We start from the raw sequence: 57,671 nt of genomic DNA, 5'->3' as shown, positions 1-57,671 counted from the left end.
TCTCGCAAGGGGCGAAGGACGACTTCTGGCGACAGGGGATGTTGGTCAACCTCGCCGCGGCCTACGACTGCGTCAAGGCATTCTCGGAGACCGATCAGACCTCCGATCTCGAAGCCATCGACGTTCCGTTCCTCATCGCTCAGGGCGACGACGATCAGATCGTGCCGATCGGCGCAGCGGCGGAGAAGGCGATCAAGCTGGTGAAGAAGGGCACGCTGAAGGTATATCCGGGCGCACCGCACGGAATTTACGGCTCGTATCAGGGGACCCTGGACCGGGACATTCTTGCCTTCATCGAGGACTGACGTCAGCGATTCGGAAGGATAAGAGTCGAAAGGATCAAAGGCCATGTCCACACACGTTGCCTCGCTGCGCGATGGTCCCAGTGTCTTCGAGAACGAACTCGGATCGATCTCGCAACTCGACACGAGTTCGTTGCCGATCCTGTCCGGTCTGTCGATCAAACGAATTGTTCTCGGCCCCGGCGCGATCCGCGAACCACAATGGAACGTCAACGCGAACCAGATCGCCTACGTCACCAGCGGAACCGTGCTCGTCTCGATGTTGGGCAATGCCGACGAGTTCGCCAGTTTCGTGGTGCGAACGGGGCAGATGTATCACGTCGAATCCGGCGCGATTTATCACATCGAGAATGTCGGAGAGGAGGAGGCGGAGATCATCGCTGCCCTGCGTAATTCACTCCCGCAGCACTTTTCGTTGCAGAGTAGCGTCAGCGCAATGTCGAACGCGGTGCTCGGCAATACCTACGACCTCGCCGCGTCAGCCTTCGACGTCTTCGGTAGGGCCGATGCGTCCCAGATAGTTCGGCGGGACGGCGCCGCCGTCGTTCCCGATACCGCCGGCTTTCCCAACGCGTATCTCTTCGATCTCGACGGCCAGATCGCGCCTCTCGCATACCCGTACGGACAGGCGAATTTGGCACGCAAGCAGTATTGGGCGGCGCTGGAGGATCTTTCGATGTACTCGTTGACTATTCGCGAGAGTGGAATGCGTGAGCCACACTGGCATCCCGTCACTGCCGAAATGGGATACGTGCATCGTGGTCACGGGCGGATGACGGTCCTCGATCCGGACGGTTCGCTCGACACCTACCTACTGGAGCCCGGTCAGGTGTATTTCGTTCCGCGTGCCTATCCCCATCACATCGAGGTTCTAGGTGACGAGGACATCAACTTCCTCATCTTCTTCGACCAGCCGACGCCGGGCGACATAGGCTACCGTGCAACGGCTTCCGCGTTCTCGCGCGGCGTTCTCTCGGCCTCGTTCGGTGTTCCGGAACGCGATCTGCCGCAATTTCCTTTCACGCCGGTCGATCCGCTCATCGTCTCGCGTAACAATCCGATCGACCGCCAGCACTGACCGGCAAGGATGCCCATCATGACCGACTCGCTGATCGTGACCGATCACGGTACGACGCTCGACTTCACGTACGAAGATGCTCTGCACTATCACGGGCCGCAGGCACCGGGAGGCGTGGCGCATGCCTACAAAGTCCTCGAGCGCGCACTCGGTGTGCTCGGCGGGGAAGGCTCTGTCGAGCGTCGCGAGTTGGTCGTCACCACTGCACACGGCGGACCAGGAGTGCGCGACGCGTTCGAGTTGGTCACGCGCGCAGTGACCGAAGAGCGGTACACCGTCGACAGTTCCCTGGCCCGGCCTGAACGAGGAAATACGCTCGCACTGTATGTCTTTCGGGTCGGCTATCGCGGCGCGAGCGCCACGCTGACTGTTCGGGAGGGATTTGTCGTCGGCGAGTTGATCACTCTCTCCCGCAAGACTGACCGGACAGCCGAAGACGAGTCACGCCTGACAGTGCTCAAGCAGGAGATGGCGGACCGAGTGATGTCGAGCCCGGCCGAGAGCGTGTACGACGTCGAGATCGGCACGCTCCCCGCCTGACTGACGGCGGCATAGGCGTCGGTGTGCATAACTCGGGGCTGTCTGGAGTCAGCGGCTGGCGAACATCCTTATCCGCTGGTCGCGACTGCGCTCGAGATGGTTGCGCATGTGGCCACGCGCGGACGATTCGTCCCTGGCGCGGATGGCGTTCAGGATCTCTTGATGTTCCGAATTGAGCAGGTCCGGTTCGCCGTAGTTCGACGGCGGGCCGCTGTCGTAGATTCGCAATTGGGTGGTGAGGCGGATCAGCAGTGAGGTGATCGTGGAATTGTGGGCGGCCTGCCAGAGGGCCTCGTGAAACTTGAAGTTCCCGGAACGCACCTCGGTGCCTTCGGTTGCAGTGCAGCAGAACTCGTGTAATCCGTCCAGGCGAGCAAGGTCGAGATCGCTGTGGCGTAGTGCCGCGGCGCCTGCCGCTTCCGATTCGAGGGCTACCCGCGCCGCGTAGATCTCGATGACGTCCTCGGGTGTGCCGGAACGGACACGAAAACCGCGAGCGGCTCGTTCGAGTAGTCCGTCGTGTGCGAGCCAGTTGAGTGCTTCCCGGATCGGGGTGCGGGATGCGCCGTACGATTCGCACAATTGAGTCTCGTGCAGCGGAGCGCCCTGGGGGAACTTGCCTGCCAGGATGTCGGCTCGCAGGCGCAGGTACTGCCGCGAGGTCTGATCGGACCGGCCGAGCGCAGCCTCCGGCACCAGCAGATCGGTGGTGCTCGTATCGGCGTCGAGATCCATGTGTCCCCATTCCTGTGCATGCAAGTAGAGCGCGTTCGATTATGCCATCGACGACGAGTGAGTACTTGCGTATACGCTAGTACTCATTTAGGTTCGTGCTTGTTCGTTTCCGAGGGAGAGGGTCCGAAGTGGCTGGAGAGACCGCGTCGCCGCTGGTGAGTGCCGTTGAACTCGACGCGATGCTGCGTGAGGGAGGCGTCGCCGTGCTCGACGCGACGGTTCATTTTCCTCCCGCGCGATTTGACGGCGACTACCGCCCGGAATCCGGGTACGGCGGCTGGGTCTCCTCGCACATCCAGGGTTCGCGACATGTCGACCTCATGGACGTCTTCTCCGAAAGGGAAGCGGCGCTGCATTTCACACGCCCGCCAACGGAGCAGTTGGTTTCCGATCTCCAATCCAGTGGTATCGAGCCGGGCGCGACAATCGTGATCTACGACCAGGGATCGACCACCTGGGCATCACGGCTCTGGTGGGTGTTTCGCAACGCCGGCATCGAAGCAAGAGTTCTCGACGGTGGCCTCGCCGAATGGACTCGACGCGGCTTCGCGCTCGCGAGCGGCGACGACGAAACCCACACGTCGGCGTCGACGCGTTGGAGCGTGACGGATCTGGGTCTGTGGGTCGATTTAACTCGCGTTGCGTCGCTGTCCAGCGGACGCGAAGCCGGAACGCTGGTGTGCGCTCTCGCGCCTGAGCAGTACGAGGGAACCGAGAAGACGCGATACTCGCGACGCGGACACATTCCGTCAAGCGTGAATCTGTCCGCGAAGAGTCTTCTCGACTCCGACTCCCGGATGCTTCCGGTCGAGAAAGTCTTGTCGAAATCGGCCGACGTTCTACCAACCGCCACCGGCCCTGTCGTGATCTATTGCGGTGGCGGAGTTTCGGCGTGTTTGACCGCACTTGCGCTGATCCGCAGCGGCCACGCGGACGTCAAAGTCTACGACGGTTCGTTGGAGGAATGGACTGCAGATCCGGTTTTGCCGATGGTTGTCGGCAGTGAGCCCGGTGGCGCGAATCCGGATGTGCGATGTCCGCGGTCCTGAATCGCCGCAGTCCCCAAATACCTCCCGTCCTGAAGGAATTCTCATGTCTGACACTGTCTCTGTCGAAACCGTCGCGTCGGCGATCGACGCACTCCGCGATCAGGTACCGCTTGTCCAGTCGCTGACGAACATCGTTTCGGCGAACTTCTTGACCAATGTTCTGCTCGCTGCCGGCGCAAGCAACGCTCACATCGACAACGTTCATGAAGCGGGTGGGTTCGCTGCCGTCGCCGGGGGAGTGCTCGTCAACCTCGGAACGCCGGACGACGGGACAGCCGAAGCCTTCCTGATTTCCGCAGAAGCGGCCCGAACTGCCGGTACGCCATGGGTTTTGGATCCAGTGGGTGTCGGCGGACTACCCTGGCGGAGCGGTATCGCTGTGGATCTGCTGCGCTTTCACCCCAGCGCCATCCGCGGGAACGCATCGGAGATCATCGCTCTGGCCGGACTCGGGGGTGACACCCGCGGCGTCGACAGTGCCTCCGACTCCGCCGACGCAGTGCCCGCCGCTCTGTCACTTCTGAAGCATGCGGATGCCGTGTCGGCATCAGGCCCGGTCGACTACATCGTCGGCCGCGATGGTGGCGGCGACGTTCGGGGCATCCGAGTCTCCGGTGGCAGCGCTCTGTTGCCGCGCGTGACCAGTACCGGTTGCTCTCTGGGAGGCCTGGTCGCTGCCTACCTCGCCGTTACGCCGACCGCGCTGGACGGATTGGTTGCCGCGCATACGCACGTTGCCGTGGCATCGGAGATCGCCGAGGAAAATGCCTCAGGTCCTGGTTCTTTCGCGGTCGCGTACCTCGACGCGCTCTACACCGTGAATGCGGACACCATCCGCTCACGTGCCCGAATCGAATCGTTCGACCTGCCGGCTGGAGTGCAGAACTGATGGGCGTCAAGACATTTTGGTATCTCACCCAGGCCGACGGGGACTACCCGTGGAGCCCCGGTGGGCTGTTCCCCGTGGACGGGGCCAGGCAGATCGAGCTCGCGAAGACCATCGACGACGGCGGATTCGAAGGTGCGCTTGTTGCCACCTGGCCGAACGATCCGTTCATTTCGGCGACGTGGGCGGCAGCGCACACCACGCGCATGAAGTTCCTTGTCGCCGTCTACGCGAACATGACGCCGGCGCGACTGCTGGCGGAGAAGGCATTGACTTTCGACGCCTTCAGCGGTGGCCGACTGTTGATCAACTCGGTCAACGGACGCGAAAACATCCTGACCAAGTACGACATGAACGTGCCCCACGACGAGCGTTACGAGTTGGGGGAGCAGTACTGGGCGGACTTCCGCCGCATCTACGCCGAAGGCACGGAGTCGAACTTTCCCAACACACCACTGCGTATCGATGCGCCCGCTGGGCATCAGGTTCCGCTGTGGGGTACCGGTGATTCGCCTGCAGGCCTGGCGAATTCAGGCAAGGTGCTCGACACCTATCTGGCGATGTTGCGCGAGACTTCGTTCATCGAAGACAAATTCTCTGCCGCACGGGCGGCGGCGGAGGCAGCCGGGCGCGAGTTCACCGACTTCGGTGCGCTGACCGGGGTGATCGTTCGCCCCACCAAGGCGCAGGCGCACGACCGGTTCCGTTCGTTGTTCGAGAAGACGGGCGTCGAGCAGATCGCTCATGTCTTGGACAACGCAGTGCGTCGTCGTACTCAGGGGAAGCAAGACCTCAAGACTTTCACCGCTCGCGACGCACAGCGGCAGGGCTGGGCGGACAAGATTGCTTCCGGCCGACTTCCGGAACCGGAGGAGTTGTACGTCGGTGACGGGCTGTACGCGGGTATCACAGCGTGGTCGCCTCTCGACATCTTCGGCACCGGGTCATCGGCGGTGTACTACGTCGGCGATCCGGATTCGATCACGGACTCGGTACGCACGCTTCGCGGCCGAACCGGTTTGACTGCACTGATCCTGGCAGGTTGGCCGCTGATCGAGGAAGCGAAGTGGGTTGCGGAGCATCTTGTTCCGCGATTCGACGAACTCAGCTGACTTCACGCCGCAAGACAGTGGTACCGAGACCCAAAGTGTCGCGGAGAAATGCTGCGGCAGTGCCGATTTCATCGGCAGTGCAGTCGAGAAGGATCTTGACTTCCACGTCCTTCTTGTCGATGTCGGCAATAACGGCCATGGCAACAACGCCGTTGCCGACGGCCGAGCCTCGGAACAGATCGATCCCGTCGCCGTCCGCGCTGACGGTCCCGTCGAGATAGCCGTAATCGAGCGGATAAATCGCAGCGGGGTAACGCGGGTGTGCCGACCCTCGGGGGCGATCGATCACGACAGTTGACGTGGCAGCCAGGTGATCGAGGGCGGAGAACAGGTCTTCGCTCATCGTTATCGCTGCTCGCGCAGTAGCTGAGTCGGTGTCAGGCCTGTCAGCGCTCGCGTATCGCGCGCGAGGTGGGCTTGGTCGGCGTAGCCGGCGCGACCGGCCAGCGACGACAGCGTGAGATTTGCATCGCGGCTGAGAGTCAACACGTCCTGGATACGTTGCACTTTCTGAATCATTTTGGGGGACAGCCCGATCGACGACGTGATCGAGCGTCGAAAATGACGTTCGGAAACACCGAGGTCTGCGGCGATCTCTCGTATCGGAGTCGAAGGGGAGCAGATGAGCGCGGAGTAACCACGCTCGATTCCGTGGTCGGGTTCCAGTCCGCGCCACAACTGGCCCAGTAGGTGAGCGTCGACTGCCTCGTGGCTAAGGGCGTCGGCAAGTACCCGCGCTTGTCTGGAAGTGAGGATGTCGTCGAAGGCGATCTTCGAATCCTGCACCGCGTCGGCCGCTGTGCCGAGCAGGCTCCGCAGAGCCGGCGGATTGATCCGGATGCCCCACATGGTTGTACCGGCGGCGACCGAAACCAGATCGGCACCGGTTGCGGGTCCGACGAGCCACGACTTTCCGGTGCTGTCGACGATGAAGTCTGCGCAGAGATCGGGAAGAATCCGCTTTGCTTCCGTGGGCGCATGGGGGTCGGTAGCGCTTTTCCACGTGCAACTGAAGAGGCCGGCCGAACCGGTGATCCGAGTCTCGACATAGGTGTGGCCGTTTTGTTCAAGACTCGACGCTACCGTCCGACTACCGTCAAGAGCGAGGGTGTCAGTGCCGGTCATCAGATCATCGTCACACACTCGCCGATCACTTCTCGACCCGAAACAGGAGAAATACCGTGTCCGTCTCTCCGAGACTCGATCTCGTCGGAATCGTCACCAACGATCTCGCGCGTTCCCTCGCGTTCTACCGAACCCTCGGGCTCGACATTCCGGAAACACCCGCTGACGCTCCACACGTGGAGTTCACTTTCGACAGTGGGCTTCGGCTGGCCTGGGACGCGCTGTCCACCATCGCGAGCTTCGATCCTGACTTCGTTGTCGGGGAAGGTCGACACCCCGTCGCTTTGGCCTTCGATTTCGGGACACCCGCTGCAGTCGACGAGGCGTATCAGCGCATCACAGCCGACTTCCCCGGACACAAAGAGCCATTTGATGCCGTGTGGGGCCAGCGCTACGCCGTTCTTCTCGATCCCGATGGCAATACCGTGGATCTCTTTGCCGCGCTCTGAATTCGAACGACGCAGGCCCCGACCGAAATTCGGTCGGGGCCTGCGATTGTCGGTGATCGAGTCGTTGTCAGTTCACCAAGCGTTGAGGGTGTCGAGGATCTGGCCTCGGGCCTTCCACAGTTCCGCGCCCCAGTACGGCCACGAGTGAGTGCCGTTGGCCGGGAAGCTGTACGTTGCCGGAATTCCCAGGGAGTTCATGCGCAGCTGGAATGCCCGTGAGTTCATCAGGGCAAGGGCTTCGAGGCCGATGGCGCTACCGGTATTCACGAAGTCGACGGGACGACGCGGTTGATCGAACTGCCCGGGTAGGCCGCTCGCGGCGGAGATGTACAGAGAGAGCCCAGCCAGCTCGGGTGCAAACACGAAGGGGTCGTTGCGGAGCCAAGCGGGGTTCCATGGCGGTCCCCACATGGCATCGACATTGAAGGACCCTGCGCTGACCATGGCCACGCGGATTGCTTCACGCATGCCGGGAGCTGAGATGTTGAGGTATCCCGAGAGCGATCCGGCGAACTTGAACTGATCGCGGTGATAGGCGGCGAGCGTCAGTGCCGCGCTGCCACCCATGGACAATCCGAGCACACCGTTGTTGGTTCGGGAGACGCCGCGCGATTCCAGATAGGCGGGAAGTTCCTGGGTGAGGAAGGTTTCCCATTTGTACGTGACCGGCTGGCGATTCAAATTGCTGTTCGCATACCAGTCCGAGTAAAAGCTGGACTGCCCGCCGACCGGCATGACCAGGGTGACGTTGTCGCCGCGATACTGCTCGAGAGCGTTGGTCTCGAAACTCCATGCGTTTCGGTCGTCGCGTGCTCGTAGACCGTCGAGAAGATAGAGCGCCGCGTTGCCGCCGCGCGAAGCCCACTGGATCTGAACCTTGATCGGCCCCATCGAGGAGTCGACGAACACTTCCTCGTATCCACCGGCCGGGGCGGTGCGCGCGGGCGCTGCGGTCGCTACTGATCCGCTGATCAGGCCTGCGGTCAGGGGGAGTGCGAGTGCTGTCGCGGCGAGGCCGAGGATCCGACGCTTGATTCGTTTCGAAATGCGATTTCTCGAAATATCCGGGTTCGAAATATCTGGGTTCTTCGCCAAATCTGTGTGAGCCTCGTGCATGTATTACTCCCGCCCCAAAGGTGCTTGCACACCGAAATCCGACCGAGCCCCCCGAGGCACGGAATTCCTGATGACACTAAGTGGTCTGTATTGACGTCGACGGCTCCGTTACCGTTTCGTTATCAAACTGGTCTGATTCAGGTAGTGCCGTCATGCGTCGTCGACCGGAGGTTGTGCGTCGATTTGCCACCCTCCACGAATCAGGTGTTCACGTACCCGGGCGACGTCCGATTCGTGCGGAATATCGTCGGTGACCTTGGTGATGAGGACGCCGATGTCGATCGGATCGACTGGAACCGGAAAGTCGGCGACGAGATCGTCGGCAAGAACGGCGATCTCGTCGTCGGACAGCTGTCGCCGGAGCAGGGCCATCAAAGGGACGTAGTCCTGCTCCGGCACGCCGTTCGGATATCCGGCACGGAGCCAGCCGAGTATCGAAGCCAGAAGTGGTGGAAGACTCAACGAATCGAGCTTCAGTCGTTGTCGAGATCAGCGAGGGGCCACCCGGCGGCGGCCAGGACGGAGGCAACGCGCGCGATGTCCTCGTCCGAGGGAGTCTGGCTCGTGAGATCGGCGATCTGAGCGCTGATCTCGTCGCTAGAGATCACCTGGTCGCTGTTGACGTCGCTCAGTTCTGCGAGTGCAGCGCCGATGGCAATGTCTCGAATTTGCGCGTCCGAGAGCTTGCGTCGTAGCAATGCGACCAGCGGAATGCGGTCCTTGGGCGGTATGCCTTCGGGGTAGCCGGCGCGAAGCCATTCCAGAATGGACTGAGGAAGGGATGGAGTCGGTGCAGTCACGGTGATGTCTTTCCGCTCGTGAGGGCGCAAGGGATCAGAAGATCTCGATGCCGAATGTGTGGCTGAGGAAGCCCTGCATGATGAAGAGGATTCCGGTGACGATTGCGATGAGCACTACCGCGAAGCACACCACTGCGCCTGCCACGGCCAACGGACTGCGAGCCGCGACGGCAGTGCTCCCGCCGCCACTGCCACGTTGCCCGGCGTCGAGGGACTTCAGGCCGATTGCGAAGATCGCCGGAAGTCCGGCGCCAAGCAGGAGGCCGACAAGCACGACCTGCCAGAGCGAGTCGACGGTGTTTTTCAAGATATCCATGTCGATTCCCTCTTTCAGGCTTTGACGTCGGTGGTGACGCGGGCGTCCGGACCGGGGACCTCTGCAGGCACCAGGCCGCCGTCCCACTCGGCGTTGACGTTGCTCGGATCGATGGGCTCCTTGCGGGAGCGCAGGTACATCCAACCGGCCAGGGCGATGAGCACAGCGAAGACGACCAGGACACCGGGCAGGCCGCCGACGATGTTGGCCAGTCCCCAGCACAGAGCGCCGACGATCGCAGCGGACGGGAGAGTGATCAACCAGGCGACCGCCATACGTCCGGCGACGCCCCAACGAACCTCGGCGCCCTTGCGTCCCAGACCGGTTCCCATGATGGAACCCGTCGCCACATGGGTGGTCGAGAGTGGAAGACCGAGGTGGCTGGAGGTGAGAATGATGGCAGCAGAAGATGCTTCGGCCGCCATGCCCTGCGGCGCGGCGATCTCGACCAGGCCCTTGCCGAGTGTGCGGATGACTCGCCACCCGCCGAGGTAGGTTCCGGCAGCGATCGCGAGTGCGCAGGTGAGCTTGACCCAGAACGGCATGTCCGCGTCGGCGGAGATGGTTCCATGGGCGACCAAGGCGAGGAAGATGACGCCCATTGTCTTCTGAGCGTCGTTGGTGCCGTGGGCGAGGGAAACGAGTGAAGCCGAACCGATCTGGCCGAGTCGGAAACCCTTGTCCTTGGTTTCCTCACCGACGTTGGAGGTGATGCGGTAGATGAGCCAGGTTCCGGCCGCTGCAACCAAGCCGGCTACGACGGGAGCGAGAACTGCGGGGATGACAACCTTGCTGAGCACGCCGCTCCAGGCGACACCGCTCATTCCGAGGGACGCGATGGCGGCGCCGATCAGGCCGCCGAACAGTGCGTGTGAGGAACTCGAGGGGATGCCGAGCAACCACGTTGCCAGGTTCCAGATGATGCCGCCGACAAGGCCGGCGAAGACGATGGTGAGCAGCGCTTGGCCACCCACATTTCCGAGGTTCACCACGCCCTTGGCCACGGTGGCAGCAACCTCTACCGAGAGGAAAGCTCCGACCAGGTTCAAGGAAGCAGACAGAGCGACTGCCACCTTGGGCTTGAGGGCGCCGGTTGCAATCGACGTGGCCATAGCGTTGCCAGTGTCATGAAAACCGTTGGTGAAGTCGAACCCCAGAGCGGTTACGACGACGACGAGGAGAACGATGAGTTCCGCATTCACGAGAAGTCATGTTCCAACACCTGCGGGCCACAAATCGACCTGAGACGTGGTCGTTCCGCGACATTTCCATCACTCGGCACCTGTTGTTCATCTTCGTCCGGATAATTGTCCGTTTCGAAACGCGTGAGGCATAGAAAATTCATTCGTGTGCATGGTCGTGGAGTTTGTGGAGGCATACGCCAATTGCCGGACGGACGTATCGGGTTCTGGACTTCCTCGAAATCGGGTAAGGCCAAGCGGCTGCGGAACAACCCACGCGTCACCGTCGTGCCGTGCAACAACCACGGAAAGGTTGCCGACGGCTCTTTGCTGGTTGCCGGGACCGCTCACTTGGTGAGCGGCGGACCTGAATTCGACGAGATCCGCAGCAAAGTGAACGCGAAATACGGTGTGATGGTGCCTATTTCGAAATTCTTCAACACCCTCGGTCACATCGGTAATGGTCCGTTCCCGTACGGCGACACCGGCGTGATCATTTCCGTCGATGCGTAGTCGGGATTGCGCAGCGGAGTAGCCTGAAAGTATGGAACCCACGACCGGGCGCCTCTGCCTGACGGTTCCACGAATCCTCCGTTAAGGAGCCTCGTCATGGCGCACATCAGCACTCTCGACTATGCAATGGAAGCGCCGCAGCGCCATGTCGGGCAACCTTTCCCGTCGCCGACGCGGACTCCGCGGTTCCTGCTTCGTGGTCAAGGCGCCGTCAAGGCATCGGTAGACGGCGCGTGGTTCCCATGGACCACCAACGTCACGGCGGAGCTTCACGATCTGATATCCGCACTTTCGCTGAGGTTGGGGCCGATCGCGCGGGTTGCGTTCGACTGGAACACGATCAGCAGCGCGCAGCGTCGTATCGACGAGGTCGACGGACTGGAAGTGCGGGGTCCGTACCCTGGCCAGCCTCACGATTTGATGTATCTCGACGACATCTATGGTCGTCAACTCGTTCTGATGATGATTCCGCCGTACACGGATCCGGACCGTGCGTACGAGATCATGCGGCGGTTGGTTGATCCTGGCCGCAGCGAAACCTATCGGGTGCAGTGAGATCTTTTCTGACGTGCGGGGTCGAATCTTTCAATTCCTGAACATGCGTCCAGTTTGTCTGGTTTGATGGTTCTCGTAACCACAATCTCAGGCGCATTCCTTCAGGTCAGCGCTTGGGCGCGGCAGCTTGACTCCCTGCCGTGTCGTCGGTCCGGCATGTCCACCACCCTCCCACTGTGCGTGAGCGCCGGATCGAATGAAGCCCCGCCCTCCCCACGGGGGTGGGGCTTCTACTTTGTTCGGGCTGGCCGGCGTTCGCATCGCCGAATCTGCCGGGCTGTTCGGCAGTTTGGGACGCGTTGCTCCGTAGCATCCTCACTGTGAACATTTCCCTACTCGGTGCGGCGGGGCTTCAGGACTGCGCCGACAGTGGAATAGACTGTATGGACGGATTTGGGGCGTTCGTTCTTCTGTACGTCGGCGGATTCACTCTCGCCTTGATATGGATTTCCCTGTGCCTTGTCGGAACGGCCGATGTGGTTTCCGTGTCCCGGCGAATCGGTGTGTGGCGAGCAGTCGCCTTCTTTTTCGGGATTTGGCTTGTGCCCATCGCCGGGTTGAGTGCATGGCTTGTTTTCCGACGCTCTCGTTGATTCCCGAAAGTGGACCCGGAGAGGTAGACGCGTTTCCGGAACCCGGTAACTTGTTGGATCAGAGGCGATTTGAAATGTGGCGAGAGGCTCTTGTCGATGCAGCAGGCGACAACGTCCATCCAGGCCATGCCGGAACTGGTTGGGCCTGGGCCAACTGGCAGTGGGTGGTCGGGACCGCCCGCTACGGCCGAGGGGGATCTGCTCGGCATCGACGAACTCGGTTACATGGAACTCGACAAACGAGGCGCCGAGCTGCTTTTTCAGGTGTTGACCGAACGGGAGGAAAAGAACCGTCGCCATCGCCTCCAACGCATCGTTCTCCGGCTGGACGACAACGTTCACCGAACCACGACTTTGCGCCGCCATCGTGGATCGGCTCACCTTCGGCGGCAACATCATCGAAACCGCCACCGACTCTTACCGACTCGCCCACATCCGAGCTCAGCAATCCGCTTGATACACACACAAGGTGGGTCCGGATCAAGCCTCCTACCGGACTTGAATGAGACTGACATTTTCACTGAGACCGCACCTAGCCTTGAAACTATGTGGCATCCTGCCGTTCCAGCCAGTTCAAGATCGCTTGGTTGGTCTCTTCGGGTCTTTCTTGCTGGATCCAGTGACCGCAGTCGAGATTGACTACTTCCACGTTGGGCACGAACTCTGTCAGGTTCTCAGCTCTCGCGATCGCGTCACGGTCGCCGTAGATCATAAGTGCGGGCTGTTGGATAATCGGGTCCACCTCCGCCAGCAAATGCCAGTTGCGGTCAAGGTTCCTGTACCAGTTCACACTGCCCGTGAATCCTGTCGATTCGAAGGCGGAGACGAAAACGGCCAATTCGCTATCGCTCATCAGAGGCTCACCGAGTGGTGTCTCTGCTCTGGCGAGATCGATCAGTGCCATACCCGGCTGAGGCTCCCTGAGGGGTTCGTTCTTCCGGTACAGGTTGCGGAGGAACCGGAAGGTGTTGTCTTCGAACACCGCGTCCGCGACGCCCGGCTGTCGATTGAAATGGACGAAGTAGAAATCACCGCCGAGCACGGCTTCCATGAACTCAATCCAGGGCTGCTCTCCGCGATCCTGGTAGGGCAGGCTCAGGTTGATCACTTTGTTTACCCGGTCCGGGTGCAACAGGGTCAGGCCCCACACGACAAAGGCACCCCAATCGTGACCGACAAAGGTGGCATCTTCGTAGCCGTAGTGATCGAGAAGTGCGATGAGATCACCCGCCAAATGTTCAATGTCATAGTCCGTCACTTCGGTCGGACGTGATGAATTGCCGTAGCCGCGTTGGTTGGGGACGATGACGTGGTAGCCCGCCTCGACAAGGGCGGGCACCTGGTATCGCCAGGAATAGGCGTGCTCTGGCCATCCGTGACACAACACGATGGGTTTCCCGGCATTGTGTCGCCCTGCCTCGAAGACTTCGAGTTCCACGCCGTTGACTTGGATGAGGACGGGCCTGGGGAAGTCGGATGGATTCACGGATGCTCCTTTGAGTTGAGTACCGATCTCGTGTCTGGATCGACCGGTTGCTCCGACGTTAGGGAGCATCGTGGACACATAAAGTCCTAGATCGCTGGCAATCTGAAGAAATGCGGAACGATCCCACAGGCCGAGCACTGCAATTGCTCTCGCTCCTTCAGACCCATCGCTTCTGGCACTGTGCCGAACTTGCCGCACGACTCGATGTCACGCAGCGGACGGTGCGCCGCGACATCGATCGCCTACGCGACCTCGGTTATCCGGTCGATTCCACGTCCGGAAAGTACGGGGGCTACCGACTTGCAACGGGGGCACACGTGCCGCCCCTGATCCTCGACGATGACGAGTCCGTGGCGGTAGCCGTCGGACTGCGCGACGCCGCCGAGGCCGCCATCGGAGGCATCGAAGAAACATCGCTGCGCGCGCTGACCAAGATCGAAGCACTCCTGCCCCATCGACTACGCCGACGTGTGTCGGCACTGCATTCGAGCGTCAGTTCCATGCGGCGGGCAGATGACGACATCGTCGACCCCGAAGCACTCAGTGTGCTCGCTGCGGCATGTCGCGACCACGAGCACGTTCGTTTCGACTACCGGCGAGGTGACGGCGAGAGCAGCAGACGGCTCGTCGAGCCGCACCGCCTTGTCACGGCGGGACGTCGTTGGTACCTCGTAGCATGGGACCACCATCGTGCGGATTGGCGAACATTTCGACTGGACCGGCTCTCGGAGCCCTGGCTGGCAGGCAGTCATTTCACGCCACGCGAGATCCCGGGCGGTGACGCGGCAGCCTTCGTCGCGAGATCAGTCGGCTCGCCACCCCGTCACCACGATGCAAAACTCGCCATCGAAGCTACGTTCGCCGACCTCGAGGGCGTACTCAGATGGATAGACCACACACCGATCGAGGTGGCAGCGGACCGCTGCCTTGTCGAGATCCGCAGCGAAGATCTCGGCAGGCTCGCCATGACGGTTGCGCGCATTGCGCTCACCGCCCCAGTGGTCGTCATCGAACCAACCGAGCTTGCCGACACCGTCAGTCGGCTCGCCCTTCACCTCAGGGTCTCGCCACCATGACAGTCAGAAGAGGATTGTGCGACAGAACCATTCATGTCCAGGTTGCCGCGGGGACGTGTTCCCCGCGCAGGCCCCTCGTCTATCGAGACACGTATCCGTTCCCCTGTGAGCTTGGAGAGTAAGTGACCAATTCGAAATCATCGCCGGCTTCCATCCACCCCCCGACGTGGAAGTTCGACTACCCGATCATCCACGCCGAGACTCGGGAACAGTGGCGAACTTGGCTGACGGACAATCACACGTCAGGCCGAGGTGTGTGGTTGTGCTCCTGGCGCACCACCACCAGCCGACCACGCTGCCCCTACCCTCAGGCCGTTGAGGAAGCCATCTGCTTTGGTTGGATCGATTCCACCAACACCATCCTCGACGAAGAGCGCAATTTGCAACTGTTCACGCCTCGTAGACGCAAGAGTTCCTGGACCCGTCTCAACCGCGAACGCGCAGCTGATATGGAAGCGCGTGGCCTTATGACCGCTGCTGGTCGCGGTGCAATTGCTGCCGCGAAATCCACTGGTTGGTGGACGATTCTCGACCAAGTCGAAGACCTCGAGGAACCATCTGACTTGCAGGCGGCGCTGGACCTGGACCCGCAAGCTCGAAGCAACTGGGACAGTTTTCCGCCCAGCGCCCGCAAACAGATGCTGTGGTGGATAGTCTGTGCCGCTCGAGACGCAACACGGGCAGGTCGAATCGCCCATATCGTCAACAATGCGGCCATCGGCGAACGTGCTCGCGGCTGATCCGCGATTCGACCGCGTCCGGTATGAAGGCCGGTCATCATCTGTCCGAGGGGTTTCCCTCGGACCGAAACAAGTCCACCCGCCCCGCAGAAGCGGGACGGGTGGACTCGGTACTCGCAGGTCTGACTTACGTCAGGATGCGGATCACACGTCGTAGTAGAGCTCGGACTACGTTCTGGGCGTTTGCTGGAGTGGGCCACATTGGCAGTGGCCGTTTGAACTGGTCACAAACCGTTGGGTTGAGCCAATGAAGTTGCACAGGATTGGACGTACTGCGGACGCTCTGCGGACGGAAAGGCTCCGAATTTCATTTCGTCACAAGCGGCGGGTCGGCGGGTCGGCGAGTTGGCCTGTCGGCACGATGTCCCGAGTGCGTAAACGCGCCCATGGAGCGAGCAGGGCGCGAGTGCAGCGACGGACATTTCGACCTATTTCGCCGACGGTCTGGTATCGATTGCTCACGCCGGGGTTCAATTTAGCCGCGGCGAAGCAATGTCGCACTGGAATCGCAAGTCACGGTGTAGATCCGGCGCGACACTAAGAGTTGCTTGCCGACGGGAATCAAGGGCTCGTTTGTGCGCACGGCCCGCCGGCTACTGACACTCACATTCATTTCGGTGGGCCACCTCAAATGTGTGTCGGGTACCGCGAGGTGGCGGCTCCGGGTGCGCATAGGCCTGCCGCTCTGGCGCATCCCCAGCGGAGGGCCATCCATAAGCTGGGCGGCATTCTTCCTCCGTTTGGGGGATATTTCCCGGCATCCGGTTCAGTCTGCGGGTGTGTACCAAACGCTCGGACGAGCTAGGGGAACTCGCTGCGATTGAGCGGACTAAGCTCTTCACTGGGTCGGGCCCCAGACGGTGAGAGTTGTTGTAGCTGATGAACGAAGGTGCATACCGCACGCGATGTCGACACTGCAGCAGTGTGGTTTACGACGGCCCATGGGTCTCGCCAACCGAGCGACTGAGACTCCAGCAAGATCACCGCAGTTCCTGCCCTGCCGATGTCATTCCGATCCGAAAGTCCACCACGACGCCACCCCGGCCTGCCGTAGTGGACTTATCCAACACACGCCCTGCCTGACGAACGAAAGGGTGAAGTTTGGAATGAGAAACTCCCAAAGTTACGATGCGGCTACCATTGCAGGTATTGTCGGGATGTAAACGTGCCGCGCCGCCGCTGTTCGCTTACCAGCCCTGACGGTCCCCTATCTTGTGTGGCCGTCAGGGCTGCCCTGTTGCGAGATGCAGAAGGCCGACTCTAGTTACTCTCCGTAACGGTCCGCGACAAGAAGGTCGAATTAACTGCCGACCACGAATGGCGAGGTCATGAAATGGACAACACTGCGTCTCGACGGTTACGTTTCGGCGGAGTCACGGGCCAACTTCTCCATTGCCCACTCGAGGTTGTTTTGTACACGCTCAGATAGTTCCCGGTCGGACATCGCAGTGGTCCGACTCATCACACTGAGTGTCTCTTTCGTATCGGTGACCTGGGCGGTCAAGTCGACGATGAAAATGAGGTGGAGCAAAAGTTCCTCAAGTTCGATGCGCGAGCATTTGCTCGGGTCTTTGGGTGCTTCCAGATCGAACTCTCGGAGTGTTGTCATCATGTTCGCCATCATGCGGGTGAGTTCGTTGCTGAAAAAACGGCATTCGGATTGCACAGCCGCGACAACCTCCGCTGCATCGTAGGCGCGCTCAGCGCCAAGCATCGTCTCGAGTGACGTGCCGAAAACTTGCGCTAATGCATACGCCTCATCCAGTCGAATGGAGCGTGGTTTCTCCGCATCCCTGGCCTCGATCTTGGTGATAGTCGAGGGGTGCATCGAAATTCCTCCGTCTGAAACGCGTTGCGCGAGTTCGGATTGGGACCATCCGCGCTGCTCGCGCTCGAAGCGAACCCGGTTCCCGAACCGTGATTCCGCACTATCTAAAGCTTCCATTTTGGCAACATTACTGTTTTGGGTTGACGAGGTCCAGTCCACCGGTGTACAAATAGGTTGTAGTTCCAAAATAGCAAAACTGCGAAATTAGGAGATTGGGTAGTGGGCTCTCAAACATTGGTTCCGGTCGACCAGCTGTTGGTCGCTGATGCCGAGCAGTATCTGACTACCGAGCAGGTGAGTGCAAGAACGGGTCTTCCAACAGGCACTTTGCGCTACTGGCGACATGTGGGTGATGGGCCGGAATCTTTCAAGCTCGGCAGGAAGCGAGTCGTCTACAAGCTGTCGACGCTCATGGCTTGGCTCGATGCGCAGGAGGCGGCCGGCACGCGGGGGCAGATTTGATGCGGTCAATTCCTGGATCACGCGGCTGTGCTCGGGCGTTCGATTGGCTGGGTGAACCCGCTTCGGAGCCTACAATTCGCACGCGTTTGCCGGCGTGGTTGGCCTAGCGGAACCGTCGCCCGGCCGGTCCGGCGGACCTGAGTTCATTCGCATGTCTCCGTATGGGGTTGTTTCTGGGAGTCATGGCCCATGGGTTCTCCGCCTGGGGGGTGATTTCACCGCTGTGTGAATCTAATTCCGTTGCGCAATAACCATTTAGGTTGATCGGGTACGGATACTTGCTGGTCGACTGTGATTGTGATCCCCTCTGGTGAGGGCTTTAGTCCATCTGGGATCCCGAACCGCGGGCTGCACGTCCCACGTGTGCGCATCACAGGGTGTTTCCAGAATGGAGGCTAGTAGGTGGCCGGCCGAATGAAGATCGACAACGGGGTTGACTATGACTGACGAAACTTTTGGCACTACCGGATCCGGACTGGCACTCTGGTCATGTGAGGCTCTTGAGTACTCCGGCACGGTATCCGTCAAACCGGTCGGGCGAGGGATCGAACTCCTTGACCTCGAAGGCAATTCTCAGCTGGCGCCGTACCTTGTCCAGTTCGGGGGACCGCTGCGAATTGAGGATCTCATCCGGGATGGTAGGTATCGAATGAGCCTGGTGTTGACGAGGATTGAGCCCGACAAGCAGGTTGAAGCGATCACGCCGGAAGTTGATTGATCTGAACGACGAGCCATCCTGCGGCGCGATCCTTGGACGAGGTGCCGACCCGGCACGCCGGTAGGGCGCGCGCCCAAGGCGCTATCTATCCGCCTATGGATTCGGAAATCACCCCGAATGGCCATGCATTCAGAGCGGCCATCCTTCCTGATTAGATCTTCGAGGCACGGGAGGTCAAGGCTCCGAAGCGTTAACGGAACGGAGTGGGTGACTTCACCAGGTTCGCCACTACATCAGGGGAGTACCCGAACGCGTACAGCGCCCCTTGGGCTGCAAGATAGTTTTCATGCTGGTTCGGGCCGGGGCCGACGCGGACGCCTACGACCGCGTCGGCGGGTAGGGACCAGGTGGTGTACGGAATGAGTTGTGCACCGCGGTTGCGGTACGAACCACCCTCGCTATATGAGAGGTGGATGACGCGCCACTCGGCCTCTTCCTCGAAACCCTCGTGCTTGAACTGGGTTGCGAACGCAGATAGTTGCCGAAGGCACTGGTCGAGCATGCCTGGAGTGCTACTGGGCGCATCTGTCATTGACAGTAGCTCGTCAAGCCAGGCCCGCACGGAATCGGCCGTCCTTGACGGCGCTGTAAGGCTGCCGCTGTACAGGACCTTCTTCACCTTCGCTTCCGGAGTATCGGGAATCTCGCTCCTGTCAATGCCAATCGCGAACCCATCGAGGCCACCGCAATAGCCGCGCCACTGACTCAAGGCGTCATGCTTCTCGGAAAACGAGGTCACGTAGCAGTGAATATGGTTGCTGTACTCACGCTTTTCGACTCTGTCGATAGTCTCACAGAGCGATCGGATGAACTGCGCCTTCGCTGGAGCGTTGGCAATCTCGTGGTAGTCCGAGGGTTCGTAGTGGATGCTGTCGAGCTCATCAGCCCTTTTTAGTAGCACTTGATTCTTGAGTATTCCTAGGCCGTGGACTAGTTCTCGGCTGTCGTTGAGGTATTCGACGGCGGTGGCGCGGAATTCAGGACGGCAATTTTGTGGACCGACCACGTTCGGTTCACGCGGTTCCGGGTTGCTGCCGAGGATGCCGAGTAGTCCCGCTGCGTCGGTGTAATGCCAAATTGTGTTTGACTTCGTCAAATGGATCGACTCTCCTAAGTTCAGCTCTGGGTCGTGCGTCCTCTGCCAGCACGTCATGGCGTTGGATGTACTTTGACCCACGACCGAATTGGCGGCAAGGAAACGTGATGCTCAAACGAAATTACGACATCTTGGGAACGATCAGCACAGGCGCAGTCCTGGTGATCCTGTCGGCCCCATGGACACTCTGGATCGTCTGGGGTGGGGTGGTTGTCTACCAGGTAGGTAACCGGCTGAGGTTCCGTCATGCTTAACCGGACGGCAGGCCGGGAGGCCGGGAGTATGGTGGCCGACCAGCGTGCACGACTGGGGTGAACGGGAAGTGCCCTCGATGACTGCTTCAGCGACGAACCAGATAGTCCAGAGCGCACGACTGGCCGAAGGAACGCGCGTCAACCTGACAACGCCGGATGGTTTTGCGGTCTACGCGACGGGGTTGGTCCTGCGCTACTACGGCGTCAACCGTCCAATCGTGGAAGTTGCATGTGACGACGGACATCTCTGGCTCGCGCAGCCATGGCACCTGCAAGCAATTCCTGACAAGTAGCAGGACCAAATGTCGCCGCGACGAATCTGCGTGGGTCGATTCCGCCGCGCAATTACGACCCGGTGACTGTGCGGAAGATCGGCGACGGTGTGATTTCTCCGTGACGCCTACCGGCGTACTTCTCACGTGAAGGGACCAGACAATAAATGTGGATAGTGGCCCTCGGCAAGGCTTTGGAAATCGGAGGTCTGGCATTGGCAGCGAGAGGACTTTTCCTCGCATGGCGACACTCCGCTGATGGCGCTCATCTGTTTCCCGAATGGGTCCGCGACTTGAATCCGTTCCCCCGTCGACGAAGCGCCACCGTCTACGCCACGGCGGCCACTCTCTCAATAGGCACAGCATCGGCGCTCGTGGAGGTCAGCGTTGATCCCAATCAACCATTGGCGCCCAGAGTGGCTGCTCTCGAAGCAAATCTGAACGCCGCGCGCAGAGACATTTTCGAACTCACATCCGAGCTACGCCAGCAGGCACACAACTTCGAGGCTGAGGACAAGCGGATCGAGCGAACCCTACTTTCCGCATTGGCGGAAGAATCCCGGAAGCAGACCGGCCACGCGGTGATCGAGCTGCGGACAGCAGTTCTTGGACTCTCCTTGTCGGCATTTGGAGTCTTGATCCAACTTCCGCAATCCCTCGGAATGTAGGCGTTCTGTGCAGTCCAGTCCGAGTATTCACGCTCGGTAGGGGTCCGAGCCGGGTAGTGCCGTCATACACGACTGCACGCGACGACGCGCGAATCAACGTCACTTACCGCTTCCCGGACGGCGATGAGCGCCAGCTCGGCTGGGCGTATATCCGTTCCTCCACCGGAAATGGCTGAGTTGGCGAGGACAACGCTCGCTCCGCTAACTCACCAGCGACGTTCGTTCAAAAACGTAGCCAATTGGTATCTGCGGTATGAAATGAAGGGGGCAATGTGGGGTTGTTCGACGGACCGACGTGGCAAGACCGGATGCTTTACGAGGCCGAAGAGCAGACCCGTGCCGCCCAGAAGGCAGCGAAGGATGGACAACGTCGTGCCCGCGAGAATGCCGCAGCGAATGCGGAGATTGCGCGATTGGCGAAGAAACGAGAGGCGCGAGAAGTTGACGAGGCGAATCAGCGCCAGCAGCAAGCTCGTTCGCAAGCCGTAAGCGCGCAACAGGCCGCACAGCAGGCTCAGAGACAGGCGGCCAGGCAGCACCAGGCCCAATTGGAATCGCAAGTCAATGCGAACTGGGCGATGTTCAGGCAGACACCTGATGGGCAGCAATGGCAGCGATGGATCGACGCGGCAACTCAGGTCTCCGACCTTCTCGATGCTTGGAATCAAGTCTGGTCGGAAGCAGTCCTCGCCGCGGTGGCAGAAGAGCGTTCCAATTGCGCGTATCCAGCTTGGCAGATGGGTGTCTATCTTCCAGTTGGGCATCCGGGAACTCGGCTTCTTGGCAGCATGAGGGCGCTCATCTCGATAGCGAAGGCGGCGAGGGAAGGTGCCCCCGATGTTGAGTCCGCCTTCCACAAAATGCAGCTGCGGTTAGCCAAGAAGAATCCTGCATGGGCGACAGAGAATGAACTCAATCGCAGAGGCTGGATTGACTACGCCGTCAGACGTGTCGGGGTTGATCCCTTGACTGCGACCGCCGGTTCGATTCCCGGCTACCTGGTCGACGACCTAAATTGGTCGGTGCCAAGTAGGTACAGGTCCATCGTGGTCAACATCAAGAGGCAACTCCCGCCCGCGTCCGAGATCGGTAGCTGCCTCAACGTGGCAAGGGCACTCAAGCCAGCAGACGTTTTCGATCACCCGGAGCTGAGAAGGCTGATTGAGCAGATGCACACTAAATCGACCTCTGTGTGAATTCTGCTCACGGTACGCATTCGCGTGACCAAGCCGGCGTCGCTGTGGAATTCGGCTACTGATCCTCTTCGGCACTGAGTCGAGTGTTGGGAGTGAGAAAATCGGATGTTTCGACCGTTCGTGTCAACCGTGGTTTTCCTTCCTTCGGACTTAGTAGTCGTGTCTTTCGGTCAGACCCCTGAGCCCTTCGTTGTCCGGAAACTGTTGGAGAACTGTGCAGCCGTCGACGCTGGGAATGCTCGGGGACGTACCGCGTGCACCAAACAGGAAACGTGATGTCGGACACGTGGTGACAAAGGTCCCTTATGCAGGTCGGACTGCTTTCGTGATGTGTCTGTTATTAGAGTTTCGAGGTATTTCCGCTCCGGGGCCTTCGGAGTTGTGGCGGCCAAACGGGACGATTGGTACTGTCCGGTAACTTGTTCAGTTAGTTATCGGTTACCGGCGGGTTGCCGTTCGAGGCTTGGGAGCAGTCCATGGGAATCGGTCAATCGAATCGCGCAGCACGTCCCTGTGTGAAGCCTTTGGGTGGGGCTGTAAGTGTTTGTGCTGCAAGCATTGTCGTAGCAGGAATCGTCTTCGGTGGAACCGCCTCGGCGGCGCCGACGGCGTTGGCAGACAAGTATGCGAGCACGGTCACCGATGACGGCTGGTCGTTGGATCTTGCTGCTACCAAACTTTCGGCGAATCCGGTGCCGAATCTGGCGACGACGGCGTTCACCCGTGAGGGGTTCGTGTCGGCGAAGGTGACCGGCACGATTGGTGGTGCGGGCGATTCGGCGGTGAAGACCGGTTATGTCGAGCAGGGGTTGCAGATCGGCTGCCAGATCGATGTCTCCTCCGGACTTGGCTTGGGGCTTGGCTTTTCGCTCGGCCCGTCTGTCGGTGTGAGTATTTCGGGTGTCCCGTCGGCGAACGTGGGTGTGAATGCGTCGGTGAATCCGAGTATTCAGTCGACGATTGCGCCGGGCACGATCACGACGATTCCGTTGGGGAAGAAGGATCTCGAGTCGTCGAAGGCGTCGATCACGGCAGAGAACGTGCACGTGAAGGTTGATGCGTGCATGGGGCCGGTGACGATTCGCTCCTACGCACAACTCTCGGTGTCGACGGCGACGTCGGATAACACGTTGTTCGTGTACTCCGATCCCACCTGGCTCTGACCTCTGATCCGGGGGCGCTCACGCGGGGAAGTCTGCTCGACATCCGCGCCGCAACTGACTGTTTTCTGACGTCATTGTGCGCCTTGACATCGACTTAGCGCGCCATTCGATTTTGTCGCATTCAGATCCTCTCTGAATTCTTTTGTCCTGCTGTTGTTCTCGTTCATCGTCTGGAGTTCATGTGATGGCTGTCCGTAGTGCTGATCATTCTCGGCCTGATCCGATAGCTGATCAACGAGCTGCTGTCGGTCGCGCCCGCAACGCTGGCGATGACGGCTGGGACCCGAACAGTGAATTGAGCGAAACGTCGAAGGCGGTGATCGCCTCCGTTTTCGGGTTGGGGTTGTTGATTGCAGCGTTCGCGGTGATCGGGCGACTCGGGGGTTGGGCCGAGGATTACGGGACGATCCTGGTGTATCTGGCGTTCTTTCTGTGGATGTCGATCGCGGGGCGCCTGTTCTGGTGGGGCGCAGACAAATTGATTGCCACGGTGAGGAAGAAGTCGGGCACGAGTGGTGATCGTCGGTGAAGTCCGCTCTGCGACTCAAGCGGTCATTCGCGGGGTTACTTGCAGCCGGAGCACTGCTGACCGGGACCGCCGGCGTGATCGGTGCGGGGCTCGCGCTCACTGCCGGCCAGGCGCATGCGACACCGGAAGAGGATTGCGCGGCGGTGCGGGCACGTGATCATCAGATCTACCTGAACCTGATCGCCTCACTGCCACCTGGTGCACCGATCCCGCCTGAGTACATCAACCCGTGCCTTACTGCGCCGTCCACGACCGCGACGGCTGCGCCGACGACCACCGTTGGGCTCCCCGGTGCGCAGGCTCCGGGTGGTGGCCCGAATGTCGGGGCGAATGCTCCGACGAACTTTCCCGCCTACAACGGCACCCCCATCGTCCCCGTGCCCGGCGCCGCGCTGCCTGGACAGCCGAATACGCCGACACCGCCAGGTATCGAGAACCCTGCGGGAGTTCCGGTTCCGACGACCACAGGCGGGCCTGCCCCGGCTACGCCGCAACCTGCAGGATCGACCGCACCTACCGTGACGGCTGATCGTGGTCCTGGACCGGTTCCCGCGGATTCGGATTCGAATATCGCACCGGCCCAGCCGGTTCCGGACCCGGCAGCAGATGTCTCTACAACCGGGGAGGACTCGGGCCGTGACAGGTATCTCGAACTCACCCTGATCGGCGCTGCGGCGTTCACCGCTGCGGGTATCGGAGTGCGTGGGCGGCCGGGACCTTTCAGTCCACGGACACCGGAATCAGTACTCTCCCAGGCGGTCGGGACTATCGCTTCGCCATTGATGGCGTATGCACGCGGTGGTCAGTCGACGTTGCGGGTGTTCGATCCGATCACCGGCGGAAGCCGGTTCTACTTCCTGATCCACGACGAAACGTCGTCGCACGAATCCGTGATTCCGGTGACGGTGCCGCCCGGCGGTCACATGCGCGTCAACCCCGATGGCACGGTCACTGTTTTCGACGCCGACGGAAACCCGGTCTCGACAATCGACGCCCCGTGGGCGTACGACGCCAACGGCACACCCATCCCGACGCATTACGAGATCCGGGACGGACAACTCGTCCAGGTCGTCGACACCGCCGGTATCGAGAACGTGCTCTATCCGATTTTGGCGGATCCGGAAGACCACACACAGAGCGGCAAGAAATCCCCCACTCCGGCGCGCCCGACCAAAATCTCCGGTGAGGACGACGGCACCCGCCCGGAGGACGGTCAACATTGGAACGAGCCACCACCAGTCCAAGGCCACAAGGCCCCGAATCCACCAGTCCAGAAACCGAAACCCACCCAACCAACAGCCTCACCCGCGGTGGAGCCCGAACCGCAAGTCCCTGAGCAGGCTCCGGCGCAAGTGCCTGAGCAGATCCCGCAGCAGTCGCCGACCGAGGACATCGGTGCAGGCATCGGCGGGGACGGACCCGGTGCCGGGACAGCCCCGTCTGTCGACGCCGCCCCCGCTACACCGAACGAAACCGACACCCCCCAAGCGGAATTGGCAGGCTTCTCGATTTCCTCTGTCGCCGAGGCCGTGGTGGGCGGTGTGTCGTTGGCGGTGGCGATTGCGAATTTCTTCGAGCAGATCGCCCGCGGTGCCAGGTTGGACGATCCCGCTGTACTCAAGGACCTGCTGAACCTGCGCGAGTTGGCGCTCAAGGCCGGACTGAACTTCTACTCACTGCTCATCGAGGAGATCGCAAAGCTCTCCGAGGAGCAACGAGCAATCATCAATGCTGTTCTCAATCCGTTGGCGACGATACCTCCTGTGCGTACCGTGCCGTCCGGGCCGGCAACGAAACCATCACCGACGAAGCCGAAACCCCGTCCTGGGCCCCGTCTGCCTGGCGATCCTCAACCCGACGATCCGACAGGACCGCAAGATCCATCCGGCGCACCGGATTCAGCCGATCCGGCCACACCGTCGGATCCGGGTTTCGAACCACCAGTAGACCCCGGCACCACCACACCTGGATTCGGCGACCCCGAACAACCTTCGGCTCCCGAACCGGGCGAGCAACCGGCCGTCGATCCGGTCAACCCGGGGCACATCCCGGTCGATCCCGAGGCACCCGGTGCGCCGACCCAGCCCGGTCCTCCGGAGTTCGACCCCTTCGATCCGGACCCGAGCACGATCCCACAGCCGGGCGCCATCAAAGATCCGACAGAGCGGCCCTCTACCCCAACCCCTGGGACTGCATCACCCGATATACCGCTCCCCGGCGTACTAGTGCCACCATCAGCAGCTATCGAGCCGGGCCCAGCCCGGACGCCGAAAACTCCGCCAGTCATTCCTCCTGATTCGCCGCCACCTACTCAGGACCAGGTCGTTATCGACCATGTGGAGCCGATATTGCAGTATCTGGCGTCTCTGGCATGGCGGACCGTACTTGAGCGGAACGGGACACACCTACCCCCGTGGCTACTCGGCATTTTCGCGCATTCGATGTTTGAAGGATTCGTCCGCAGTATTCTCTCTCCACAGGTCGAGCAGCTCTTTCCTGGTGTTGAGTTACTGCCGGAAGTATCGTTCAGGCCGATCGAGGGGGGACCGGAAGTCGCGGTTCGAGGTGAGCCGGGAAGCTTTCGGCCTGACGTCGTATTAGTCCGCACGATCGTCGATGCATTGGGTACTGCGACACCGACTATTCTGCAGGTGTGGGATCTGAAGACCGGAAACGCGGCGATCGATCGTGCCTGGGCAGAGAATGCCGCGCAGTTCCTGCAGATTCCGTTGAACTGGATCAAGAATCTCTTCCCTGAAGCGATGGACAACGAATGACGTTCGATGGACAGGATGTGTGCAGATGAGCGATGACAAGCCTAAGCCTCCGAAATCGGTCAGTGAGGTGCTCGAGTCCCTGGGAATGGACCGGGATCAGTTGCGGGCGATGGCGAAAGATGCCGTCGCGGATCTGACTCCGAAGAAGGGGAGAGGTGCCGCCTGGGAGAAGGTACTGGACGCGGCGGCGGAGAGGCTCGGCCCGAACTGGACCATCATCGGAAACGGTTTGCGAGCGGAACTACTGCACACTCCGGTGCGATGGTTCTTCGACACAGTCGGGATCGATCCTATCCCGAACCGAGAACGGCTGATTGTCGGGCACACACCGCTCTTCGAGCCTCTTGTTCCACGTGCGATCACCCTCACGCAGGATAGTTCGGACAGTAGGCTTCGAGACAAAGAGTTTCGGCGACTGCAGATCGACATCTTCGACACCGATTCCGCTGCGGCGCTGGTCACGCGGTGGGCTCAGGGACCCGCAACGGAACTGTTTGCTTTGAAGCCGATCGACGCCATTACCGCGTGGTTCGAAGACGCCTACCTAGCTCGCGATGAACAGCACCGTACCAACTGGAAACTCTTGGCAGGCCTGCGTGTAATCGCCGATACAGGCTCACCGCTTGAGGTCATCGACAGCCAACTCGACTATCTCCGCAGCCGGGCTGCCGACCCGGCAGGTCTACTTGTCATGTTCTGGGAACAGTTTCGTGAGGTAGCCGCTGCCGGTGATCGAGAGACGACACTGCGGTGGCTCGACGAGCATCGACGTGCCACGGTGCGTGAGCACTACGCGCTACCGGATTCGGTGTTCGGCGACGTTCTCGACGACTTGGGCAACGGCTAGCCACGCGTCTGCAAAATCTCGAATTTGCTTCGACCGCAACACTTCAGGGAGATAGGAAATCAATGGACCACTGGGTCGTCGTCCCGGAACAGCCAGGGTTTGTAGGGGATCGCACAGTTGTCGATACCGCAACCTTGCCGCCGACGGTAGAAAGGGCGCACTTCGTGTTCACCCGGCAACCTACCGACGGACTGATCGGTGCCGGCCCGCTGGTATTGGTGGACCGTGAGACCGCGGAAGCGCTCGAGGACAACGTCTTCGGTGAAGTGTCCCTTCATCCGGCTGACCTCGATACGGACCCGACATCGGGGTTGTTGCACGTTCCCGACTTCGTGTGGTGTCAGGTGCATGGGCAAGCGGGGATGCTCGATATCGGCCTCACCGAGGACGGTCGCCTGGTGATGTCGGGGCAAGCGTTGCTGGTGTTCCACTCTTTCGGTGGCGGTATCGAGAACGCCACCATCTCCGAATGGCTCGGCTGAATCACTCGCCTGACGAAAACACGAGCGAAGCGCGCCTTTGCGGTGCTGGCGGGGGCTCCGGAGCAATACGAAACTAGGTGGCGGCCGTGCGTGTGAATTCGAATTCGTTGCGGACGAACTCTCCGTACAGGCTCGCGCAAGAATACTGCGGTCACCGCTCGATGCAGGCACGATCTAGCACTCGTCGGCTGGACGGGAACTGTGAGAGGCGAAGGCCATCGTGAACGTCGAGAAGGAATTGAGTAGCTTGATGTCCGAATGTGATGTCGGCGCAACGTATTCTGCCACTTGCGATTCTGCTCAGGACCCGCGGCAGGACCGGCATGGCATGCAATCGCGAGGAGAACCGAAGCATGGATGACCAATACCTCGATTTCCACTTCCTTGCCGATGTGAGAGATTCACCGATCATTGATTGGTTCATCGGCAAGTTCATCATTCTGCTGGCGATCGTGATGTTCTGGCTTCTCATTTGGTTGATCCAGAACGGATGGATCCGTCTTCGTGGGCAGAGGTCCAATCTGAAGACGAGGAAACTGCTGGTCGCGATCGGGGTTGTCACTGCACTGTTCGCCATCACCGTGGCGGTGGACAAGTCACGAGCGCGAATGGACCCAGAGGAAACCGAGAGACAGGCTCGGTCCGAACTGGTTGGACAGGTCGAACAGAAGTGGGACGTGAGGTTACTTGATCCTTCTTCTGAATCAATCCCAGGTCGCCCTGACAGTTTCGCCAGAGTTTCTGTGAATGCGGCTGTGGGGTCGGACCAGTCTCCACAGAAGTGCGAGATGACCAATCTGTATTGGCGCAGTGGAGCAAAACAGAGCCTTGGCGATTTCGACCTGAGGGTCACTCTCACCTGTGATGGATTGCCCGCACCTTTGAGAGATCCATCATGACGTGGCAGCGAAGTTGCACAGGACGGATTGTCGTCGGGGGTGGAATGTGCAGGTACTTCCACCGACGAGCAGACATGACCAGGAACCCTCTCCTCGAGGAGGAAGAGAACAACCGTAACGGCGCAGGACCTTTGACGGATGCCGAGATCACCGAGTTCACCGAGGCGGTCGTTTACTCGCGTTCTGTCATCCCAGATGATCCGAGCGTGTGGCTCGAGTGATGCAAGGTTGCGGCGACGTTCCCGCACGGTTTGGGTATGTCGATCTCCAGTTTCAAGGCCGTCATCATCGCGTACTACGGCGTGGCCGAAACCGGTACGAATTTGAACCGAATCCCAGTGCAATGTTCCGGCTGATCCACTGGAGTTCCGAGGGAGATAGGTTTTCGGTGATCGATCCTCATCTCTCTAAGCGCGACGTAAAACGATCAGATCCACGTTCGCTGCAAAAGGGTCGCGTTTCGATACGTAGAGTCGAACGATCTCGAAAGCTCGCGCTGGGTCGAACTGAGGCGCCAGGACGGGGCGCAGAACTCCGGCTCGTCGTCCGGGTTTGGGGCAGGAACGATGTACGTGGTTCCACCTCAACTGTTTTCGTATCCAAGCCCTCTGGTGACGGCCACGTTCTTGCGCTGGAGTGAATGCCTTCTTTTGATGGTCAGGATAGTTTTCTCCCGGATACGCTCGAACGGTGACTTCTATACAAGACTTCATCGATGCTCGCACGCATATCGGCTTCAGTCAGCGAGAGGTTGCAGCGATATCGGGCGTCTCCGAATCAACCATCCGCCGCGCGGAGCTGGGCGAATCGAATGTCTCGATCGTTGTGTTTCAACGAGGGCCAATTGGTTCAGGTCTGCGTCAGTGTGTCATTTCCAATCTATGTCCATGGAATGAGATCGTTGCGCGGTGATTTGACCGTTCAGCCTTCGGCTGAGATCCATTTACCCTTAGCGCCAACATAGATCCCGGACAGCGCTGCCTCCACGTACCGAAATCTGTACCCGTCCTCATCTGTGAACTCGATCTCTGGTCTCGGTAGGTAGCTCGCCAACGTCGTTTCGTCGGTGAAGAAGTGAGCGGTGCGCGCTTCGGTGTCAAGCACGACAGGAGAACTCGGGTGCTCATCGGCGCCGAAAGGGAAGTCGCTGATTGTGGTGGAGACGGTTTGGGTGGAGTTCATCGCTGTCGGAGCCTGGACGGCGGTAAAGTTGGTCCATTCGACGTCGTAAAGTGTTCCGCCGGTGTTGTTTTGAAGAGTTACGGTCCAGGCGGGAGTTCCGGTTGTGTTTCCTGGCAGAACGGTCACACGTGCACGTGCTGCCTTCCGCAGTGCTCTTATCCCAGCCTCGCGATCGGACTCGGCTCGGAGTCGGTCAGCATCGGTCCTTGCGCGGATCGATTCCCGGACCGTCCATAGAGTCAGGATTGCGACCATAGTGGTGCCGAGCCCGCCGATCCAAGTTCCGAGGTCCCCGAGTTGAAGTCCGAATGCGAAGTTCCGCAACAGTGCGGCGATAGAAATGACAAGACCTGTGGATCCAATAATCACTGCAGCGATTGACCACGACTTGTTCGTCATCAGATTCCTTCATTGTCGAATGGGGTTGCTCGGGCGAGCCTCGTCCTTCTGAGCGGTCGCGTACGGAGACCCGTTATCCGCTACCAGTAAATATGCTCAACCGGTTCGTTCGCTGTGTTACACGCGGGTTGATCCATATCCACGACCTGAAATACCAGTTTGACGAGCGTCACCGTTAGAGGCACCACCCACGTTAGGTCGATCTACCGAATCACACGCACTGTGTGTGCTACGAGGAATGGCTTGCGCAGCGCAGAGTCGAATACCTTCGATCCAGTGAGGAATGGGCGGCGGACCTCCGCATAGATCGCAAGGTTGCTGCCTGGTTCGACGTCGCCGAGATCTGATCTCAAGCCGATGATGGGTACGTCGACGGAATTCAGACTCCAGCTGACTATTGGACCGAGGTCATGCCAGCTGACGGTGGCGTCGAAGTAGGTGCCACCGGTAGCGGTTTCGTATCCTGATGGAAGTTCGTCGACCTTGCCGTAGAGAACTACACGCGAGCCCACATAAGGGTACGGATACTCTGCGAGGTTTCCTGACGGATGCATGATCTTCTTGAATTCGGATTCGTCCAGGGTCTTGTAGCTGTTCAGGTCACCGAAGGACGTATCCTCGACCGCGGGAAGAGCTGACGCCAGACTTTGTGGATCTGTGGGCCCTTCGACGGTCTTAGCTGCTTCGTCAGTTGAGTTGCCGCTGGAATTGTTCGCCAGAATTGAGCCGCAGAGTCCGACCACAAAGATCAGTCCAGCAATCCAAATAACAGTGAACTGCTTCTTTTTCGGCGCCGTAGCGGTCCTGGGCGTACGTAGGCTGTTCGCCTGTGCAGAGCTGTGAGAAGGAGCTTGCCAGAGACCGGAATTGGCTGGACTGGGACCCGGAGATGCGAACTGTGTCGCCTCTGAGGTCGTGGCGCCAGTTGGGTGATTCGAGGCTGGTGCCCACCGATCGGACCACTGGATGCCATCCCACCAGCGGAGGGACGGCGAATTCGGGTCGGGGTACCAACCGGGTGGTTCCTGCATCGGTCCTGCACCGGGTGGCGTCACGTGGTAATCCTCAGTCCTGAGGGCGAAGGCATTGCCAGAATCTAGCACCAATCGCAAACCCGTTATGGACTGCTGTGCGCCGCGAATGGCTCTGGTGCGTTTCTGTTATCGGAATGCAGGTTGTTTCGAAGTGACACAAGCGGGGCGGCGACCGCCCTCGTCCCTCTGCTCATGCTGCACACTCGTGTGATAGAAGCCGGCGTCGCTGTGGCATTCGCTTGCTGATCCTATTCGGCACCCTCCATCTCACGTCGACGACCATAATTTTCATTTATGGAAGCCCTTCTTCTCATTTCGAAAAAAATTTCAGTGAGGTGCATATTTATGGGCAGTTATCTGCGTCAAGCATTCGGTATACTGAGTAGTCGCACCGATCCTTGTCTATTGATGTGATTGATTCGACAGTTGGAGGGCGTATGACATCGATGGCTGAAAGATTCGATAGGGCTACTCGTGCGATACACTCCACGCGACTATCGGGAGGTCATATTTCCGATGCGCTGCTGGATGACTTCGTGGAGATTGTCCTCGGCCGCGCTACTGCAGAGGAAGTCGTGCGGAGGCTCCGCAAAGAATACCGGGTCGAAGACTGACAGGCCCGAGGCTGACTCACCGCACTCGCAGCGCAGTACCTCAGGGCGACTCTCCGCGATGACGATCGTCGCCGGGCGGCATCTCGAGACGTTCGATCCGGGCCATCGCGCGCGGAGAGATATTGATCCAGGGCAGGTTCTCGGGTTAGTGACGGCGCCACTTCACCTTGAGATTCTTCTGGATGAAGCTCAGGAGCCCGTCAATATTGAGGCGAATGTGGATATCATTTGGAGGGCGATCGCGTCGAGTGAATGATTCTGTTGACGGTGAGCTTGGTCCAGTTGCTACATATGGACTGATGGGGTTTCTGACCGTGGCAGTGAATCGACGAGCCGGATGCTGACGCGGCCGTGTGGCGTTCAATCGGGGAATGCCGCACTGCCGCTCTCCGGGTCGACTCAGCCAGGGCAACTTTCTGCCTATTGATTGGACAGTTTGTAAGTGCCCGGAATTCTCTGAACTCTTGTCGCCCACTCCGCCGGGAACGAAGATTTCTTCAGGCTTAGGGCACAGCCCAGTTCGATGTCATTGCTGGTCAGGATCGTTTTCTCCCGGATACGCTCGAACGGTGACTTCTATACAAGACTTCATCGATGCTCGCACGCATATCGGCTTCAGTCAGCGAGAGGTTGCAGCGATATCGGGTGTCTCCGAATCGACGATCCGCCGCGCGGAGTTGGGCGAATCGAATGTCTCGATCGTTGTGTTCAATCAGTTGATGTATGCGGTCGGTGTCAAACAGGCTGGCTTCCAGCCAATTTGCGACTACTCAGCGATCGTGGCGGCACGATTTGTCTTGGGGGATACTGCAGTCCAGCTCAGTGATGGTGCCCGCGAATGGATCACCCGTTGGCGGAAGATGGGAATCGCCGCAGACGATGTCTCAGGGTTCAAGACAATCCTTCGAACAGCCGGATATGCGGCAAGGATTCTGGATCGACCGCACAGAGAGACGTATCGCGGTCCTTTGCGTCCAAGCCAGATCTTTTCCGGACTCCGCGAGTTGCAACAGTCTGACAACCTCGATTGGGCGGTCACCGGTGCGGACGGCTTGCCGATGATCTACGTATCAGATCCTCCGCTGGCGTTGGAACGACTCAATGACGTTGGGGGCGGTAGTAATCGACGATCACGCTTCTGGGAGGGTGTGATGTTACTGGATATGTCTCCGGTGGCGAATGCGCGTGTGCGTGGACGTATTTCAGCTGGAGGAGACAAGGTGCGTTCGATGGGCGAGATACAGACGGTGATCGACATGTACTCGGCCGGTCAGATAGACGCAGCAGATAGGCGTGCGAACAGCATTCATGCGAGATCGTTCGCCGACTGGGAAGGGTGCGGGTCAGGACTGGTTCGTCGTGCCCGCGAGACAGGGGAACAAGCATGAGTTGCAGGCAGGCGTCATGCAGCGATCGCCGGCCCGGATAAGGCCGATGACAACATCGCGTAAGGGCTGGTCAGAGGAAGAACGTGCGTACCTCGCTGCGATCATCGAAAGTGAGGGAGGTGGTCTGGTGGACTATCGGGATCAGGTGCCTCCGTCAGGTTCAGGGATTCATTCCCGGCAGATCGAACTGCAGGAGGGGACGTAGGATTTAGCAGATATCGTTGCGCAGCTTCGGATCCCGAGGGAGTGGCCATGCCCTGGACGGCATCATCCGGTCTGATTTCGCCGACCACCCACTCATATACCTCTGGCCAGCTCATCGATCGGATCGTTGCGACAACGTCTTCGTTCGAAATGTGACCTCTCGCGGTTCGGAGTTCTGGTCGGGCAACCCATTCGTCCGCGTAGTCGATCACGGCGTGCGTCATATCCGCGACGGTTTCCGCGAGTGTCTGTTCACCCGATAAGAGGCCGAGATCTGGTGCGACGATCACGAACGCGCCGTTGTCGTCGAGGAAGACCTCAAAGCCCGTGAACTGATAGGTGGAGGCCGCAGGTGCCGGGAGAAAAGTTCTGGACGGGTCCGGTTCGCGGTTGATCCATTCGACGATCTCCTCGTCGCTCAGTCCGTCTACCTGGGCCGCCAGTGCCGCGCTCCGCTCCGGATGTTCCGATCTGGGGTAGTCGGAGTGGTTCCACCAGTATGCATACTGACGCAGCTGTCGGACCAACTTGTCGGTCGCTTTGTCGGAGTCGGAGTCAGTGGCCGAAATCCCAAGCCCAGGAACATAGATAGTGTAGAAGCCGCTGACGAAGACCATCCGAAAGTCTGCATCGAATTCTGGTATCGGTTCGATCGACATGATGAAACCCCTTGTCGCTCAAGTATCTTACTCTGATACTAAAGAGGCCGCACGACAGCTATTTCAAATGTGAAGGTCCCATCCATGGAGTGCTGTTAGGGCAGATTTCGTCGCAATCGAACGATGAAGCTTTCGTCTGTGATTGGACAGCGGCGACTGAACTGGTCATGGCCGGGGCTACATTGCCTGTCGCCGGATCGCGGTCAGGTTGTCGACCAACTTGGTGGTCAGTTGCCCCCGAGCTAGAAGTTCAAGCGGAGTCTGGGCGCCCGCGATGCGAATCGGGGTCTCCCACCAGGCGAGGGCTCCCCACGGATCCGTTTCCGCATGGAGATCCGCATTTGCGTAGGCGACGATTGGAATTGCCGCCCGTGCTGCAATGTCGAATTGGAATGCAGCGTATTCCCAGCTCAGTCCAAGTGGAAGTCGGATTAGGGAGACTTGTCCTCTGAGTGACTCCAATCTGAGCTCTGCATCAGAGTGATTGGGGTACAGCAGGTTCGCGGCTTCTGAGGTCGAGATGCGTTGGAACCGTCGACGCAGCATTTCTGTCAGCCGGGAGATTGTCGGACCGCCGCTTTCGGGATCCCTTGGTTCAGCCATCATGTGCCCTCGATCCACTGTTCGGCGTGGCGTTCTCGTTGATCGTAGCGAGTTGGATACCGTGTTTGTCCAGGCATTATGGGCTGATGAATTGGGGAATCATGGTCACGAGATGGTCTGTTCGAGTCGATCCAGTCCTGTGGGATGACGTGAAAGCTCGGCTAAATTCACAGGAGAACCGCCGGCCGAGAGTGACTATGAGTTCGATCATCGAGGTTGCGTTGCGCAGGTGGGTTTCCGAGTGCGCCCCTATCACTGAATTGATTACGGCTGAGGAGCTCGGAGACGCTAAATCGCCTAGAGTGCCGGTGCGAGGCAGGAATCGCCCAATCGACCCGTCCGACGATAACGACGATAACGGCGATTTCGTAGCAGCGAAAGCGAAGGTCCGCCTCAGTTCGGGGCGACGAGTCGCGGATGCTTCCGTGCAGACCCCTTATGTACCAGCGAGAGAGCGGTTTGCGCCGAAGAGTTTGTCGATAAGCGCGAGTGTGAAATCTGACGTTCTCGCGACGGCGCGTGCAATGGCTGCGTATCGGAAATCCATGCACCTCGCACCGGGTACGTTGGCACATCCAGCCCTGGTCGTGCAGTCGGCGCTCCGCGATTGGCTCCGCGAAAATCCGCAGAAAAAGTGATCTACATCATATATCGAACGATTTTTCGGCTGAAAAGTAGACGGAAAATTGGTTCTGACCAGCGGAAATAGATTTTTAACTGGCAAAATATTATTACATCGCGCTCCTCTGCTGCGTTCTATTCATCCCGTGCATCGCAAATCGCGGTGCGGAGAGGGCTGCAATGCAATTGGAAGCGCTTGGAAAGCGTGAGGACGAAGCCGCGACGCTCCACTGGTTGGCGTCCCGATACGGGGATGCCTACAGCATTCTTCTGCTGCCCTGCGACGATGGTTCGGTCGCACATGCTGAGGAATTGGCTCGCCCGGTTGCGCTGCTCCGAGGATCGGATGACTAGGGGAGCCTCCGAGGCTGGCTCACTTTGTCCGCATCCAGAATGCGCTGACCCCAGTTGCGTTGTCGAGATTGGTTGCAGCGCAACTTGCCTCACCTGCAGCTCGCATTGGGTCGTGACGCCCTATATGAACGAGCGGCATGACCCCTGGGATGTTCCGCTGGCCTGATTGATCACCACAGCCGAAAGCGGTTCCGGCTGAGTAGCAAAGAGATTCACCTGAATAGGTGTATTCGTCGACCCACAAAACAGAAGGAGAAAAAGGATGGCGAAGATCTGGGTCCGCAATATTCTCGCGGATCACACTGAAAGCAATCGGATAATTTTCGAGAAGATGGGATCGCAGCGAGGGCGAATTACGTTCGAAGATGACCTCTCGGGATTGGAGAGTGGCTATCGTGCCTTCAAAGTGGAAGCCTTCGTCTCTGTACATTTCCGATCGTTGACACGATCGATCGAAGGAATGCAGCGTGGGTCCAAATACCATGAGAAGTTCTACCGGAACTTCGCATATGCGACGTTTCCGGCAACGCAGGAAGTGGTCGAGAACCTGGAAGTATTGGGCAGGGTAGATACAAAGATGATGTCCATGTGGGCGGAATCATTTCTGCGGAATGTAGACACGTGGCAGCGAACCGATTTTGGAGACTGTGAGGAAAGGAGAATGACCAAGCTTCGGAATAAGCGGAGAAAAATTCTGCTCCGCTTCGACGAAGAAGACATCCTCACTCCCGCAAAGGTTGAAATTGAAAAATTTCTCCAGCGCTACCGCAGCGCACTCACGCGAAGTCGCAGGTCTACGTTTGATTCGGACAGTGCCGAATTCTCCGAGTGGACCCAGGACCAGATTCTTGAGCAGGCCATGCAGATGGCCACTGACCTTCGCGTCTTGGAGAAATATTTCTTCACGGAACTAAAGGGAGATTGCGCGGTGGATGAGTAGTCGCCACCAATCGGCCAAGCTGATTTTTCCGATCAATAGGGCCTGATCGAGTAGTCGGGGCTACTGTCAAGAATCGGATCTCAATCAAGGTTTGACTGCCTGGTAATAGTCGGGGTGCCACGGATCGCCAATCGCAGGTAAATAGGGACTGCAAATCATGTACTAACGGTCCGTGGCATCTCTATGCCTTTTTCTATTGGCGGTATTGAGAATTATTTATCAATAGCGCTATCGAATTCGCATTAGTGATTATCGCTGGACATTTCGGCGATACACCTAATAGCGTTCTCGTAGACGAGTTAGCTGCTCGTTCTGAATAACTGAAGCAAGCAGGGTGGAGTTTGCCTCTTGGTGGAGGTGCGTCCTCCGCCCTGCTTGATTTCAGAATAGATGCAATCCACCAAACATTAGGACATTCCGTATGATCCTCTGCGCGCCCGAAATCGATGAAGAAACTCGATCTTCGACTGACTATCTTAATGAGCTGCGCACACAGGAATGCCCTCGAATCACGCCGGAATCAACTCGGGATGAGCGAGGTCTACTGATCGATTGGCTACTCCTCGATAACGGAATCAGCTTGATTCCCTGCACGATTGACAAGACTCCAAGGATGCCGTGTCTGCAAAAGAAGCTGGATCCGGCCAATTATCAAGGTAAGAAACATCCCTCGTGTGCGAAGTTTGGACACGGATTCAAGACTGCTACACGGAATCGTGAACTCTTGCTCGATGTTCTCGATCTGCATCCCGAAATGGTGCTCGGTGTGGTGCCAGGTCCGGACAGGCTGATCCTCGACATGGATTCGGACGACGCGATTGCGAGCTTTTTGGCTGCAACAGGGGCCGACGTGGAGGAGAATCCTTGGGTGTCGACCGAACGCGGCGCACACCTGCACGTTAAGTGGCCTGGCGCAAAGTCATTCAAGACCAAGCAGCTACCCAATGTTGACATCCGCAAGGGTGGAGTCGGCTTCGTGATCGCGCCGGGGTGTGAACGGTCAGAGCGGGCGTTGTATACCCATACGCGTGGTATCTGGGGGCATGTGGTCGAGAACGAGGCAGTCGTTCGGTACATCCTGAAGACGGTGGCGCGTCGGCCGAAAACCTCTGGTGTCCACCGGAAGCAACATGTGAAGGCCTGCGGGGCTGAGAAGATCTTGCTGGAGAAGTGGCAGAACAATTTCGATCTCATGTACGGGTGGCTGAAGGACACCCCAGCGGGCCGTGAATACCGATCCCGCCGGACCAAGCCCTCGTCCCGTACCGATGACCAAGACGCGTACGACCTGTGCTCGGTATGGAATGTGGCCTACCACTTGGGCTTCACCCAAGAGCAAGCCCTCGGCTTGGTGAAGAAGTTTCAGCCAAAGCTGGCGCAGAAGCGCCTCGAATCCCGTGACGAAGTTTGGCTTGTCGAAGACGTGGCACGGGTATACGCATCTGCCGCGGGCTGGACCGGCAATCCCCTCGTCAGGTTTCAGGCCGAGCAGGCATTGCAGACGATTGAGCGACTGTGCGGCAAAGAATCTCGGCAGTATCTGCTGCTCGATTGGATAGTCCGTATGTGTACGACCACGCAGAAGGATGTCCTCAACGTCGGGCAAGAAGCTACCGCCGAACTTTTCGACGTCACGCATGTGACGATAGGTCGCGACCTCCGTTTCCTCCGCCAGACGATGGTGGAAGGCTTGGCCGGCGAATACGGGCAACCCGTCCCGGTTCTCAGAGTCGTGCGGCGGCACTGGTATGACGCAAAGTATTTGAACCGCCGCAGGACCACTTCGTACGCAGTCGGTGGCATGGTGGCGGTCGGTGCGGACGGCAAGGAGTGCCCCGATCTGGAAAAGGCAGCCGTTCTCCAGGCGGAGGAAGCATTACTCACACAGGTGAACGACGCGACCGGACAGTGTTGGTCATTGGTGCAGATGGATTACGAGGTCGACTTGGTCGGAGGCACGGTCGATGTCCGAATCCTCGACGAGCGCCTTCAGACATCGGCCCCCGTCGTGCAGTTCGAGATCGCACCGAACCAAGAGGCTTTCAGTCCGCTCGTTCGGCGTGCCGAAGCGAACTGCCCGAACTTTAGCTCGCCTGAGAATGAAAGCAACAGGTACCCCGATGTGCGAAAGGAGCCGAACGCGCAGGTGCCGGCGAAGCGCTTGGAGACGTTGGTCGAGAAGGTGACGGTCAATGCTGCAACATTGGGTCGGCAGCGGTCACGGTACGAGCGGATATTCGATGGCGTCAAGTTTGAGCTTGACGACGAAGGCTTGCCGATGAACAGGCAGGTGCCCGAGTGCATCGACAGCGCTTGTCTGATCCGTTCATGGGACGATGTCGACGTGGTCCAGGTGGTGACAAATATCGCCATCGGGTGGGACGAGATCCGTCGTAAAGCCCGGATTATGAGGAATTCTCCCGAGGCTGAGGCGGCGATATGTGCAGTCGAAGGCGGGACATGGAAACTCCTGTTCGAGGCTGAAGAGCGGCTGGGTAAACGGTATGACAGTCTCCGGAGAGCTGCGGAACGCAATGTTATCCGCGCAATCCGGCACCTCTAGGTCTGTATCGCTCACCGAAGGACCTTTGCGCGTTCAAATCGATTGTGATGCGATGAACTCTCGATTCGAGTACGTCGTACCCCCTCGAACTTTCGGTGCGTCACAATCGCAATGCGGGGCCATTGGGGTCGCAGTGTGGTCGGTGAGAGCCTCGGGTTGCGCTTCAAATTCAATCGCGATGTTTGTCGTCGCAAACCGTCTGTCGGACAGTGGCATTGAAGGTGATGTATGTGAATTCAATAGAGGCTCTGAGCTCTACGAATGGGTCAATGTTCAATACGTCCACGTCCTCCGCTTTAGGAGCACCAATGATCCCCGGGGTCCGTACAGAAGGGGCGCTCTGAGAAGAGGCTCCGCGACGTATAGGGAATCTACGCAAAGAGATGAACCTCGAAGCTGTTCCTAATCAAAGGATTCGCGTCGAATCGGGAGCTATCCGCCATGCGCTCTGAGCTCGTCGTATGGGTCAATGTTCAATACGTCCACGTCCTCCGCTTTAGGAGCACCACCGACCTCAGGGGTTCCGCAGAGAGGGGCGATTCATCACGGGCTCTCCCCTAGGAGGGATCTCGGTATGGAAGTCAGTCTCCGCGACGGTGCCATATCAGTCTGCGATCGACGGGAAAGTGATGTGCTGCAAAGAGTTCCGAACAGCTTCCTGGGTGAAGTCTCGACGTACCTGAGGCTTCATGGGGCTATTGCTGAAGCTGAGTGCGACGCTGACGAACTTTCGATACTTCTTACGAACGATCTATCGAGACGACGCTCTGAATCGAACTGAGAGCGAATCAGAGCTCCCGGTATCCGTAGACCTCGCAGAGGATCTTCCGTGAAGACCGATCCTCGTCGAATGGAACCTCCTGCACCGCATAGGACCACGACGATGGTAGCCATTCGATCGACGCCATATGGCCGGCATCAGGAGTCTTATGGCCGCAGGGATAGAGCATCCGATTCTCGGGCCAATGTCCGCGGTCGTAGTAGCCGACTGAAGCGCAGATCGTACATCGGGCAAGCCCGGCGGCATGCGCATCGTGGATCGGATCGAAGACGTGGCCGCGATCAGTCGGATCCTCGATGATGATGCCCGCGATGAACTCCCGAGAATCGGTGAGTCCGTCGATGCGGCAGGGCATCCGATTCAGCAAGGGTGCATCTGTGACCATCACATAGAAATCATCTGGCCGGCGATCGATGACTCGGGGCGGTTCGAACTGTCCGCTCGCGTGGTCCTCGACTACCAGGTGGGCCGATCTGTCGCTGTGTTCGGTCGACAGGGTGAACGTGACACCGGCGAACTGCTGATAGGCCCAGTGGAATCCGAGGTCGGTCAGCAGTGCGGCCCATCGCCGGTGAGTGGGCGACTTCAGTGATGGCTCGTCCTGCGAAGTGCTGCCGCCGAACGGACGGAAGATGGATGAATGATCTGGGCTCATGGGAACTCCGATGACGGAAAGGATATGACGGGCGAAAAGTCGCTATACTGCTATTTTACTAGGCTAGTCGCCGCTTCTACAGCTCAAATAGACTGATATAGAGCATATTTGGGTATCGTGCGCTGTCGATGCCGAGCGTTGAGGAATAGACTGGACAAATGAACGCAGATCCGGCGCAGTCCAAGTGGGAAGCGATGGTGGAGAGCGGTGAGGTCCAGCTGGTCGATCCGAATGCCGCACTCGACCAAATGCCGATTCCCGCGCTCGAACTTCCGGACGGCATGACCTCTGATTCCATCCTCGACGACCTCCGAGGTGATCACTGATGGAGGACAGGCAAGGTCATCAGAGGGTCAGCGTGGAAAAGGAAGTGACGTCTGTCTTCGATGTGCCGGTGGACGATGGTTGCTCGGTCGAACTGGCCCCGCGGCGTGACGCTGAACCCGTGATGGTTCCTTTGGCCCTCCAGCTGACTCAGCCTGACGCCGGAGTTGGAGAGTGAACACATTGCCGCCGGATGGACCCACCGTGCCGATACAACCCGGCCGACTGAAGTCGTCTTCCTGGGCGCCTCCGGAGCTGGCGCCACTTCTCGACGACCCTGACTTGGTGGAGTGGTTCGCAACGAGTGATTTCCGGCCCAGGGACCCGGTCGATCCGATAGGACGAATTCTGTATGTGCACCAGCATGGTTCGATCGTCGTGCCGATCGGATTCCGAACTGATGGGCTGATGGACTGTCTGCTACTCCGTGGCCCCGCGTCGAGTGAAGAGGTATTCCCGCTCGTATTGATCGAGGAGAGTTACATAGGACGGGCAACCGAATTGGGAGTCCGGCTTCCAGACGATCGGATGTTCTCTGACACTGGCAAGGGTGATCGGCCACCCAGCTCGGACGCTGATCTGCCGGACATCGAGCTCGGCGACAGTGCGACGGGGCCAGTCGATCTCCGTACTCGATTCAAACCTCCGCCCTGTGATCGTCTTGACTGGTTGGGATTTGAGGAGACGGTCCCTGTCGAAGAAGAATCGGAGAGTCTGGGCGAACCACCGAGTCTGCGCGAACCGCGCCATAAGGTGCGATTCGACGACGATCTGGACGACCCCGATGCGGTGGAAATGATCGCGGCGAAGCTTCACCAATGGCCACCCAGGGATAGAAGGGAGACCCCCTACGGAAAACTCCTCTATCTACACGCGCACGGCGCGATCGTCATCTGGACGGGAAATGTGATGCAGTTCGGGTCCCTGAATGCGCTTGTGATCAGGGGGAGGGGTAGCGGATCGTCAGCTGGGGTGTCCGAGGCAGAGTGTCGGCTGGCGTTGGAGGTCGGAATCTACCTGCCGGACAGTGCGAAACAATGATGGGCCGAGTTCGTCTGACGAGTATCGACTCGGAGGGCGCGTTGCGGCCCCCTAGCTGCGAAGCTGATCGACATTGAAGCTCGTCGCGTTCGTTCGTCTTCGATAGCGATTTGAATTAGCCCGCTTCGAGCTGAAGCCTCATGGGCCACTCGCGTTAATCGCAGTTCGCCAGATCGAATTGAAACTGTGGCGCCCCGTCGCCCCAAGCTGAATGATTGGTCGCCAGAGCGAGAGTCGCCCGTCCAGGCTAGGGTCTACTGGTCGGACCAACGTCAGTCGTACGATCGCCACATAACGAAGTTGATACGGATCTACAGAGTTGCTGTGCAGCTAGGTCTCAGATCAATGAACCGACATGACGCCTCAAATTGCGTCAGTGCCCGAAGACGCGCACCTCACCTTATCCACCAAAAGTACTAGAAATAAGTGTCACTGGTAACCGTCGATGCCTACGGCAGCTCTATTGTTGAGATCAGTACGGCTATTCCTCTACGGTTAGCCGATGACTTGCCGAGTCCACACAGTGTTCGATGACCCGACCTGCTTTTACTGCAACTCTGTTGCGACCCGTCGTGCAGCGCAGGAGTCCGCCAAGGCGGACAAACAGATGCTGGATATGCATCAACGGGCTGCCCGTGCGCAACGACGGACTACATCCGCTGCGAAATCGGAAGTACGACGACAAGAGAGTATCGAGTGGTCTCAGCAGCAGAAACAGAAGAAGCAGGCCAAGTCCGCTGCCACGAAGGCGGCGAGGCAGGCGCAGGGTGGGGGTCTGCTGCCGAATGAGAAGTTGAAGATCGCCGCCGTCCTGCTGTTGCTTTGGGGCACAGGCATTGTAGTCGGATACCAGGACAGGAATTGGTTCGTGGTGATCGCCTTCCTCGCCGTCGGTGTAGGGGTGGGCTACTTGGCGATTAGGCGCGTCAGCAGACGGAAGGGACAGCAGAATCGAGGGACCTAGCCCTCGATTCTGAGCCATTGGGGTTCGACCGGGTATTCGAGATGATGTTAGAAGGCAGGGGAATAGGTTCTTGAGGTTTTCAGCGCCCAACAATCCGACTCGGTCGGCCCCTCCCGGTGTGGTGAGGGCAAGTGTGGGCGGCGCGCCACCGATCTTGCTGCCGTATATCGACGATCCTGGACTGACCCGGTTGCTCGAGGCTGACGGATTACTTGCGCTGTCCAAACACCGGTCGGACCTTCCTCGCCTTCAACTCCCTTCACTTATGCCGTTTCTGTCGGACCTCTGACTTAGGTTCCACGCAATACTGTTCAGCACCCATCTGGAGGTCCTCGTGACGATCGATCTGTCCGCTCCGGAACTTGTGCTGTTCCCGCTAGCCGCATCGCCGGTAGCCGTGTCAGGCACAAGGACGTCCCGCGATAAGAAGCTCACCAAGTCGGTAGGGGAGCACTGGGCCTGCACCGTCCTGGCTGGGCTCGGCTGGGCAGCTTCGCTGACGAGGGACGGAGTCGCCCGAACAGATGTGCTTGCGGTGCATATGGAATCTGGCGCGATGGTGTCCGCGCAGGTCAAGGCGGCCTCGTACAGTTCGAACCCTTCCTGGTACTTCGGTGAAAAGGGATTGCTGCCGGCGATGTCACCGCAGGAGTGGTACCTGCTGGTTGTCCTGCCGGAAAATCCGTTCGGTACTCCTCGCACCTTTGTCGTGCCGAGAGATCATGCCGCAGCCGGTGCCTGGATCGCGTACCGGGACTGGCTCACCGACCCGACTGCCGAGCTGGGGGCTAGGACGACCAAGCCCAGCGCTGCGCGTACGTATTCGTGGGTGTTTGAAGACTACGAGGATCAGTGGGAACGGATGACGATGCCCGCGGATGAGGCGCCGATCCTGCTGCCGGCCTATATGAGGGATCTCGCTGCGAGTGAGCGGGTCGGGCTTCCTCCGGGTCATCCGTGGCGGCATCATCTGCCGGAGTGGTGATTCGTCGCAGTCGATCGGTCTAGGACGGACGTGAGTCAAACTAGTACAGGCCACAGACTTTCCAGCTACCGTCCGTCTTCACATAGCGAACGATGTTGTCGTAGGTATCGCCAGGCTGATCCAGACGTTCGTACTTCACCTCGGTGAGTACCTCTGAGTCAGAGTTCTTGTCGTCCAGAATGTTCAGTTCAAGGACCCTGTCCGGGGCCCAGTCGATATCGATCGACGAGTACATCTCTGGGCAGACCGAGTTTCGGAAGTTCTCGATATCCTTCTCGACTCGAGCGTCCCGGTACGCGGTTTGAACCGTCATGAGCTGATCGGCTTTGGAAGGTTCAGGCGTCGAGCAAGCTGTCAGGGCTAGTGCCGCGCCGAGAGCAAGCACGAAGTTGCTCTTCAATGTGCGGGTTCTATTCGTCATGGCTGACCATTCCAATCCAGTACATCGTTGCGTAACAATGTTCTTCGACTATCGAATCCACTGGATAGTAGAAGGCTGACGAGCGCATCTTCAATCGCTGATGTTGCGAGGGGCACAGATGGGCAAGGCATTTCGCAGTCCTTCGACTCTGGTGTGTCTTCGATCTTCATCATCGAAGGAGTTCAAGCGGGCTAGTCTCACCCTTTAGACCAATTTCACGAAGGGCTAGTTTCATCTCGAGAAGACGAATTGCACTGTTTAGCAGCAATTTTTGTTCTTCCAATGAAGCCGGAGCGGACAAGCCCATCGACAAAGGTGAACGCCATGAGACGCAGTCTCCACCCTCGAAAGAAAAGTCGCACATCAGAAGCTCAGCCTGAAAACGGTCGCATCCTGAAGCGATCGAGAACAATCAACCTTCTCTCGACCAAATTCTTGTTGATCGTGCTTGCAGCTGTGTGTGTCATGCTGGGCGGTACTCAGGTAGCTCTTGCATCGCAGATGGAAGGGACAGCGATTGCAGCAGTGGATTACTCGCCCGCGCAGTATCGTGATCAAGCGCGCGAAACGCAGACGTTGACAAGTGCCGCTTCGAAGTACTTGACCTTCAGTCGGTGGAATACAGTTTCCGAGATTCCAACCGCAGACATGTCGCTCAGTGACCTCAGTTTCGGATTGGTGGAGTCGAATGCGCGGGGCGGCCTTTCCGAAATGTTGCTCAGCGTCGGGATGTTCCTTGTTGTCGGCCTCGGATTCCTCCTCACGATGGTGACCACGGCGGAGCTGATGGGCCGCCTCGTCTATTGGGCGGAAGAGATTTCGTACACGGTCGGGTTCGACTTCCTAGGCATCACCGGAGAACCTTCCGACTACCTGATCTGGGTGGGTCTCGCAGCGGTCACGGCTGGACTCTGGAGTTTCGGCTCGAAGTGGAGGTATGGGGGCGGAGACTTCTGGGACGTCTTAAAGCCAGTCCTTACCGCTGGAGTTGTGATTGGGGTTATGACCTTGGTCTTCTCCCAGGCGACGAAGAACCACATCGACAACACGAGCACGAGCAAGGCTCCAATTGCCGGCATGGCGAACGACGGAGTTACTGCGAATGGCATAAACGGCACGGGCGCAGGAATTCCCGATGGCGCCTCTTCCGACCCAAGTGCTTGGGCTGTCGCGTCACCGGGCTGGATCATCACCAAGACGGGGTGGATATTCAGCCTCATCGGTGGAGCTGCAAGCTCGGTTCTGCTGATGGGGACCGATTCGATCACGAGCGGCGCCAGCTATGAAAACGATACTTGCCATCGCTATGTGGAGTCTCTTCACGCTATCTACGAAAACAGCGCAGCTAGTAGTGGTGATCTCACGAAAGGGCGGATACTCACATCTTTCGACAACCTGGTGGGATTGCTCCATTTTGACAACTACAAGTTGGCAGCACTCGGGGACAGCTCGAGTGCTGATGCAACATGGTGCCGCTTCGCAGAATCGCAGGCAAAAATAAGTGTCGGAGATCAGATCTTCGTTTCCAGGGTAGCTGGTTTGTATGGCGAGCTCATAGGAACTGGCGGAATGGGCATTTTCGACGGCACGAACGACGTTGTCGACCCGGGAGGTGAGGGATCTCTTGGTGCGGTGAAGCATTCGTCAGCGGGGCAGCGAGATGGGCTCCTCGTGACGGCCGACGGCGAGTGGGTAGGTGACGAGCAGGCGGATCGAGATCGCCGCGAGATGGTCGCTAGGAGTCTGTTCGGGCCAATATTCCAGACGAAGGGGGACAAGAAGACCAAGGTTATTGATACAGCCCAGATGGCGTTGACCTATTTCGCAGTGTGTATCTGGCCTACCCCGGGTGGTAACGCTGAAATCAACCCGGACTGGAGGGACGTCTACATCGGCAGCTACACACAATTTAAGCAGGAGAAGACGTTCGGGACCGACACAGGCAAGTGTGGTTTCGAATCGGTCACGTCGGATGGGGAGGTGACGACACCGTCAGAGCCGATCACCCATGATCCTCTCGGGTCTAACTATCCGACATCGAACAACTTCAACTTCGCTGCATACAAAGGCGTAGCGGTGGGACCTCAGCTCGATCTTTTTGGTGTGGTCGAGTTCGGTGCAAGGTTCGGCGAAGGGAGCGGCGGAGTGCAGTTCAGTAATGCTCCCGCTGCTGGTGCGTTCTACGACAAAGTCTCGGGTGGAGATCCGAATCGATCTGCTCAGTGGTTTGCGGTCATGGGGTTGATCGTCATAATGGTGCTCGCATGGATCCTCCTGCCGATCTTGGTTGGCGCGTTGCTGTCTCAACTAGTCGCTGTCGGAATCGTCCTGCTCGCCCCACTTTATCTCCTATTGTTGCTTGTCCCTACGGATTTTGGCGCACGGGCGACCAAGAACACCGGGATCCTTCTGCTCAAGACGCAGGGGGTACAGGCTGGCATCCAGGTGTTCTTCGCGCTGATGTTCCTTACTGTCAGCGCGACTGTCTCCGGCGCCCGGGCGCTGCAGGTGACAGACACCATCGGTCGTACGATCGTAGATGGGATCGCGGGCCTCCTGGGTATCGTGCTCCTCGGCGTCATCCTCAAAGTGACCATTGGTCTCAACATCTTCAATCCGATGACGAACATGACTGCAGGCGCAACAGCACTCGAAGCGGGACCCAAGATCCGCAAATACCTGCCGAACTACCCCGCGTCACCTCTGGATGATTCCATGAACAGGATGAAGGGGTGGTTCACCAAGGGCAGGAACGGGCCCGACCAGACAGGCATTGCGACGGGCGATGTCAAGGGACAATCGGATGTGGTCACTTCAGACGATGAAAATCTCAATCCTGGCAAGCGATTCGCCGCCGTCGACAAGAGGGCGCCGGCTGGAAAAGAATTCGAGAAAGCAATCGGCGACGGCGCGAAGGCGTCCATCGACCTGGCAAAGGGAAAGCGGAATAAGCTCGAAACTGCCAGGGACAAGGTGAATGCCTCCGAGCAGAGAGGTTCAAATGCTGCTGCAGAGATTCTTCGATACGGTCCAACGGAGGCACTGCTCAGCAAGGCGCAGAGGGAAGAGCAGGAAGCCAAGGACTCCATGCAAGACACTTTGGTTGAAGAATTGGTCGGCAAACCTGACCTGTCTGGGACGGCACGCCGGGAAGCTGGTTTCCCTGAAACCAACTTGAGCGACAATCAAAGTGAGGTCGCCAAGATGGCCGGTGTCAGTGAGGCAGTAGGTGGTTCGCAACTCCGTCCTGATGGTATTGACAGCGCTGTCCAGGAAGTGCAGCGAGGGATCGATGCAGACAGTGTCACACCGATATCTGCGCCGCTCGAGCGTGACGGCGCGATAGTTAACCAACTCAACATCGATCAGATCTCAAGTGCCGTAGCAGAGGCCGGTGAGATCGCCGCACAAGGTATCAGCGACTCGGTAGAGACTGCATTCGACCCCCGAAACCTCAATATCTCGGAGCTGTTCCGCGACATAGATTTCGGTAGTGAAAGCCAGGTGATTTCTTCGGCAGCGAGGGAACTATCCGGAGCAACATCAAGGTTCGGAGATGGTGTGGACAACATGAATGCAGTTGCAGAGAGTCTGGCACAGTCAAGCGACAGTTTCCTGACGGGAGTGGGCGAGTTCGGACGCGCAACATATGACAGCACCTCCGACATGCGAGATTTGAACGCAGAGAGTGCTCGGGTCCTGGAGGCTGGCGCAGAAGGGGTGAGAGACGCGGGCGCACAAGCCTCCAACCTAGTTGCGGCGCAAAGCGAAATCTCGATGGAGGCAGCGCTTCAGATCATCGATCAGAGTCGTGGTCTCAGGTAGCAGCCGTCGCGGATAACAACTCAGGCCCCGGTACTCGTTCGTGCCGGGGTCTTTCCGTGCGGTGATCAGGTGTGCCGGCTTGGCGATGTACCGCCCGTAGACTGCGTTCAGCTCGATTCTGACGACTGAGTCGCGTCCGCGTAGACGCTCGTACTACGGACTCCAAACCGTGCTCATAGACGCACTGGACGCGAGCGGGGATCCATGATGATCTTCCCCCAGCTAAGGCGGGTTAGCGATCTCTGCGACCCCTATGATGTCGACATGAAAAGCGCATATCAGAAGTTGGAACGAGCGAAACAACACCTTGCGCTGCTGGATGCGAGCATCACCGCGTTCCGTGCTCTCGATGCTTACGAGTTTGTCCCGAAAGAAGGTGAACCTCCGCAGGACAAGAGGTTGGCAGTCATCGAATATCACGTCAAGGTCAAATCCGAACTGCCTGATTCCTGGGGTGTGATCGTCGGGGATATCCTGACAAACCTTCGTGCAGCGTTAGATCATTCAGTTTTCGGTCACGCTGCCGACCGTAACGCTCTGTCTCCCAAACATGTGAAGGCGATGTCGTTTCCGATTCTGACCGACCCGGTGAAGGGCTTCGCAGGGCCCACCAAGACCCTTGGCGCCTTGGTCGACCCCACCGTATTGGCTGTTGTCGAAAGTCGGCAGCCGTACAACGTATCCGACCCTGCAACAGCGCGCCTCCAAGTCCTGAACGAACTGGTGAATGTGGACAAACATCGAACGATCAATGTGATCGCCTACTCGGCAATGGAATTGGGGATCAAGCGCAAGGCCGATGACATCATAATCAGGTCTGTTGACCTTCATCCGGTGGAGATGGTTGATGGGGCAGTTATCGGATCGGTCATCTTGGATCGACCAATTGGCCAGAGTACGGACAAGGCACCTACATACCGAACCCTCGACGGAACCCTGGAGGTCGGCTACGTCGAGACGATCGCTATACCGAGCGTCGATGGCAGGCACTCCGTCCTGGATGTCATGGAAGCTTTGGTGTTCGATGTCGAGGACGTTTTACACGAACTCAAGAAGGCAGGCTGCTGACGAGATGTGGTCAGCTTCCCACCAGGCGGCGCGCGAGTTGAGCCGGAGTGTCGTAGTCGTCTTCGAGTCCCATCAGGGCGTCCAGATCATGGACCTCGCCAACAGGCTCGCCGTGAATGACCAAGCTGGCTTCGGGCCCTAGCGTCGGGTCCTGTTCGAGACCGTACAGCTCGATCAGGGCACTCAATTTCCCTCGCCATGGCCATCCTTTTGGGTACGACGGCCTGGACGTGTATCCACCCTGGTCAGTCTCTGCGAGCAACATCTCGAGTGTGTTCAGGTCGTACGTGGATCGGACGTCGACAAGCTGCGTCTTGGCGCCGAGGTTCCGTTTGAGCATATGGTCTTCTGCCCGATCTTGGCTCCAGCTATGCTTTTTCATCAGCAGGTCGCGGATCCAGATCTTCTTCAAATGGTGAAACCCGCGCTCCTGGCTCTTCGCTTTCAGCTGTGCGACCGACGCTTCGCCTTTGAGTAGCGCATCGATGTATCGGGCTCGCATGGACTGAGCAGCTAGTTTTGTCTGCATACTCTTGTCGCTTCGACTGAGATCAACATTGTCGGCCATCATGATTCACCCCATGCGTGTCGGAATCTGTGTCGCTGTAGAGCGACGTTCGTATGGGAAGGTAGAAGAAGCCATCTCCCGAATATTTTGAAGTGTCGTATCAGTTCTACTTGCACTCGACATCGCTGGTAGGAGCCTTGTGAATCGCGAAAAACGTACGTTTTTCGACCATTTTGGCGCTTCGACTCTTCTCTACTTACTTCAATACTCTCTACCCCGCTCCGGGATGCTCCCTCCGCGAGGAGAAACTCCGATCAGAACTTCGCCCTGATTGCCTCCATGAACCACCTTGTCGGGAGCCCGCGACGTTGCTCGTCACGTACTTCGCCACGGTGTTCCCCTCCTGACGAGTATGCGCCGCCGATTCTCGGAGTCTTTGATCAAGATGCCCCGATCCAACCTGCCCGTCCGATCATGTGCGGAAATCATCGCGGGTATATCCTTCTGTCTCCAGCAGTGCCCCTGTTTGGTCCAGACACTATGGCCGACTGCCTTTGTGGCTCAACGATATTGACCGGTACGAGGTCCGGATGAAAGATGTTGTCCAGCTTCAGGGCATGCACCCCCAACAGGCCACCATGAGGGGCAGAAGGATCTTGATCGAGGTGTCGATACAATCCAAGTTGCGTTCCTGCTTCGAACAACCTGACTGCGAGACAGAATCATCGAACGGCCGATCGGGTATCCCCACTACGGAGTGGGACCAGCCTCCCTCATCGTGATCTCGGCAGCAGTTTGGGACATCGCGAGGAGATCCGGTCAGAGTGTTCTTCCGGCTCGGGTTCCGTGGTGACATCCGTGGTGATCAACCCCTGCTGACAGATCTCCGAACACGGATAGAACGGCGCAGCAAGATGATCTCAAAATGAACTCACACTGATCTGTTGACCTCGCGTGGAGATCATCTGGAAGCAGTTGACTCCTTACAGGTTCCACTCAAAGTGATGGCACCGGTTCGTGATCCGCGAGGGCGCAGGATCTGCGCAGACCAGATGACGTCATGATGATCTCCGCACATCAACCGTTCCAGTCTTTGAGATCATCTGGGATAGAAGGATTCCGGGACTGCATCCGTCGCAGAGTGGACTCCGTTTCGGAAGTGTGACCGACGCTGAATTGGCCATCCAAAATGACCTCATCATGATCTCCGCACATCGGCCGATCGAGTAGTTGAGATCATCTGCGACAGAACTGTTTCGGGTCAGATTCAGTCTCCGTCTAGCGCTAGTTCAGGGCGGCGGACCGATCTTGTAGGCGCCCGACAAGATGACACCATCATGATCTCAGCGGGTCATCCGATCTGTGTGTTGACCTCATTAGGACGGACTTCATCCCGGGCGCCGCTCCATGCAGAAGGACCTCACCATGACAGCGCCGATCGGTGTGGAGTCCGATCCGGGATGCGCCGCAATGAGGAACTCCGACGGACGTCGTGGAGATCCAGCAGGTTGGATGACCTCTTCATGAGCACTCAATCGATGTACTGACGAAGAGCTGTTCCGTCGGTCGGACCTCTGCACGAAATCCTGTCCGGATTCCGCGCCGATGTCCGACCGACGGGAAACTGCTCGAGCTTTCAGATGACCTCGTTCAGACGCCCCTCCGGTCCTCCGATCAACTCGTCTACCCCGGACAGAGGCGAACCGATACAACTGGAGTGCCCCTCGTTAATAGAGAGCAAAACGAACGTCATGCCCCCGGAGTTGGTCGAGGGAGAGGGAACCGAAACCGCGGGCTAACGCCCGCACTTGTTGTTGTAGTTGGGGCGGCGATGAGGGAGTTGACAGGACGTCGGATGGAGAGGCCTACGCGTTCCGTTGGAGGTACCGGGGGAGCGAGACGCCAGTTGTGGGACCTTTTGCGCGGCCAGTCAAAAGTGAATCTTGATGCTGTCACATTCCGGCGCAAGTCATTCGTCACTATCGCGAAACCAGGTCTCAGCAGAGACGGCAGCTCTGCATTCGAATCGATCGCGAACGCCCAGTCGAGTCTGCGATCTATACAGTCCAGTTCGATCGATACGGCCTCAGCAATCGGGGCACCGCTGGCATGGAGTGGTGGGCGGGAAAGTCTTGTCAATACGGCTTCAGCTAACCTTTCGGGTCCTGATTCCGACGGCTAACGCGAAGGTGAAGGGACCGCAGGGATCCCTCAGTAAGGACTCTGAAGTGGCGGGATCAGTTCCCTAAGGCTCGGCTTGCCACTGGGTTAGGCGAACTCGTGGTCTATTCCCCAACACACTCCGTACCGGTCGAATGACAGAACATAGTGCGAGCTACCCGACCAAGCACCGATCTTGATCCACTGGAGGATGTAATTGCCGTCGCCGGTTCCATTCCTTGCGTTCGGAGCGCCGACGAATGCGACGATTTCCCGTTCGGTTCGGCCGGCAATTGTGCCTAATGCGCGCATTCGAGATGCCGTGTCACCGAATCTGCCTCCTTTGGGAATTGGTCCCGGGTGGGGTATTTGGGCCCAGACGCAATCTGATGGAACTTGGGTGCCGGGACGTGGGGGCGTCGAGGCGTCGAACGCAATCGGTTGCTGATGCATGGGCGGGGCGGTCGCGTAGGGTACGAAACCTTCCATCGGCTCGGGTTCGGCGTGTTGACTCGGACGAGCACTGGCCGCAGTGGTGGCCGGCTCCGGCTGTTCGGGGTGCGACCATGGTGCGAGTGCCGCAATTGTGTTTGAGATCAGGTTCGACTCGACATCGCCAGGCTCAAGGCGACCGAAACAGAGCGTGGCATTGGCATTGCTGATGATGTAAAGGAAGTGTCCGGACATCTGTTTGCGGACTTCGACCCGCGAAACTCGATTGATTTCAAGCGTGACTTTCGGACCGGACTTAACCACATCATCGGACCAGCCGGACATCACCCTGCGGTCGGTGATCACCATGGAATCGAGGGTCGGTTTCATCCCTGAGGCGCGAGCGATCACTTTGATGGTTTCACCAGAAGGTATCTCGGGTGTCCATTTTTGCAGCCACTTGGAAAACAGTGAGTCTTTGATGTTCGCACCGCGGACAACTAAGTCGGTTGCGCGGGGTTGCGGATAGAGTGGCTGCACCGCGGGAGTCCATTGCGTCCCGTCCCACCATCGCTGGTTTACCGCCGGATTCTCAGGATCGGGATACCAGCCGGGGCCTGGGGGTCGAGTCATAGATGCTATTTAAGCAAACTGGTAAACGGACTCTCTGAATGGTATTCCTATCCAATGAACCGATACATGGTCCTTGTCGTGCTCGCTAGCATGTCTCTTACTGGATGTGCTAGCTCGGGCGGCGAAGCCCCCGCGAGGCCGACGTTAGAAATGTTGGAGGCTACGCCAGGAGCTGTTCCATCACTCGCGTCGGAGGCTTCAACATTCCGATTGCCCGGATCGATCACGCTATCCCCGGTTGTAACAGAGGTGCTCGAAAAGTACAAAGGAGGCCTCGACTGGATCGAGTGCCGGGGCGATGCGCGGGCACCAGACCTGACCTATCGGGCGCTTGTGACTGTTACTGATGACGAAGAAGAAATCGTTGGGCAGCACATACTTGGATCCGGCGTCCTTAATACCGATACTCGTGCCTGTCTGATGCAGTTCGCGGTAGAGGTGAAGGAGGGGAACAGCTCTTGGTATCGAGTGCGAATCGGCGATCAAGAGCCATTCCAGGTGAGCTCACCCACCGCGCGCGGTGTAGGCGCCCATGTTTCTATTGGGTACTGATTAGCTCGATGCTTGAAACGGAAATCTGGGTGCGGCACATCAGCGTTGATCCCATCTTCTACGTCTTGCGTCCCGCGTTTTCTGGTTTGAGCCAGCTATGACTCGTAAAGATGCTGTGCAGCATTCGCTCCACGCTGCGGTGATTGCCAAGCTGAAGGCTGACCCCTCCATCCCCTACGTGGAGATTGCGGAGCGGAACATCGACAGGATGCGCTCGGCTGTGCGTGGGCCTTCGATGGGGCGCTGTCTGGACAGATGGGCTGAGCTGATCAGCGGCCCGTTCGGCCGGGTGGAGTCCGCATCGCTCACAGATAGTGAGTCTGGACGAGAGGGGCGCTCAACCCGTTCACCGGAGTGCTGACACAGGAAGGAGCGGTTGGTGGCACTACAGGGTGTCGATCGCAAACCTGGAGAGTGCGGCTGATGATTTAGCGATGTTTGGCGCTTCGAGATTGTCATCGAAGTCGCAGGAACGGGTCGAGATTGTGCGCGATTCTCAGCTCCGGTGAGAGCTTTTAGTTAGATCGACTCGATTTCGCTTCGTTGGATCGTCAGAATCGACTGTGGGAGACAGCAATCGACCATCAATGAGCTCGTGCTCGTTCGATTCGTCGCCGCCTAAACTCGTCAGGCGGGGTCCCGATCCGACGAACGGAAGGGACCCCGACCCGACAGCACGGCGAGCGGGACCTATTTGTCCTCGCTCGCGGACCCCTTGGTGTGGGTGCGGTAAATCCCAGGCAGAAGTTCGCCCAACAACTTCTGGGCGAGATCCGCGTTGTTGAGGATCTGCTTGGAGAGGTCCGCGGACGATTCCATCGCGCCGAGTACAGCTGTGACGAACTCATTTTGGAGCTGGGCGGAAGCGGAGAACTGGGCCAGCGAGTTCGCCTGCGCCTGCTGTTTGAGAGGTTCACTCTCGATCAGCTTGTCGCGTACATGGGTGATCACGTTCTTGATGCTGGCAGCGGAATGCTCACCGGAGAAGAGGTCGTTGAGCTTCTCGATGATCTCTGACATCGCGACCATCTCGGGGTCCCGTGCAACACCGGTTCCGGCAGCGTTGGAGGGTTGCAACTCCGTCCCACCGCTCAACTTTCCGTCCGTCTTCTCCTGCCCCAATTGATCGATGTAGTCGATCTGCACTGTGGAGAGATCGATCGGGTCGGTTTGGACTCGTTCAGTCAGTTGTGGAGCCAGATGCTTCAGATAGATGGACAGCTTTTCCAGCCAAGGGTCTTCGTAATCGAATAACTGGGAAAGGAAGTCGTACTGCTTGATGTACGTGCTGATGTCCTTGCGGAACATGATCAACTCTTCGAGAGCGACTGTATCGCCCGCTTCGAATGCTTCGCGCTGGCGGACGTCGTGCCGATCTACCGCGGGCTTGATCCAGTGGGCGAGAGCGTTGTTGCCCTTCTTGGCAAGGTAATCGTTCACCAGACCGTTGACTTCGGATTTCTCGTAGATGCCGACGACGGAGATCTTCCGTTCCGTGTTGTGCACGATGTTCGGATCAGTCACGTCAGCCAGGGTGGTGACTTCGTAGTACGGCGAGAACGCATCGACGATGTCTGCGACCGCGTTGGTGAAGTCGAGGACGAACGTCTGATCCTTCTTGGGAGGGTAGATGCGGTTGAGCCGTGACAGGGTCTGCACGGCGGCGACGCCGGACAGTTTCTTGTCCACGTACATCGCCACCAGCTTGGGCTGATCGAAACCGGTTTGGAACTTGTTCGCCACCAACATGACCTGGTAATCGTCGGTGTCGAATGCATCCCGCAAATCGCGGCCCTTCAGCCCGGGATTGGAGTTGGTCTCGGTGAACGGGTCCGCCCCGGATTCGGTGTCAATAACCTCGCCGGAGAAGGCAACCAGAGCAGCCACATCGGTGTAACCCTTTTCGGCTACGTAGGCGTCGAAAGCCTTCTTGTACCGCACCGCAGCCTTTCGGGAGCTGGTCACCACCATCGCTTTTGCCTGACCGTCGAGACGCCATGCCACGTTGGCACGGAAATGCTCCACGATGATCTGAACCTTCTGGGCAATGTTGGTCGGGTGAAGCTTGACCCAGTTCATCACCGACTTGATCGCCGCAGACTTGTCCACCAGATTCTTGGTGTCCTCGGAGCCTGTAATTGCTACCGTTCCGCCGTTGACACTCTCGTCCGTCGAATAGGTACTTCCGTTGTGCGACAGGCGGAACGCCGTCTTGTACGGCGTGTAGTTTCGCAACACATCGAGGATGAAACCTTCGTCGATCGCCTGCTGCATCGAGTACAGGTGGAAGGGCTCCGGCTTGCCATCCGAACCCTGACGTCCGAACAGTTGCAGGGTCTTTTCCTTCGGAGTGGCAGTGAAGGCGAAGAAAGAGATGTTCTTCGCTGCTGCCCGAGCCGCCGTCTCCGCTGCGAGCACGTCCTCCGCGTCGAAGGCGCCGCCGTCGACGATTTCGGCGAGTTCAGCGGCGGAGAGGACCGACTTGAGTTTCTTCGATGCCTCGCCAGCCTGGGACGAATGAGCCTCGTCCGCAATGATGGCGAAGCTCTTGCCCTTCAACGAACTCCGGTCATTGATCGCATCCAGCGCGTATGGGAACGTCTGGATGGTGACGATAATGATGTTGGTGCCGGACTCGAGTGCCTGCGCCAATAGCTGTGATTTCGAGCCACCGAGACCGTCGATATGCGCGACGACGCCGGAGCGTGTCTCCATCTGGTTGATCGACTCCTGCAACTGAGAGTCCAGCACCGTTCTGTCCGTCACGACGATGACCGAGTCGAACACCTTCTTGTCAACGTCGTTGTGCAGGTTTGCCAGTCGCTGCGCCAACCAGGAAATGGAGTTGGTCTTGCCCGAGCCGGCGGAGTGTTGGACCAGGTACTTCTGACCCGGACCCTCTGTACGGGCGGACTGGATCAGCTTGGTGACGGCTTCCCACTGGTGATACCGGGGAAACAGCATCGTTTGCTTGCGGGACTTCTTCGACGTGACGGGGTCGAACGTGTCAGTCACCTGGAGGTGCATGAATCGGCCGAGGATATCGAGCCAGGTGTCCTTCTGCAGGACGGTTTCCCACAGGTAGGCCGTCGGGGAGGACCCATTCTCGTTCGGTGGATTACCGGCATGGTGGTTGTTGCCACGGTTGAAGGGCAGGAAGTAGGTCGCATCGCCGGCCAACTTGGTGGTCATTTCGATGGCATTGTTGGAAACCGCAAAGTGAACCAGGGCACTGCTTCCGAACTGAAGCAGCGGCTCACCCTTGGGCAGACGTGCAGTCTTGTACTGCGTGACTGCATCTTTGACCGACTGGGTGAAGTCAGTCTTCAGTTCCGCCGTCGCGACGGGAATGCCGTTGACGAAGAACACTAGATCGATGGACTTCTTCGGCGCGGTGGTCGAGTAGTGGACCTGCCTCATCACCCGAAGCCGTACGGCGCCGTACATCGCGGACGTGGACGAGTTCAGTCCGGTGTTGGGCTTGAACTGACACATCTGGAATGAGGCGGCGACATCCTTGAATCCGTGCCGCAGCACTGCCAACGTGCCGCCGCCTGCTTTGAGGTCTGCAGTCAAAGACTGAGAGAGGCGCTTCAGCAGAACCTTTGCAGCCGGATTGTTGGCGGAAGCCGATTCGGGGGCAACACGTTTGGCCAGCTGGACTGGTTGAGTGTCGGCAAGCCAACCGAGCACGTCCTCGGGGAACAGTGCGAGTTCGCGGTCATAGCCATCGTCCGTCGGCGAGTACAACCAACCGTGATCAGCGAGGTGGCTGCAGATCTCGTTCTCGAACTCAATTTCGTTGTGCTGAGCCACTAAATCTCCGATGTCTGGGGAACCGAGTCGAGTGCTACTTGTTCAAGGTCATTGATCGAATTGCCGAGAGAGTTTTTCCAGCTGTTTCGCCCGTTGATATTG

The 57,671-nt window shown here is 58.7% G+C and carries 55 protein-coding genes and 2 pseudogenes (2 of these 57 cut by a window edge); 36 read left to right on the top strand and 21 right to left on the bottom strand.

Annotated features, from left to right (window positions below; genetic code table 11):
- The 3 genes in view from QM596_RS20670 to QM596_RS20660 are tightly spaced (at most 43 nt apart) and all read left to right on the top strand, a layout consistent with a single transcriptional unit that may run on beyond the window.
- Positions 1–305: the final stretch of an alpha/beta fold hydrolase gene (locus tag QM596_RS20670; protein ID WP_283309852.1), read on the top strand. The gene continues 517 nt to the left of window position 1, outside the view; only the last 305 of its 822 coding nucleotides appear in the window; the start codon falls outside the window, past its left edge; the stop codon is at positions 303–305.
- Positions 306–348: 43 nt separating this feature from the next.
- A complete protein-coding gene (locus QM596_RS20665; protein WP_283309851.1) occupies positions 349–1,380 on the top strand; it encodes a cupin domain-containing protein in 1,032 nt (343 codons plus the stop codon).
- 18 nt (positions 1,381–1,398) lie between these two features.
- The gene (locus QM596_RS20660) at positions 1,399–1,920 is read left to right on the top strand and encodes a hypothetical protein (protein WP_020969909.1); all 522 of its coding nucleotides are present in this window, start codon (positions 1,399–1,401) and stop codon (positions 1,918–1,920) included.
- Positions 1,921–1,968: 48 nt separating this feature from the next.
- On the opposite strand, the gene QM596_RS20655 is transcribed toward QM596_RS20660, so the two are convergent.
- Positions 1,969–2,655 (bottom strand): GntR family transcriptional regulator, encoded by a 687-nt coding sequence (locus QM596_RS20655; RefSeq protein ID WP_020969908.1) that lies wholly within the window; start codon positions 2,653–2,655, stop codon positions 1,969–1,971.
- Between the two features lie 128 nt (positions 2,656–2,783).
- Here QM596_RS20655 and QM596_RS20650 point away from each other — a divergent pair, with 128 nt between their 5' ends.
- The 3 genes from QM596_RS20650 to QM596_RS20640 are packed head-to-tail and all read left to right on the top strand — an operon-like array spanning position 2,784 to position 5,702.
- Positions 2,784–3,704 (top strand): sulfurtransferase, encoded by a 921-nt coding sequence (locus tag QM596_RS20650; RefSeq protein ID WP_283309849.1) that lies wholly within the window; start codon positions 2,784–2,786, stop codon positions 3,702–3,704.
- 43 nt (positions 3,705–3,747) lie between these two features.
- A complete protein-coding gene (gene thiM, locus QM596_RS20645) occupies positions 3,748–4,593 on the top strand; it encodes a hydroxyethylthiazole kinase (protein WP_113683686.1) in 846 nt (281 codons plus the stop codon).
- Positions 4,593–5,702 (top strand): LLM class flavin-dependent oxidoreductase, encoded by a 1,110-nt coding sequence (locus tag QM596_RS20640; RefSeq protein WP_020908129.1) that lies wholly within the window; start codon positions 4,593–4,595, stop codon positions 5,700–5,702. Before thiM ends, QM596_RS20640 begins: the two co-directional genes overlap by 1 nt.
- Here QM596_RS20640 and QM596_RS20635 read toward each other — a convergent pair.
- Positions 5,695–6,045 (bottom strand): inorganic pyrophosphatase, encoded by a 351-nt coding sequence (locus QM596_RS20635; protein WP_019748936.1) that lies wholly within the window; start codon positions 6,043–6,045, stop codon positions 5,695–5,697. The genes QM596_RS20640 and QM596_RS20635 overlap by 8 nt on opposite strands.
- 2 nt (positions 6,046–6,047) lie before the next feature.
- Positions 6,048–6,827 carry a helix-turn-helix domain-containing protein gene (locus tag QM596_RS20630; protein WP_283309848.1) on the bottom strand — a complete coding sequence of 260 codons (780 nt, stop codon included), beginning with the start codon at positions 6,825–6,827 and terminating at the stop codon, positions 6,048–6,050.
- A gap of 56 nt (positions 6,828–6,883) precedes the next feature.
- Between QM596_RS20630 and QM596_RS20625 the strand changes: the two genes are divergently transcribed.
- Positions 6,884–7,276, top strand: coding sequence for a VOC family protein (locus QM596_RS20625; RefSeq protein ID WP_019748934.1), 393 nt, complete (start codon positions 6,884–6,886; stop codon positions 7,274–7,276).
- Positions 7,277–7,348: 72 nt separating this feature from the next.
- On the opposite strand, the gene QM596_RS20620 is transcribed toward QM596_RS20625, so the two are convergent.
- The 5 genes from QM596_RS20620 to QM596_RS20600 all read right to left on the bottom strand — a co-directional run bounded on the left by QM596_RS20620 (position 7,349) and on the right by QM596_RS20600 (position 10,710).
- Complete coding sequence (locus tag QM596_RS20620; protein WP_019748933.1) at positions 7,349–8,392, bottom strand: alpha/beta hydrolase; 1,044 nt, start codon at positions 8,390–8,392, stop codon at positions 7,349–7,351.
- A 150-nt stretch (positions 8,393–8,542) separates the two neighbouring features.
- The gene (locus QM596_RS20615; protein WP_021344618.1) at positions 8,543–8,854 is read right to left on the bottom strand and encodes a DUF3349 domain-containing protein; all 312 of its coding nucleotides are present in this window, start codon (positions 8,852–8,854) and stop codon (positions 8,543–8,545) included.
- A gap of 11 nt (positions 8,855–8,865) precedes the next feature.
- Positions 8,866–9,192 carry a DUF3349 domain-containing protein gene (locus QM596_RS20610; protein ID WP_020908123.1) on the bottom strand — a complete coding sequence of 109 codons (327 nt, stop codon included), beginning with the start codon at positions 9,190–9,192 and terminating at the stop codon, positions 8,866–8,868.
- A 34-nt stretch (positions 9,193–9,226) separates the two neighbouring features.
- Positions 9,227–9,508 carry a hypothetical protein gene (locus tag QM596_RS20605; RefSeq protein ID WP_003941641.1) on the bottom strand — a complete coding sequence of 94 codons (282 nt, stop codon included), beginning with the start codon at positions 9,506–9,508 and terminating at the stop codon, positions 9,227–9,229.
- A gap of 14 nt (positions 9,509–9,522) precedes the next feature.
- Positions 9,523–10,710, bottom strand: a complete 1,188-nt coding sequence (locus QM596_RS20600; RefSeq protein WP_003941590.1) for an inorganic phosphate transporter — start codon at positions 10,708–10,710, stop codon at positions 9,523–9,525.
- Between the two features lie 183 nt (positions 10,711–10,893).
- Here QM596_RS20600 and QM596_RS20595 point away from each other — a divergent pair, with 183 nt between their 5' ends.
- The 3 genes and pseudogenes from QM596_RS20595 to QM596_RS20585 all read left to right on the top strand — a co-directional run.
- Positions 10,894–11,202: a PNPOx family protein gene (locus QM596_RS20595; protein ID WP_019748929.1), complete on the top strand. Its 309-nt coding sequence runs from the start codon at positions 10,894–10,896 to the stop codon at positions 11,200–11,202.
- Between the two features lie 96 nt (positions 11,203–11,298).
- Entirely contained in the window at positions 11,299–11,757 is a 459-nt protein-coding gene (locus tag QM596_RS20590) for a DUF5994 family protein (RefSeq protein ID WP_003941615.1), read from the top strand.
- 769 nt (positions 11,758–12,526) lie between these two features.
- Positions 12,527–12,807 (top strand): annotated as a pseudogene (locus QM596_RS20585) (ATP-binding protein); the annotation flags it as partial.
- An 87-nt stretch (positions 12,808–12,894) separates the two neighbouring features.
- Here the strand turns inward: QM596_RS20585 and QM596_RS20580 are convergent.
- Positions 12,895–13,836 (bottom strand): alpha/beta fold hydrolase, encoded by a 942-nt coding sequence (locus QM596_RS20580; protein WP_051296033.1) that lies wholly within the window; start codon positions 13,834–13,836, stop codon positions 12,895–12,897.
- Positions 13,837–13,946: 110 nt separating this feature from the next.
- Here QM596_RS20580 and QM596_RS20575 point away from each other — a divergent pair, with 110 nt between their 5' ends.
- Both QM596_RS20575 and QM596_RS20570 read left to right on the top strand, forming a co-directional pair.
- A complete protein-coding gene (locus QM596_RS20575; protein ID WP_283309847.1) occupies positions 13,947–14,912 on the top strand; it encodes a helix-turn-helix transcriptional regulator in 966 nt (321 codons plus the stop codon).
- A gap of 122 nt (positions 14,913–15,034) precedes the next feature.
- The gene (locus QM596_RS20570) at positions 15,035–15,652 is read left to right on the top strand and encodes a YdeI/OmpD-associated family protein (RefSeq protein WP_080910093.1); all 618 of its coding nucleotides are present in this window, start codon (positions 15,035–15,037) and stop codon (positions 15,650–15,652) included.
- A 1,357-nt stretch (positions 15,653–17,009) separates the two neighbouring features.
- Here QM596_RS20570 and QM596_RS20565 read toward each other — a convergent pair.
- Positions 17,010–17,597, bottom strand: coding sequence for a helix-turn-helix transcriptional regulator (locus QM596_RS20565; protein WP_283309846.1), 588 nt, complete (start codon positions 17,595–17,597; stop codon positions 17,010–17,012).
- Positions 17,598–17,699: 102 nt separating this feature from the next.
- On the opposite strand from QM596_RS20565, the gene QM596_RS20560 reads away from it, so the two are divergent.
- Entirely contained in the window at positions 17,700–17,942 is a 243-nt protein-coding gene (locus tag QM596_RS20560) for a helix-turn-helix transcriptional regulator (RefSeq protein ID WP_283309845.1), read from the top strand.
- 439 nt (positions 17,943–18,381) lie between these two features.
- Positions 18,382–18,660, top strand: coding sequence for a hypothetical protein (locus QM596_RS20555; RefSeq protein WP_283309844.1), 279 nt, complete (start codon positions 18,382–18,384; stop codon positions 18,658–18,660).
- Positions 18,661–18,850: 190 nt separating this feature from the next.
- On the opposite strand, the gene QM596_RS20550 is transcribed toward QM596_RS20555, so the two are convergent.
- Positions 18,851–19,756, bottom strand: a complete 906-nt coding sequence (locus QM596_RS20550) for a DUF2971 domain-containing protein (RefSeq protein WP_283309843.1) — start codon at positions 19,754–19,756, stop codon at positions 18,851–18,853.
- A 107-nt stretch (positions 19,757–19,863) separates the two neighbouring features.
- Between QM596_RS20550 and QM596_RS20545 the strand changes: the two genes are divergently transcribed.
- The 12 genes from QM596_RS20545 (at position 19,864) to QM596_RS29825 (ending at position 29,755) form a co-directional block, all read left to right on the top strand.
- A complete protein-coding gene (locus QM596_RS20545) occupies positions 19,864–20,010 on the top strand; it encodes a hypothetical protein (protein ID WP_283309842.1) in 147 nt (48 codons plus the stop codon).
- Positions 20,011–20,087: 77 nt separating this feature from the next.
- Positions 20,088–20,303, top strand: coding sequence for a hypothetical protein (locus QM596_RS20540; RefSeq protein WP_283309841.1), 216 nt, complete (start codon positions 20,088–20,090; stop codon positions 20,301–20,303).
- Between the two features lie 146 nt (positions 20,304–20,449).
- Positions 20,450–20,950 (top strand): hypothetical protein, encoded by a 501-nt coding sequence (locus tag QM596_RS20535; RefSeq protein WP_283309839.1) that lies wholly within the window; start codon positions 20,450–20,452, stop codon positions 20,948–20,950.
- 272 nt (positions 20,951–21,222) lie between these two features.
- Positions 21,223–22,146: a hypothetical protein gene (locus QM596_RS20530; RefSeq protein ID WP_283309837.1), complete on the top strand. Its 924-nt coding sequence runs from the start codon at positions 21,223–21,225 to the stop codon at positions 22,144–22,146.
- Positions 22,147–22,622: 476 nt separating this feature from the next.
- On the top strand, positions 22,623–23,309 hold the full coding sequence (locus QM596_RS20525; RefSeq protein ID WP_283309836.1) for an MspA family porin: 687 nt from the start codon (positions 22,623–22,625) through the stop codon (positions 23,307–23,309).
- Positions 23,310–23,493: 184 nt separating this feature from the next.
- On the top strand, positions 23,494–23,838 hold the full coding sequence (locus QM596_RS20520) for a hypothetical protein (protein ID WP_230813716.1): 345 nt from the start codon (positions 23,494–23,496) through the stop codon (positions 23,836–23,838).
- Positions 23,835–26,615, top strand: coding sequence for a hypothetical protein (locus QM596_RS20515; RefSeq protein ID WP_283309835.1), 2,781 nt, complete (start codon positions 23,835–23,837; stop codon positions 26,613–26,615). The genes QM596_RS20520 and QM596_RS20515 overlap by 4 nt, the downstream gene beginning before the upstream one ends.
- A 25-nt stretch (positions 26,616–26,640) precedes the next feature.
- Positions 26,641–27,462, top strand: a complete 822-nt coding sequence (locus QM596_RS20510) for a hypothetical protein (RefSeq protein WP_283309834.1) — start codon at positions 26,641–26,643, stop codon at positions 27,460–27,462.
- Between the two features lie 62 nt (positions 27,463–27,524).
- Positions 27,525–27,944, top strand: a complete 420-nt coding sequence (locus QM596_RS20505) for a hypothetical protein (RefSeq protein WP_283309833.1) — start codon at positions 27,525–27,527, stop codon at positions 27,942–27,944.
- 353 nt (positions 27,945–28,297) lie between these two features.
- Positions 28,298–28,843: a hypothetical protein gene (locus QM596_RS20500; protein WP_283309832.1), complete on the top strand. Its 546-nt coding sequence runs from the start codon at positions 28,298–28,300 to the stop codon at positions 28,841–28,843.
- Between the two features lie 74 nt (positions 28,844–28,917).
- On the top strand, positions 28,918–29,064 hold the full coding sequence (locus QM596_RS20495; protein ID WP_230813706.1) for a hypothetical protein: 147 nt from the start codon (positions 28,918–28,920) through the stop codon (positions 29,062–29,064).
- Positions 29,065–29,533: 469 nt separating this feature from the next.
- Complete coding sequence (locus QM596_RS29825; protein ID WP_502943414.1) at positions 29,534–29,755, top strand: helix-turn-helix domain-containing protein; 222 nt, start codon at positions 29,534–29,536, stop codon at positions 29,753–29,755.
- A gap of 9 nt (positions 29,756–29,764) precedes the next feature.
- Here the strand turns inward: QM596_RS29825 and QM596_RS20490 are convergent, their stop codons facing one another.
- From QM596_RS20490 to QM596_RS29820, 3 genes and pseudogenes are all read right to left on the bottom strand, one after another.
- Complete coding sequence (locus QM596_RS20490; RefSeq protein ID WP_283309831.1) at positions 29,765–30,151, bottom strand: hypothetical protein; 387 nt, start codon at positions 30,149–30,151, stop codon at positions 29,765–29,767.
- Between the two features lie 476 nt (positions 30,152–30,627).
- Positions 30,628–31,167 (bottom strand): hypothetical protein, encoded by a 540-nt coding sequence (locus QM596_RS20485; protein WP_283309830.1) that lies wholly within the window; start codon positions 31,165–31,167, stop codon positions 30,628–30,630.
- Between the two features lie 195 nt (positions 31,168–31,362).
- Positions 31,363–31,455 (bottom strand): annotated as a pseudogene (locus tag QM596_RS29820) (DUF2510 domain-containing protein); the annotation flags it as partial.
- Between the two features lie 440 nt (positions 31,456–31,895).
- Here QM596_RS29820 and QM596_RS29815 point away from each other — a divergent pair.
- From QM596_RS29815 to QM596_RS20475, 3 genes are all read left to right on the top strand, one after another.
- A complete protein-coding gene (locus QM596_RS29815) occupies positions 31,896–32,072 on the top strand; it encodes an antitoxin VbhA family protein (RefSeq protein WP_502943412.1) in 177 nt (58 codons plus the stop codon).
- 58 nt (positions 32,073–32,130) lie between these two features.
- Positions 32,131–32,328 carry a hypothetical protein gene (locus QM596_RS20480; protein ID WP_283309829.1) on the top strand — a complete coding sequence of 66 codons (198 nt, stop codon included), beginning with the start codon at positions 32,131–32,133 and terminating at the stop codon, positions 32,326–32,328.
- A gap of 208 nt (positions 32,329–32,536) precedes the next feature.
- Positions 32,537–33,460, top strand: a complete 924-nt coding sequence (locus QM596_RS20475; RefSeq protein WP_283309828.1) for a helix-turn-helix domain-containing protein — start codon at positions 32,537–32,539, stop codon at positions 33,458–33,460.
- A 101-nt stretch (positions 33,461–33,561) separates the two neighbouring features.
- On the opposite strand, the gene QM596_RS20470 is transcribed toward QM596_RS20475, so the two are convergent.
- Positions 33,562–34,323 (bottom strand): hypothetical protein, encoded by a 762-nt coding sequence (locus QM596_RS20470; protein WP_283309827.1) that lies wholly within the window; start codon positions 34,321–34,323, stop codon positions 33,562–33,564.
- A gap of 1,404 nt (positions 34,324–35,727) precedes the next feature.
- On the opposite strand from QM596_RS20470, the gene QM596_RS20465 reads away from it, so the two are divergent.
- From QM596_RS20465 to QM596_RS20455, 3 genes are all read left to right on the top strand, one after another.
- Positions 35,728–35,901 carry a hypothetical protein gene (locus tag QM596_RS20465; RefSeq protein WP_283309826.1) on the top strand — a complete coding sequence of 58 codons (174 nt, stop codon included), beginning with the start codon at positions 35,728–35,730 and terminating at the stop codon, positions 35,899–35,901.
- 262 nt (positions 35,902–36,163) lie between these two features.
- Positions 36,164–36,841 carry a hypothetical protein gene (locus tag QM596_RS20460; RefSeq protein WP_283309825.1) on the top strand — a complete coding sequence of 226 codons (678 nt, stop codon included), beginning with the start codon at positions 36,164–36,166 and terminating at the stop codon, positions 36,839–36,841.
- Positions 36,842–37,262: 421 nt separating this feature from the next.
- Positions 37,263–39,404, top strand: a complete 2,142-nt coding sequence (locus tag QM596_RS20455; RefSeq protein WP_283309824.1) for a bifunctional DNA primase/polymerase — start codon at positions 37,263–37,265, stop codon at positions 39,402–39,404.
- Between the two features lie 788 nt (positions 39,405–40,192).
- Here QM596_RS20455 and QM596_RS20450 read toward each other — a convergent pair.
- Positions 40,193–40,840, bottom strand: a complete 648-nt coding sequence (locus tag QM596_RS20450; protein WP_283309823.1) for a hypothetical protein — start codon at positions 40,838–40,840, stop codon at positions 40,193–40,195.
- Between the two features lie 158 nt (positions 40,841–40,998).
- Between QM596_RS20450 and QM596_RS20445 the strand changes: the two genes are divergently transcribed.
- Both QM596_RS20445 and QM596_RS20440 read left to right on the top strand, forming a co-directional pair.
- A complete protein-coding gene (locus QM596_RS20445) occupies positions 40,999–41,166 on the top strand; it encodes a hypothetical protein (RefSeq protein ID WP_283309822.1) in 168 nt (55 codons plus the stop codon).
- 2,337 nt (positions 41,167–43,503) lie between these two features.
- Positions 43,504–44,154: a hypothetical protein gene (locus tag QM596_RS20440; RefSeq protein ID WP_283309821.1), complete on the top strand. Its 651-nt coding sequence runs from the start codon at positions 43,504–43,506 to the stop codon at positions 44,152–44,154.
- A 40-nt stretch (positions 44,155–44,194) separates the two neighbouring features.
- Here the strand turns inward: QM596_RS20440 and QM596_RS20435 are convergent, their stop codons facing one another.
- Entirely contained in the window at positions 44,195–44,575 is a 381-nt protein-coding gene (locus tag QM596_RS20435; protein ID WP_283309820.1) for a hypothetical protein, read from the bottom strand.
- A 324-nt stretch (positions 44,576–44,899) separates the two neighbouring features.
- Between QM596_RS20435 and QM596_RS20430 the strand changes: the two genes are divergently transcribed.
- Positions 44,900–48,400: a hypothetical protein gene (locus QM596_RS20430; RefSeq protein WP_283309819.1), complete on the top strand. Its 3,501-nt coding sequence runs from the start codon at positions 44,900–44,902 to the stop codon at positions 48,398–48,400.
- A gap of 264 nt (positions 48,401–48,664) precedes the next feature.
- The gene (locus QM596_RS20425) at positions 48,665–49,468 is read left to right on the top strand and encodes a hypothetical protein (RefSeq protein ID WP_283309818.1); all 804 of its coding nucleotides are present in this window, start codon (positions 48,665–48,667) and stop codon (positions 49,466–49,468) included.
- A gap of 10 nt (positions 49,469–49,478) precedes the next feature.
- Here the strand turns inward: QM596_RS20425 and QM596_RS20420 are convergent, their stop codons facing one another.
- The 4 genes from QM596_RS20420 to QM596_RS20405 all read right to left on the bottom strand — a co-directional run.
- Positions 49,479–50,039: a hypothetical protein gene (locus QM596_RS20420; protein WP_283309817.1), complete on the bottom strand. Its 561-nt coding sequence runs from the start codon at positions 50,037–50,039 to the stop codon at positions 49,479–49,481.
- Positions 50,040–52,244: 2,205 nt separating this feature from the next.
- Positions 52,245–53,201, bottom strand: coding sequence for a DUF2510 domain-containing protein (locus QM596_RS20415; protein WP_283309816.1), 957 nt, complete (start codon positions 53,199–53,201; stop codon positions 52,245–52,247).
- 1,242 nt (positions 53,202–54,443) lie between these two features.
- Positions 54,444–57,569: a type I restriction endonuclease subunit R gene (locus QM596_RS20410; protein WP_283309815.1), complete on the bottom strand. Its 3,126-nt coding sequence runs from the start codon at positions 57,567–57,569 to the stop codon at positions 54,444–54,446.
- Positions 57,569–57,671, bottom strand: the 3' end of a protein-coding gene (locus QM596_RS20405; RefSeq protein ID WP_283309814.1) for a GIY-YIG nuclease family protein. It continues 800 nt past the right edge of the window; only the last 103 of its 903 coding nucleotides appear in the window; its start codon lies off the right edge, out of view — the gene reads right to left on this strand; it ends in the stop codon at positions 57,569–57,571. The genes QM596_RS20410 and QM596_RS20405 overlap by 1 nt, the downstream gene beginning before the upstream one ends.

The sequence above is a fragment of the Rhodococcus sp. IEGM 1406 genome, assembly GCF_030056745.1.
In the GTDB taxonomy this organism is placed as follows: Bacteria; Actinomycetota; Actinomycetes; order Mycobacteriales; family Mycobacteriaceae; genus Rhodococcus_F; species Rhodococcus_F erythropolis.
Note: the sequence above shows the minus strand (reverse complement) of the source record. Positions and strands in the feature narration are given on the sequence as shown.

Excerpts from the sequence above, each read along its gene's own strand:
- QM596_RS20665 (WP_283309851.1), top strand. The coding sequence starts at position 349 with ATGTCCACACACGTTGCCTCGCTGCGCGATGGTCCCAGTGTCTTCGAG.
- QM596_RS20660 (WP_020969909.1), top strand. The coding sequence starts at position 1,399 with ATGACCGACTCGCTGATCGTGACCGATCACGGTACGACGCTCGACTTC.
- QM596_RS20655 (WP_020969908.1), bottom strand. The coding sequence starts at position 2,655 with ATGGATCTCGACGCCGATACGAGCACCACCGATCTGCTGGTGCCGGAG.
- thiM (WP_113683686.1), top strand. The coding sequence starts at position 3,748 with ATGTCTGACACTGTCTCTGTCGAAACCGTCGCGTCGGCGATCGACGCA.
- QM596_RS20640 (WP_020908129.1), top strand. The coding sequence starts at position 4,593 with ATGGGCGTCAAGACATTTTGGTATCTCACCCAGGCCGACGGGGACTAC.
- QM596_RS20635 (WP_019748936.1), bottom strand. The coding sequence starts at position 6,045 with ATGAGCGAAGACCTGTTCTCCGCCCTCGATCACCTGGCTGCCACGTCA.
- QM596_RS20630 (WP_283309848.1), bottom strand. The coding sequence starts at position 6,827 with ATGACCGGCACTGACACCCTCGCTCTTGACGGTAGTCGGACGGTAGCG.
- QM596_RS20620 (WP_019748933.1), bottom strand. The coding sequence starts at position 8,392 with ATGCACGAGGCTCACACAGATTTGGCGAAGAACCCAGATATTTCGAAC.
- QM596_RS20605 (WP_003941641.1), bottom strand. The coding sequence starts at position 9,508 with ATGGATATCTTGAAAAACACCGTCGACTCGCTCTGGCAGGTCGTGCTT.
- QM596_RS20590 (WP_003941615.1), top strand. The coding sequence starts at position 11,299 with ATGGCGCACATCAGCACTCTCGACTATGCAATGGAAGCGCCGCAGCGC.
- QM596_RS20575 (WP_283309847.1), top strand. The coding sequence starts at position 13,947 with ATGCGGAACGATCCCACAGGCCGAGCACTGCAATTGCTCTCGCTCCTT.
- QM596_RS20565 (WP_283309846.1), bottom strand. The coding sequence starts at position 17,597 with ATGGAAGCTTTAGATAGTGCGGAATCACGGTTCGGGAACCGGGTTCGC.
- QM596_RS20555 (WP_283309844.1), top strand. The coding sequence starts at position 18,382 with ATGACTGACGAAACTTTTGGCACTACCGGATCCGGACTGGCACTCTGG.
- QM596_RS20545 (WP_283309842.1), top strand. The coding sequence starts at position 19,864 with ATGCTCAAACGAAATTACGACATCTTGGGAACGATCAGCACAGGCGCA.
- QM596_RS20540 (WP_283309841.1), top strand. The coding sequence starts at position 20,088 with ATGACTGCTTCAGCGACGAACCAGATAGTCCAGAGCGCACGACTGGCC.
- QM596_RS20535 (WP_283309839.1), top strand. The coding sequence starts at position 20,450 with ATGTGGATAGTGGCCCTCGGCAAGGCTTTGGAAATCGGAGGTCTGGCA.
- QM596_RS20525 (WP_283309836.1), top strand. The coding sequence starts at position 22,623 with ATGGGAATCGGTCAATCGAATCGCGCAGCACGTCCCTGTGTGAAGCCT.
- QM596_RS20520 (WP_230813716.1), top strand. The coding sequence starts at position 23,494 with ATGGCTGTCCGTAGTGCTGATCATTCTCGGCCTGATCCGATAGCTGAT.
- QM596_RS20510 (WP_283309834.1), top strand. The coding sequence starts at position 26,641 with ATGAGCGATGACAAGCCTAAGCCTCCGAAATCGGTCAGTGAGGTGCTC.
- QM596_RS20505 (WP_283309833.1), top strand. The coding sequence starts at position 27,525 with ATGGACCACTGGGTCGTCGTCCCGGAACAGCCAGGGTTTGTAGGGGAT.
- QM596_RS20500 (WP_283309832.1), top strand. The coding sequence starts at position 28,298 with ATGGATGACCAATACCTCGATTTCCACTTCCTTGCCGATGTGAGAGAT.
- QM596_RS20495 (WP_230813706.1), top strand. The coding sequence starts at position 28,918 with ATGACCAGGAACCCTCTCCTCGAGGAGGAAGAGAACAACCGTAACGGC.
- QM596_RS29815 (WP_502943412.1), top strand. The coding sequence starts at position 31,896 with ATGACATCGATGGCTGAAAGATTCGATAGGGCTACTCGTGCGATACAC.
- QM596_RS20480 (WP_283309829.1), top strand. The coding sequence starts at position 32,131 with ATGACGATCGTCGCCGGGCGGCATCTCGAGACGTTCGATCCGGGCCAT.
- QM596_RS20470 (WP_283309827.1), bottom strand. The coding sequence starts at position 34,323 with ATGTCGATCGAACCGATACCAGAATTCGATGCAGACTTTCGGATGGTC.
- QM596_RS20465 (WP_283309826.1), top strand. The coding sequence starts at position 35,728 with ATGCAATTGGAAGCGCTTGGAAAGCGTGAGGACGAAGCCGCGACGCTC.
- QM596_RS20460 (WP_283309825.1), top strand. The coding sequence starts at position 36,164 with ATGGCGAAGATCTGGGTCCGCAATATTCTCGCGGATCACACTGAAAGC.
- QM596_RS20455 (WP_283309824.1), top strand. The coding sequence starts at position 37,263 with ATGATCCTCTGCGCGCCCGAAATCGATGAAGAAACTCGATCTTCGACT.
- QM596_RS20450 (WP_283309823.1), bottom strand. The coding sequence starts at position 40,840 with ATGAGCCCAGATCATTCATCCATCTTCCGTCCGTTCGGCGGCAGCACT.
- QM596_RS20445 (WP_283309822.1), top strand. The coding sequence starts at position 40,999 with ATGAACGCAGATCCGGCGCAGTCCAAGTGGGAAGCGATGGTGGAGAGC.
- QM596_RS20435 (WP_283309820.1), bottom strand. The coding sequence starts at position 44,575 with ATGACGAATAGAACCCGCACATTGAAGAGCAACTTCGTGCTTGCTCTC.
- QM596_RS20430 (WP_283309819.1), top strand. The coding sequence starts at position 44,900 with ATGAGACGCAGTCTCCACCCTCGAAAGAAAAGTCGCACATCAGAAGCT.
- QM596_RS20425 (WP_283309818.1), top strand. The coding sequence starts at position 48,665 with ATGAAAAGCGCATATCAGAAGTTGGAACGAGCGAAACAACACCTTGCG.
- QM596_RS20420 (WP_283309817.1), bottom strand. The coding sequence starts at position 50,039 with ATGATGGCCGACAATGTTGATCTCAGTCGAAGCGACAAGAGTATGCAG.
- QM596_RS20415 (WP_283309816.1), bottom strand. The coding sequence starts at position 53,201 with ATGACTCGACCCCCAGGCCCCGGCTGGTATCCCGATCCTGAGAATCCG.